The sequence below is a fragment of the Brevibacillus fluminis genome (genome assembly GCF_003710825.1).
Taxonomy (GTDB): Bacteria; Bacillota; Bacilli; order Brevibacillales; family Brevibacillaceae; genus Brevibacillus_D; species Brevibacillus_D fluminis.
Window position 1 is genome coordinate 173015 of record NZ_RHHQ01000007.1, and the last position, 57671, is coordinate 230685.

Genomic DNA, 57671 nt, shown 5'->3' on the forward strand with positions numbered 1-57671 from the left:
TGACGCTCTTTGTGGACAGGAGTACAATGGTTTTGGTCACAGAATGTCTATACTTTTTTCTTATTAACGACATATTTTGACAAGGCTGCAATGAGAGCTGCTGCCTTTCGTGTAACTGCTGCGGGTATAATTACAGGTAGCAGTATGTGAAAGCGGGCACAATCTTTGTCGGCTGCCTCAGTATGTCTAACCCACTGTATTGCGGGCAAGGATAAGGAGAAGTCACTACATATCATTAAGGAGGGAACTTTGCATGGCGAACAGCCATCACTTTTTGAGTCGAAAGCTGCATTCATTACTTGGTTTGGTTCCAGTCGGTCTCTTTTTGCTGGTTCACTTGACTGTCAACTACCAAGCAACAAAAGGCGCTGAAGCATTTAACAGCGGGGTAGGATTTATGGAAAGCCTACCGTTCCTGATTGTTCTCGAATTTGTCTTTATCTACATTCCTTTGCTGTTCCACGCAATTTACGGTTTGTACATCGCGTTCCAAGCAAAGAACAACGTCGGTACTTTCAGCTATTTCCGCAACCAAATGTTCCTGTGGCAACGTATCACCGGGGTGATCACCCTGATCTTCCTGGCGTGGCACGTATTCCAAACCCGCATTCAATTCGCGCTTGGCAATGTTGAACTGAACTATGACATGATGGCAAACGTTCTGTCCAACCCAGGCTTCATGATTTTTTACATTATCGGTACGCTTGCTGCCGTATTCCACTTCTCCAACGGTATCTGGGCTTTCCTGGTTCACTGGGGAATAACAGTAGGTCCGCGTTCGCAACGCATCGCAACCTACGTCACTATGATCATTTTCGTAGTGGTTGGCTTTATCGGAGTGCGTGCAATCACAGCATTCATCCAGTAGGAAAAGGGGGAAAAAACCATGGCAAAGAGCAAATTAATCGTAGTTGGTGGTGGCCTTGCTGGTCTGATGGCAACCATTCGTGCAGCTGAAAAAGGTGTTCCTGTCGAACTGTTCTCCCTCGTTCCGGTGAAACGTTCTCACTCCGTCTGTGCGCAGGGCGGCATCAATGGTGCCGTCAACACAAAAGGGGAAGGCGACTCTACATGGATTCACTTTGACGACACTATTTATGGTGGAGACTTCTTGGCAAACCAACCGCCGGTAAAAGCGATGTGTGACGCTGCACCGGGGATCATTTACATGCTGGACCGCATGGGTGTTATGTTCAACCGTACCCCGGAAGGTCTTTTGGACTTCCGCCGTTTCGGGGGCACGCAGCATCACCGTACAGCATTTGCAGGTGCGACTACCGGTCAACAGCTGTTGTATGCGCTGGATGAGCAAGTTCGTCGTTACGAAGCAGAAGGTTTGGTTACCAAATATGAATACTGGGATTTCCTCGGAGCAGTTTTGGACGAATCCGGCGTTTGCCGCGGGATTACAGCGCAAAACCTGCGTTCCAGCGAAATCAAATCGTTCGCTGCTGACGCTGTCATCATGGCAACCGGTGGCCCTGGTATCGTATTCGGTAAAACAACCAACTCGATCATCAATACTGGTACTGCCGCTTCCGCGCTGTATCAACAAGGCGTTATTTATGCGAACGGCGAGTTCATCCAAATTCACCCGACCGCAATCCCAGGCGACGACAAGCTGCGCCTAATGTCCGAATCCGCTCGTGGTGAAGGTGGACGCGTGTGGACGTACAAAGACGGTAAGCCTTGGTACTTCCTTGAAGAAAAATATCCAGCATACGGAAACCTTGTTCCGCGTGACATCGCGACTCGTGAGATTTTCTCCGTGTGCGTAGACATGAAGCTGGGTATCAACGGCGAAAACATGGTGTACCTCGACCTGTCCCACAAAGATCCGAAAGAGCTGGATGTAAAACTGGGCGGTATCATTGAAATCTATGAAAAATTCGTTGGGGAAGACCCACGCAAAGTGCCAATGCGCATTTTCCCTGCGGTCCACTATTCGATGGGCGGCATGTGGGTTGACTACAACCAAATGACCAATATCCCTGGCTTGTTCGCTGCTGGTGAGTGCGACTTCTCGCAGCACGGTGCTAACCGTCTGGGTGCAAACTCCTTGTTGTCCGCGATCTTTGGCGGTATGGTAGCAGGTCCAAAAGCGATCGAGTACATGAACAGCTTGGAGAAATCCTCGAGCGACGTATCCAGCTCCGTATTCGACAGCTACACCAAAAAAGAGCAGGACAAATACGACAACATCATGAAAATGGACGGCAACGAAAACGCTTATGTTATCCACAAAGAGCTGGGTGACTGGATGACCGCTAACATGACGGTTGTTCGCTACAACGATCGCCTGCAAAAAACAGATGATAAAATTCAAGAGCTGATGGAACGCTACCAGCGTATCAACCTAAACGATACGCAAAAATGGAGCAATGCCGGTGCATCCTTCACGCGTCACCTGTGGAACATGCTTGCACTGTCCCGCGCTATGACCATCGGTGCTCTGAAGCGTGACGAAAGCCGTGGTGCTCACTACAAGCCTGAATTCCCAGATCGTAACGATGAGCAGTTCATGAAAACAACCATGGCGAAGTACAATGCGGAAACAACTGCACCTGAGATTTACTATGAAGATGTAGACGTCTCGCTGATCGAGCCTCGGAAGCGTGATTACTCTACATCCAAGAAGGGTGGTCATTAATCATGGCTGAAAAATTAGTTCACCTGATTATCACTCGTCAGGATACGCCTGACAGCACGCCATATACCGAAGAGTTCAAAATTCCTTATCGTCAAAACATGAACGTTATCTCTTGCTTGATGGAGATCCAACGTAACCCGGTTAACGCATCCGGTCAAAAAACCAAGCCGGTTATTTGGGAATCCAACTGCTTGGAGGAAGTGTGCGGCGCTTGCTCGATGGTCATCAACGGCAAGCCTCGCCAAGCTTGCTCCGCGCTGATCGACAAGCTGCAGCAGCCAGTTCGCGTTGCTCCAATGACGACGTTCAAAGTGCAGCGTGACCTGTCCGTAGACCGTACCCGCATGTTCGATGCGCTGAAACGCGTAAAAGCATGGGTACCGATCGACGGTACGCATGACCTGGGCCCAGGCCCTCGCATGCCTGAAGTTGAGCGTCAATGGGCATATGAACTGTCCAAATGCATGACGTGTGGCGTATGCTTGGAAGCATGCCCGAACGTAAACCAGAAGTCCGACTTCATCGGTCCGTTCGCGATCTCCCAAGTTCGTTTGTTCAATGAGCATCCAACTGGTTCCATGCACAAAGGCGAGCGTTTGGAAGCATTGCTGGAAAAAGGCGGTATCGCGGATTGCGGTAACTCGCAAAACTGCGTGCAGGCTTGCCCGAAAGGCATTCCACTCACCACTTCCATCGCTCACATGAACAAAGAAACAATCAAATACGCAGTGAAATCGTTCTTCTTCTCGTAAGAAGCGGTGTAGCTGAGTTTGCCCCCGCGATCGTCTGTCGTGGGGGCATTTTATTTTTCTAAAGTCTACGCGAGCCCCTGAGTTGACAGTAGATTTTGAAATGTATTACGGTGTACAGAAAGCATTAACCGGTTTATCGGGAGTCTTTGCAGCGGGGGGCACCTATGAATAAGGACATCATTTATGAGCATCTCAAGGTTTGCACGATTGAATTGGATTTTACGAATGAGGATTATAATAACGAACGACAATGGTTGGCTTGTACGAGCGGCCATATCGCAGAAACGCTGGGGAAAAAGCGAAACGCGGTGAGCCAAGCGCTAACGGAGCTGGTTCGAGGCGAATCAGTGCTCAAAATAAATACGCGCCCTGTTTATTTCTTCTGCAAAGAGACCGTGGAGCAAAAGCTTAACATGGCAATCGGTCAGCATGAATTTCAAAGCAAGGCGGAGTTTTTTGACTACCTGAGACATTCAAATCGTAGGACAAGCGATCCATTTGCTCGGATGATTGGCTACAACAATACCATTCACTATGAAATTGAGCAGTGCAAGGTCGCCGTCAACTATCCACCTAGCGGATTGCCCGTTTTGATTCACGGAGCGACTGGGGTCGGAAAGAGCTTGCTGGCACAGCTCATGTACGAGTATGCGCTTGATCGTGACCTCATCGACCGTTCAGCTCCTTTTATCGTCGTCAACTGCTCGGAATTCGCCAACAACCCGGAGCTTCTGACAGCCAATCTGTTTGGATACATGAAAGGTGCTTTTACGGGAGCGGCGGAAAATAAGACCGGCTTTATCGAAGAAGCCCATAATGGGTTTCTGTTTCTGGACGAAATCCATCGTCTTTCGCCTGAAGGGCAGGAAAAGCTTTTTTTGTTTATGGATAAAGGGGTATTCCGCAGGCTTGGTGAAACGCAGGGCTGGCGAAAAGCAAAAGTCAGGCTTGCGTTTGCAACGACGGAGCAATTGCAAGAAGTGTTAATTCAAACATTTCTGCGCCGCATTCCTATCATCGTGAAAATACCGTCTCTCAAGGAACGAAGCTTTCAGGAAAAGGTGGAGATCATATCGACCTTTTTCGCGCAAGAAAGCGGCACGATTAAGCGAACGTTGCTAATTCAAAAGCAAGTGATGAATCTGCTGGCGGGCACCGAATACGTCGGAAATATCGGAGAACTCCGAAATATTGTCAAGTACACCTGCGCCAATGCCTTTTATCAAGCGATCGGGAATCACGCACAAACGGCTGGAAGCAAGACGCTGTCGATCATGGTCAGCCATATTCCGGATGATTTTATTGAAAAAAGCAGCATAAGGGATAAGATGACTTCCAAAGATATCCCCTTCGATGACTTGGTGATTCAGGAGCAGCACCGTGAAAATGATGTCAGCTATGTTATCCAAGCGGAATCGATTTTGACCGAGATGCTCGATCAATTGAACGGAATCTATGATAATTTTGCTAAAGATATCCTAGAGCATGAAGAGTGCATTGCGGATGCCAATAAGGTGATCGATACGGCATTGGATCAAATTGTTGGGGAGATCAACAAGTCATTTTTGGGGTATATGAAGCGGTTTGCCTATATCCGCAAAGTGATGGATAGCCTTCTTCAGCTCGTCACGGAAAAATCGGGATGGAGCCTGTATTCGAACACGGCAAATGTTTTTTCCCATTACGTCTTTTTTCGTACACGAAAAGGTTATGACAACCAAAAGGGGCGAGCGAAAAAGGCAATTGATCTAATTGAACGGGTGAAAAACCTGTACGCCAAAGAGTACGAGGTCGCGGTAACGTTAACGGAGCTGATCAAAACACATATTGGCGTAGATTTGACACAAGAAGACATCGCTTTGTTTACCATCTATATCAAGGGAACGAATAAAAATCTCGACGTAAACCGGATTCGCGCGATCATCATCTCACACGGGCATTCTACGGCAAGCAGCATCGCCCATGTAGCGAACCGTCTATTGGGACAATATGTCTTTGAATCATTGGACATGCCGTTCGATACTAGCATCGAGCAGATCACAACCCAGCTTGTCGATTACGTGAAACAGGTAAATACGGGGAACGGAATCATCATCCTTGTCGACATGGGATCGCTGGAAGAGATTCATATGAGCCTGGATGGGCTCGTAGACGGCACGGTAGGCATCATCAATAATATCACCACCTATTTAGCCTTAAAGACCGGGAGCAAGATCTTGGGTGGGCTTGACGTGGATGAAATTGTGAAACAGGTTACGGAGGATTGCCAACCGCGTTATGCGTTGATGAAAAATGAACGGGAAAAGAAAAAAGCGATTGTAACGACATGCATGACGGGAATCGGTACCGCAGACAAAATAACCGATTTGCTGAAAAAAGCATTGGAGGACTACCCCGTCGATGTCGATATTTTCTCGTACGATTATTTGCGACTCAAAAATAACGGGAAGAACGATCGGATTTTTCAGCAGTATCAGGTCATGGGGATTATCGGAACGGCTGATCCGAAAGTGGATATCGTGCCGTTCATTGCCCTTGAAGACATCATGCTGGAAAAAAGCACGGAACAACTGGGAGTAATTTTTAAAGAGGTCGTTGCCGAGGAAGAGATCGGACAGATCAACAAAAAAATGATCAAGCTGTTCTCTTTACAGAGCGTGATCAACCATGTCACCATTTTGAATCCGGATAAAGTGATGAACTACATTGAGTTGGTCACCGATCAGCTGCAAGCAGAGCTGGGCATCGAGTTTGGCAATAGCACCAAAATCAGGCTGTTTGTCCATCTCAGCTGTTTGGTGGAACGGTTGGTCAAAAACGACTCCATCAACACGTATGAAAATCTGGAAGAGTTTGCACAGTGTCAAAAATTATTCATTTCAAACGTGAAAAAGTGCTTTAGTGTCATTGAGGACGTTTACAATGTAACGATTCCTGTGACAGAAATCGGCTATATCTTCGATATCATCAGCTTGGGGACAGATAAAATCCGGGTTTAAAAGCTATGCCAGGTAGGGATACACTACTTGGCATAGCTTTTGCTATTTTAATGGGGCAAGAGAGGAGGTGGCATTTTTGAGACGTTACATCATTGCTTCACACGGAAGCCTTTCGAAAGGAATTGTGGATTCAGCATCGATGATTGTCGGCGCGTTGGGGAACGTCGAATATGTTTCCATCACTCCGAATGACAGCCAAGATTCCGTCAAACAACAAATCGAGGCACTCATTCGGCTAAACGGAGAAGACGTGGAGACGGTCGTTCTCACAGACTTGCTTGGTGGAAGCGTTACCAACACATTTTTGGAATATATCCCGTGTCAAAACCTTCATGTCATTACAGGTGTCAATCTACCGATGGCATTGGAGATTCTGGTCTCAGATGAAGGGGAGAATCTGCAGGCGGTCATACAGGATTCGATCGAAAAAGGAAAAGCGGGAATCGTTTATGTAAATCAGCTCGTTTAAAAAAGACACTATACCTCCAACTGAAGGGAGCACGTTCAATGATTAAACTCGTACGTATCGATGATCGGCTGATTCACGGCCAAGTGGCTTTTGCCTGGTCCAAACAGCTGGATGTCAATTGTATTTTGGTGGCGAACAATGCCGTGATCCAAGATGAACTGAAAAAAATGACGCTGAATTTGGCAAAGCCCCCGGGAGTGAAGCTTATCTTGCTTTCTGTAAACGATGCCATCGCTTTTCTTTCGAGTGAAGAATCAGCCAAATATTCGATTCTTGTGTTGGTTGATAATGCAGCCGATTCGTTACAGCTGGCAGAGGGGGTTGAGGAAATCAAGTCCATCAATGTGGGCGGAATGCGCATGGCGAAAGGCAAAAGAATGATTTCCTCCGCCGTTGCTGTGGATGAGGCAGATATCAACGTTTTTCAATCATTACTGCAAATTGGCGTGGAAGTGGAAGTCAGACAGGTTCCTACGGAAAAGAAGAAACCGATTTCTGAATTGCTAGCATAGAGGGGGCCAGGCTATGTTACTTCAAGCTCTACTGATTGGCATCATCGCCGGTTTTGGGATTTTGGATTCACGCATTTTGGGAGATAACATGCTCGGCAGACCGATTATTATCGGGCCTTTAGTAGGCTTAGTGCTTGGTGATTTGCAAACGGGCATCATTATCGGTGGTACACTTGAACTCATTTTTATCGGAGCCGTACAAGTGGGGGCAGCAGGAACCGGGGATGTGGTTACGGCTGCAGCGCTCGGAACTTCGTTTGCCATCATGTCGAATCAAGGGGCTGCAGTAGCTTTGACGTTGGCGGTTCCTGTGGCGCTTTTGGCTGACCGTGTCGGAGATCTCGTGCGGATCATCAATACGCCATTGATTCACCGAGCAGACAAGTACGCCGAGGAGGGGAATCTCAAGGGCGTGGAACGAATGCATCGTCTGGGGTTTGTCATGTTTTTTTTGAACGGGTTTTTGCCGACCTTCATTATGCTCCTGCTCGGCTCCGCTTTCATGGACAGCGTGATCAAGGCGATGCCGCAATGGCTTCTCGACGGGCTTCTTTCGGGAGCATTATTATTGCCGGCCATTGGCTTTTCCTTGCTGATGAGTATGATGATCAGCAAAAAGCTCGCTCCATTTTACGCCTTGGGCTTCATTTTAGCTGCATACCTCAAGCTGGATATTTTGGCTGTTGCCATAATCGGCGCCATCATTGCGTTAATACTTGCTCAATATGATCGGACGGATGAGGAAAGGGTGAGCTTCAATGAGTAAATCGGAAGACAACGTGATTGGTAAGAAAGAACTCCTGAAAGTTTTCTTCCGCTCCCTGATGCTGCAAGGCTCTTGGAATTTTGAACGGATGCAGGCGCTTGGCTTCGCTTATGCCATGATCCCGATCCTCAAGAAGCTATATAAAACGAAAGAGGAGCTTACCGCGGGGATCAAACGGCACCTGGAGTTCTTTAATACGGCACCATGGATGGGCGGCTTTATCATGGGTGTCTCCACCGCCATGGAGGAGCAAAATGCCCGAGACAAGTCCTTTAATCCCGATTCGATCAACGCGGTCAAAGCCGGTTTGATGGGTCCACTAGCAGGGATCGGCGATACGTTTTTTTGGGGAACCTTCAGGGTCATCGCCGCAGCGGTTGGCGCGTCGTTGACCTCAAAGGGAAATGCGATCGGCCTGTTGTTTTACATCTTGCTTTTTAATATCCCGCATTATCTCGTTCGGTACCAAGGCGTTATGCTTGGCTATCGAGCGGGCATTAAATATTTGAGCACAGCGGCCGCAAGCGGGATTACGCAAAAGATCACAAAAGGAGCTTCCATCGTCGGGCTTATGGCAGTCGGTGCGATGACGGCGACGATGGTCGAGTTCAAAACGCCGATGGTGATCGAAATTTCGGGGGCAAAAGTAGAAATGCAGAGTGTGCTTGATAAAATTTTGCCTTCTTTACTGCCTTTGATGCTTACGCTTATCGTGTTTTATTTGGTGAAACAAAAACAGGTCAAGGTTGTGTATCTATTGATCGGGTTAATCCTTTTTGGCGTCGTTGGAAAGGTTATTGGATTGCTGTAGATAGAAGGGGAAAGGGAGAGAGAGCAAATGACAGTTGAACTATATGACTATATTGAAGAGCAACCGGTGCTGCTTGCAAGCATGATACAAAATTCTAAGCAAATATCCGAAAGCTTCGTGAATCTCATCACAAGTCGCAAAATTTCAAAAGTGATCCTTACTGGGTCAGGTTCATCGTATAATGCGGCACAGTCGGCCAAATATTTTATGCAGAAGCTGTTGCACATTCAGGTTGATGTGCAGCTGGCACATTCCTTTTATCAATATGAAACCGTTTATGACAACGAAACGCTTGTGGTGGGAATCTCACAAAGCGGAGAAAGTACGGCGACCGTGAACAGTATAAAAAAGGCGAATGCATGGGGAATTGCAACGCTTGCCGTCACTTCAGAAGAAGGCTCGTACATTACGGAGCATGCTGCCCATACACTGATCGTTCCCTCAGGGGAAGAGAAGGTTGGGGCAACCACAAAGGGATATACGGCAACCGTGCTGGCGTTTTGCTTGGCGGCGGTAGAAGGTGCGTACGCGCAACAGCGCATCGATGAAAAGACGTATCGTGATTATTTGGAACGAATGACGGCAACTGTTGAACGGCTCCCTCTTGTAATCCGTAAAGCCGATCAATGGTTTAAGCAAAACAGGGAGACGTTGCTTGCGGCTGAAACACTGATTGTGTCGGGATATGGCAACAATTACGGAACCGCGCTTGAAGCCGGTCTGAAGTTCCTCGAAACATCCCGAATTCCCGTCAGCGTCTACGAGCTTGAAGAATTCATGCATGGACCATATAACGCCATTGATGAAAAGAGCTTTATCTTTTTCATAGTCCCCGCAGGCGTTGGGAAGGAACGTGCACTGCGACTGAATGAATATTTTTCCAGTAAGACACAAACCTCCTTCATCGTGACCAAAGAAGAGGAGGGGTATCAAGGAAAGCAGCTGGGCATCCCGTTTATCGACGATTTGGATTTTACGCCGCTCGAATATATCGTGCCGTTACAGGTTTTATTTTTTCGGCTGGCTAAAGAGCGCGGGGTTGACATGAGTCAGGTTCGTTACCCCGATTTTCACGGATTTATGAACAGCAAGCGTTTTTTTGAATAGTAGAGACAAAAGGTAGGAGTGGAAGAGATGGCAGAGGCAAACGTGGTCGTTACCAATAAAAGTGGTTTGCATGCAAGGCCTGCAGCGCAATTCGTTGAGACCGCTCGCAAATTCACCAGTTCCATTACGATTGTGAAAGGGATGGCAAAAGCAAACGGAAAAAGCATTACATGCATCATGGGGCTTGGAATCGGATCGGGCACGGAGATTGCGATCGTCGCACAAGGTGAGGACGAGCATAAAGCGGTGCAGGAACTGAAAGAGTTGGTTGGCACACTAAAGGATTAAGACTGGGGCTTGGCAAGAAGCTCAGTATGAGAGAGATGTTTGGTAAGGATGTGAAACAATCATGAAACGAGATCAGCTGAGAAGAGGGGTCATCGTCTCGTGCCAAGCTGTCGAAGGCGATCCGTTTTACGGTTCGGAACTGATGGCGACAATGGCGTTGGCTGCGGAGATCGGCGGAGCAGTTGGGCTTCGAATCAATTCAGCCCCTGACATCGTGTCGGTAAAGAAGAAAGTATCGCTGCCGGTGATCGGCATTCTAAAGAGACATTATGCAAATTCCCTTGCCTACATTACCCCCACGATCGTGGAGGTGGAGGAGGTCATCAATGCGGGAGCGGATATTGTCTGTATAGATGGCACTGGCTCTATCAAACCGGATGGAAAAACGACCGAACAATTCATTCAAACCATTAAGGCGCGATTTGACGTTCCAGTTATGGCGGATGTTGCGACTGCCGAGGAAGGAGTCGCCGCATGGCGGGCGGGTGCCGATCTGCTGGCAACCACGCTGGCAGGCTACGAGCACTATCTTCAGAATCCCCAGAACTACGATCCGGCTGATAATTTTCGCGACCCAGACTATGAAATTGTCAGGGAGCTAGCGCATCAAGTCTCCATTCCTGTCTTGGCTGAGGGGAGATTTTGGACGCCCGAGCAAATTATTCATGCGATGGAGCTAGGCGCTTACTCGGTTGTGGTCGGATCTGCGATCACGCGACCCCAATTGATTACTCAGCGGATGGCGAGGGCCGTCGATGATTTTTTGCAGGGGAGTGAACAGGTGTGCTGACAGGCATAGGGGTATCGGATGGAATCGCGATCGGAAAGGCGCTTGTCAAAAGGGAACAACGCGCGGAATTTTTACGGGCGACGATCGATGATGAGAGAGCAGAAAAAGCACGATTTAAGCATGCCATACAGGAAGCAAGCAACCAAATTATCCAGATTAGAGATGTCATGAATAAAAAGAGCGAAAACGAAAATGCACAAATATTCGATGCACATCTGATGATGCTAGACGATCCGGAATTCGTGGGGCAAGTGGAAGAGCTGATTGAGACGGAGAGTGTGAATGCGGAATATGCGCTGCAGACGGTTGCCAGCCGAGTCATTTCGATGTTCGAGAGCATGGAGAATGGCTATATGAAAGAGCGAGCAGCTGACATCCGAGATATCGAAAAAAGATTAAACGGGATTTTGCAAGGGGCACAGCCGGTCTCGCCAACGGAGTGCCAGGAGGAGATCATCCTTGTTTGCAATGATTTAACCCCATCCGAGACGGCTCAACTGGACAGGACACTGATTTTGGGAATTGTGACAGAAGCGGGAGGAAAAACGTCGCATACGGCGATACTCACGCGCTCTTATGAGATTCCTGCGGTAGTGGGGCTGCAAGAAGCGATGAAACAGATCGAGAGCGGCGATCTGCTTATTATCGATGGTGCGACAGGTGATGTTATCGTTCGTCCATCTGAGGAGATGCTGGCGGCTTATACGAGCAAAAAAGCTGCTTGGAAGAATAAGAGAGCCGAGCTGTTGCCCTATAAGGACGCATTGTCAGTGACAAAAGACGGAAAAAGGGTTGAAGTGGCAGCGAATATCGGATCGCTCCAGCAAGTCGAAGGTGTGCTTGCGAACGGGGCAGAGGGGATCGGGCTGTTTCGGACCGAATTTTTATTCATGGATCGAGAGACGATCCCTTCCGAGGAAGAACAATTTCATGCATATCAGGCGATTTTGGAGAAGATGGGAGACAGGCCTGTCGTATTCAGGACGCTTGACATCGGGGGAGATAAGCAACTTTCGTATTTGCCGATTGCACAGGAAATGAATCCTTTTCTCGGTTACAGGGCCATTCGCCTTTGTCTCGATCGCCAGGATATTTTCGCAACGCAAATTCGCGCGATTTTACGCGCATCTGCATATGGCAAGGCGAAGCTGATGTTTCCCATGATCTCCAGCTTGCAGGAGCTGCGCCAAGCGAAAGCAGTTCTCCATGATGTGAAAAGCGAATGCAGGGAAAAAGGAATTGCGTTTGATGAAGAGATGGAAATCGGCATCATGATTGAAGTGCCGTCAGCCGCCATCGTTTCCGATGTTCTCGCAAAAGAAGTGGATTTCTTCAGTATTGGAACGAATGATCTGCTGCAGTATACGCTGGCAGTCGACCGGATGAATGAGAAAATAACGCGCCTGTATGACCCGTTTCATCCAGCCATCCTCCGGCTGATCCGAGCGGTTATCGCAAATGGGCACAAAGAAGGCATATGGGTCGGCATGTGCGGCGAAATGGCTGGAGATCCAAGAATGCTCCCTGTATTTCTCGGCATGGGGCTCGACGAATTCAGCATGAGCGCATCGTTGATCCCGCAAGCAAGAAAAACGATTTGTGAGTTGGACATGGACGAGGCGAAACGGATCGCGGAAGCGGTGTTGCAGATGGATTCATCCGATCAGATTTTGGATTACTTGCAATTGCTTTCCCGGAGCCATTCGTAGCGAGGAACAAAAAAATAGAGGAGAAAGATGTGCATCGAACCGCTGGTCGTGGCTGGCGGTTTTTTTGCCGTGTCCAATCTTGTTCGTATAGGACCTCGCCGCAATAGGAAAACTGAAGGATACATCAATTCTATCCAAAGGTGGCAGAACATGAAAAGACAGCTTCTATGTTGCGGTGCGGCACTTACCTCTCTCTTATTGCCAACCTCTGTTCGGCCTGCGAACGTTGCGGATGCGATGACATTCCAGTCGGAACAGCAAATACATAACGATTCACCCAATAAAATAACCGCCAACGAATGGCAAACGCTACAGGAAGTGGTCAGTGAGGAGAAGCTAAAGGAATCCGCTGCTTCCACGCTGGAGATGATCGAAGCGACCAAAGTCTGGCATGAGTCGGGTGTAAAAGGCGAAGGCATGCTCATCTCTGTTATTGATACCGGCGTCAATCCGAAGCATGTCGATATGGCAGAACCACGCGACAAGCGTGCAGCAAAGGAGAAAGCCAATACGACAGCAAAAGTCATCAGCGGCTTTAACTGGGCCGATCGCAATGACGTGACGGCTGATGTGGCAAATTCCCAGCACGGAATGCACGTAGCTGGCATCGCTGCGGCGAATGGAAAAGTCAAAGGGGTAGCACCTGAGGCACAGATTTTGAGCGAAAAAGTGTTCAGCAACTATCAGGGAGAGCTGCCTTCCTTAAGCGAATCGATCTTGTTCGCCATTGACGATTCGATTGCGAAGAAAGCGGATGTAATCAACCTGAGTCTGGGATCATCGGCCGGCTATGTGGACGATTCTAGCTCTGAGCAATATGCCATCAAAAAAGCGGTAGATCATGGGGTGATCGTGGTCGCGGCAGCAGGCAACGACGGCTATTTCGGCAGCGACCGAATCATGGAGAAGAACCCTGATTACGCGATGGTCGGGTCGCCAGGCATTGCACCAGACGCATTGTCGGTCGCTTCGGCGAATTCGACGATGCTTGCTGGGATGAGTTTTCAAGTGGAAGGTGTCAACGATCTGGAGCGGGTCGTGTACATGGTTGGACACCCGTCCAGCGGCGAAGCTCTGAATCCTACGCAAGCCTTGTCCAAAAGCGTGGACGTCGTCTATTTGGGTAAAGGCAAAAAGGAAGATTACAACATCTCGGTAAAAGGGAAAGTAGTTTTGTTGCAACGCGGGGACACATCCTTTGATGACAAACTGACCTTGGCCAAAGAAGCGGGCGCCGTGGGGGCTATCATCTACAACAATCAGTCCGGTCCGTTGATCATCAGCGCCAATGAAGCGAAAAATTTGCCGGCGGTTTCCGTTCTCAAGCTCGCTGGCGAGAAAATGGTCGCGGCATTGAAGCAAGGCAAAAAAGTGAAGGTCAATTTTGACGGGCAATATGCGCAAAACAAGCTGCCATTCCCGAATGGCGGGACGGTCTCCTCTTTTTCGTCGTGGGGACCGACGCCAGATCTGCAATTCAAACCGGAGATCACGGCGCCAGGGGGCGGCATTCTTTCGACCGTGCAGGAGAGCGACTATGCGGTGAAAAGCGGAACCTCGATGGCAACTCCGCATGTGGCTGGCGGGATGGCGCTGATCAAGCAGGCATACATCAAGCAAGGGCGCAACTTGCAAGGAAGGCAGCTTGTCGATGTGTTGAAGGCGGCGGCAATGAATACAGCGAATCCGATCATGGACCCGAGGGAAATCGCGGCGACATCCGTCGGCGGGAAAACGGGCGTGCTGCCGTATTCGCCGCGTGTTCAGGGGGCGGGCATGATGCAGATCAGCCAAGCGATCAAAACGCCTGCCATCGTCACAGATAAAAAAGGAAAAGCCGGTGTTTCGCTGGGGCAAATCGGAAGAACTACGACATTTTCACTCTACATTGACAACAAATTCGGCAAAAAGCCGCTGGTTTATCAGCCAAAGGATATGTTCGGCGTCATGACCGACTTGCAAAAGGAAGGCATCAACTGGATGACAGAGGTTCCGATCGCTGGTGCGAAGCTGACCTTTTCACCGCAAGTGGTGACAGCGGCTCCTGGACAAAAGACAGAGGTGAAAGTGACACTCACGTTGCCTCCGGATATGAAGCCAAACACGTTTGCTGACGGTTTTATCCAATTCGCGCCGGAGCAGAGCGATCTGCCGGTGCTGAAAGTGCCGTTTTACGGCTTTTATGGCGACTGGGATGAACCGCGAGTTATGGATGCGCCGATGTGGGAAGAAGGGAGTCAAGAAAAGCGCACCGGTGTGAAAACGACTTGGTACCAGGACAAGGATAATGACAAATGGAAGTACCGCGATTATCTCGGTGTGAACGGGGTGGCGGAAAACGGAAGCGTATTGGTCGATCAGTCGAAAATCGCTTTTTCGCCAAATGGGGACGGCCACTATGATACGGCTGCACCCTCGATCACGTTCCTGCGTAATGCCAAACAAGTGTCCATCGATGTGGCGGACAGCCAAGGGAAGGTCGTCCGCTCGTTGGTCAAAGATGAAAAGGTGACGAAGTTCGACCAATCCCGACTGGGCATCCCGTACTACTACACGGAAAAGGAAGAGTGGGGGTGGGACGGAAAAATCTTTTCCCAGACCAAAGGGGAATACGTGCCTGCGCCGGATGGACAGTACCAATTCATCATCAGGGCGCGAATTGACGAGCGCAACGCCGGCTGGCAAACGTTGAAGCTACCGATCAAAGTCGATCGGGAAGCGCCGCGTGTGACGGCATCGATCTCCGGCAATCGGGTAAGCTGGAGCACACGGGATAAGGATGTGCAGGGCTACTTCCTGTACATCGACGGCAAAAAAGCAGGCGGACCTTACTCGGCTACGGAGACAGGGACCTTTATCGGTCAGGGGCATAACAGGATTACACTGGTCGCGTACGACTTCGCAGGCAATGTGACGAGTATAAATGTGAAGGGGCGCAGTGACATTTCTCCGCCGACAATCCTGTTTCCCAACGATTTGTTCCAGCAATTGCTGGTGACGTCGCAATCGAATGTGGCGATCCGCGGGAAGGTAAGCGGCGAGGACATGCTTGAGCGCGTGCGCCTGATGATCAATAAGACGCCGGTCTCAGTTGACGCGGACGGCTCTTTCCAAACTGTGCTTACTCTGCCGGAAGGCCTGCACTTTGTCAACTACAGCGTGAAAGATTACACCGGCAATACGCGAGAGTTCGTTCAGCGGATCATCGTGGATAAAACCCCGCCCGTGCTGACATTGGCAAACGATGGGACGGAGGAAGTCTTTTTCGATGGGACGACCAAACAGATGCTGCTGCCCATTCGCTTTTTGTACAATGACCTCACGTATAAAGGGCGGGTAAGCGTGAACGGTAATATCATCTCCAGCTGGGAGGAAGATCAGCTGGAGCCTCCGGTGCAGAAAAACTTGGCGACCACCGTGACGCTTACCGAAGGGGATAATCGCATCCTGGTCGAAGGAAGGGATGACGCGGGTAACACAAGCACGATGGTTTTGCATGCATATGCAGACACATACTCGGGAAATCTGGCGCTCTTTCGGGAGGAGCAGCGGGTCAAATATTTGGCGAAGCCAGTTGCGGCACCAGGACTCACGGTGGCAAAACAAGCGACAGGCGGGGACGAGGGAGAGCAGACGGTCGTATCGGGTCGCATGGTCGGTGCCGCTCCGTTTCTCTTGACGGCGCAGTATGGGGATAAGGTGCTGGACGCGGATGTGAACGAACGCGGCGAATTCCGCCTACTGCTTCCGCGCAATCGGAATGGCGGCAACTCGTGCGTGCTGCGCGGCACCGATGCGTTGGGACGAAAAGTGGAAAAAACGATTACAATCTCCAATCAAGGCGCCAAGTCCAAGCAAGGCTTCCAGGGCCAGTAATGTTTTATCACGGCATTAATCGGGAATATGCGGAAAAGCAATTCCCGATTCTTTCCCCGCGCCGTTCGATCTCTCATAAAACCGAAGAGCAGCTGTCCGACCGTCTTCATCTGATTCGGCAATTCGGCTTAGAGCCGCTGCACCTGCTCGAGGCGAGCGAGGATTATCCGGAAGAAACATGCGTCCAGGCATGCTTGCATTTTGGCGATACCGTATTTGCCTTCGCGGCTTTACAGTCGCCATACTGGCAGCTTTCGATGCATGAGCTGGCGGTCCCCATTCTGGATTTGCGAAACGCCTGTGCCATTTTTACCACAATAAACGACAACTTTCGACTCAAAACGCGCCTTCCTGGAATCCCGATTACGATTGTGGAGAAATTTGGCGAATAAGACTTGTCTCCTACCCCGAATGAAAATATAATGAAACGTATAGGAAATTCAGCGGGGAAAGGAACTGTTTGCACATGAAAGCCCAGTACATCAACCCATTTCTTGATTCAGCCTCGATGGTTATTCAGCAAATGTGTAACATCTCTCCCACTCGCGGTGAGCTCTCTGTAAAAGATGTGACGTTTCACGACGAACATATCTGGATTAAAATCGGCATTACAGGACAACTATCGGGTGACATCATTTACGGGCTGCATAAGGAAGTTGCATTGCGTATTGTTTCCGCTATGATGGGAGGCTTTCCAATTAGCGAAATGGATGAGATGGGCAGAAGCGCAATCTCCGAGCTTGGCAACATGATTTCCGGAAATGCCAGCGCACTCTTGTTTAATCAGGGAGTGACGATTGACATTACGCCCCCGCAGCTTGTAGATGATCATGGCAGCCTTCATGCAGGTGGACAGGCTTTGACTGTGCCTCTTGACCTGGGTGATTTGGGAAGCTTGGAGATTCAAGTCGTGGTACTAACGTAACAAAATAAAACAAGGCGCCATTCGGATGTAGATGGGCGCCTTATTTTTTTTGAACGAGGGGGAAACAGACGCAAATACGGCTTTATAAAAAATAATAAAATATGAATGATAAACTGGTCACTTCCGCAAAGATGTAGTATCTTTGGGATTAGCAGGGGGTGCAAAAAATGTTGACCGCACTAAAACAATTTATTGGTATGTTTTTTTTGGTGCTGCTGGTTGCCGGTACGCCACTGATGCTGTATACAGCCAACGAAGAAGTGCAATTTGAGCCAGATGGAATGATCAGCCATGCGGTCTACTTGCTCGAAAGCCTCGCGGAAGGCTCGCTTGGCACCTATTACCTAGGTACTACCGAGCGCAGTATCGCGGATGATATTTTGCCGTTTACCGTACAGTCCTTTCAATTGCTATTTACCAGCGTGCTCATCGCTGTGGTGGGCAGTCTAACTTTCGGCCTATTTTTTCAGCGCATTCGGCTCGTACGCATCGTCCAGCGTATGCTTGATGTGATTGCGACCATCCCGGACTTTATCCTCATTCTTTTTTCCATCGTTTTGGCTGTCGGATTTTATAAGATGACGAACGTACGCATCATCACGCTGTCTCCGACCAGCGACGCCTCGAACAATTGGTTTCCGACCATGGTGCTGGCATTGGGGCCGACAATCTATCTGCTCCGTGTCGTCAGTATGAAATATGTGCAGGTGTGTGGCGAAGATTACATTGCAACAGCGGTGGCCAAAGGGATGAACGTGCGCCATGTCCAGCTTCATCACGTCTACAAAAACATCAAGCCGTATTTTGTGGCTGACTTGAAGAAAGCCGTGGCCATTACCATCGCTAATCTTTTCATCGTAGAGTATTCACTGAATGTCGTCGGCTTGACCCGCTTCATTTTCTCACGTTCGGGCTACCAGTTTACAGCGGCGGTCATGGGACTGCTCGGAATTATCTGCCTGTCCATCATCGTCTATTTTTTGATGATTGCCATCTTGTACGTATTTGAACGCAGTGTCATTTACAAATAATTTTCGGAAAAGTGGAAATCGCTTGCGAATTAATTTTGTGGAGAGGGATCGTGAATGAATCGAAGTCGTTCCAACCCGAGTTTGTGGATCGGCGGCATCCTTGTCTGCCTGCTGCTCCTGATCGCCATCTTTGGACCATTCGTCGCACCGTATGACCTAGACTTTCAAGAGAAAACGAGCAGTACCATCGTCAACGGTAAAACCGTGATCAAAACGCCGCCGCTTGAACCGTCAGCACAGCATCTGCTAGGGACGGACAAGTGGGGGTATGATCTGTTGACACTGCTGCTGCATGGGGCTAGGTACACTGTATTTGTCACAATCGCCATCGCGCTCTTGCGCGTTCTTTTAGGAACGATCATCGGCCTTTATATGGGGATGAGCGAGGAGAAGCAAAACTGGTGGATCACCATCGAGAACGCGTGGAGCTACATCCCGATTTTCATCCCGGTCTATTTCATTTTGCTTGGCGTCAACGTCAATTCCGATTTGAGCACATCCGCGCTGATCGTGCTGTTTATTTTCCTAGTCACCTTGCTCGGCATGCCAAGTGTTGTCTCCTCGATCAGGCAAAAAACCGAACAAATCAAAAACATGCAGTATATCATCGCAGCCACGTCGCTTGGCGCCGGCAAAAATGCCCTGATCTTCCGCCATATTTTGCCGCAGATCAAGGAGCAGATCGTCATCGTCTTTGTGGTGGAGATGGTTGCCATCATGACGCTGATGGGGCAGCTCGGGATGTTCGACCTGTTCGTGGGCGGAACGAAAATGACGATGGACCCGCCGACCTTCTATTCGATCACGCATGAGTGGGCCGGCCTGATCGGATCATACCGCAGCTTTATTTATGGCTCGAGCACATGGATTTACATGTCGCCCTTGTTAGCGTTCATTTTTGCCATCGCGGCGTTCACCCTTCTATCCAAAGGGCTGCGTGACCGTTACCAGACCACTTATCACCGGACACCGTACATTTAACGGATTTTACCGGGGGAAGAGGAACCACAATGCCCAATTTCGCATATTGTGTAGGGCAATAGCCTAAATAGCTTACAACCCGGCACCAACACCCACCCCCCTACATAGGATAAGGTGACGTTATCCCTCAGCCTTGTTCCTGTAGAGCCCACAAGGAGGGGTGGCACGATTGAAAGGTAGCGACCAAACCAAACCTTTGTTGACAAATCGCGAAAGAGAAGTGTTTGAACTCTTGGTCCAAGACAAGACGACAAAAGAGATTGCTGGTCAACTCTTTATCAGTGAAAAAACCGTACGCAATCACATCTCGAACGTCATGCAAAAATTGGGCGTGAAAGGTCGATCGCAAGCGGTAGTTGAGCTGGTCCGACTTGGAGAACTGAAGATTTGAACCGTGAAAACCTACCCTCCCTCTCCGTTTTTTGCGAGAAGGGAGGGGGTTTTTTTCTTTATGTGGGGGGAGGGACAGGTTGCGGCGTTTGTGAGGAATATGGTTGATGCGACAGAGGCCAAACTGATTACATCCAATTGATACACATTGCGAGGTTTATCCTCACTTGGTCAAACAATGTAGACCGATTTCTTATTAAGTACGATCAGGCACAATTTTATTCAAGTTAAATCATTGTCTGTTAAACCAATAATATACTTGATCTCGCACACTAGGATTTTCAAAAAGGAAGTAGAAAAGGAGCCTGATTAAGTGATTGGTGGAACTTATGAAACAACGTAAACAAATTGCTCATGATGAAAAAATTAATTAGGCAAGGGAAGACCATGATTTTGAGGATTACGGAAATAGTCAGCGTAATTATATTGTCCTACAAAATTGAAGGTCTTACCTTTGGCATCAAATTCAAATACTAAAATTTGCCCTCGCATGCCTGAATTTATGTTTGTATCTATGATTGCAATTTTGTTTTCTGAGAGCTGAACAACAGATTCGCCTTCATGACTTAGTATTGGGATCGATGCTGGTTGATAGTTAAAAGATGGTGTTGGCTTCAATGCGATAACTAGTAAGCATATAAATATACCAATCATGACGAGATCTCTGATTTTTCGAGATATTCCAATCACCTCCTGTTTTTATGGAATTATATACGAATAGGCGATAGTTGGTAATGCAGGAAATTTAACACTTTGTGTCTGGAAACAAATTTATAGAAAAAAAGTGCAATGTAATTTACTGGTCTTTACGACAAGAGAAGAACAGATGATTCAAGTAAATGAAAGGCTCGATAATTTGATTGATGCCGAGAAGAGACAAGAAAAAAGGATTGGTTCCGCACGCGTATTGGCATCGTAGTATCTGTTTCTGTATCACTTGTTCTTGCGCCAGATCAGACGGAGGCACTCTTCCTTTTTTGGGAAGGGATGGCTTCAACGAATTTTTGCAACTAGCATGTCTATTTAACACAAATTTATACAGCAACAAACTTGCTCATAAGAAAAACACCGAGACCATCAGACTCGGTGTTCAGAGAAAAGATACTAGGATTAGAGATGAAAAATTGAACCGAGAGCATTAACGATATTGCCTAGTGCACGAAATACATTAAAAAATAGCAGCTCAAAAAAATTCATTGAACATCCTCCTCTGAAATGGTGTGCTCTTCGGTTTTTAATTATAGAAAGTCTACCAATCGCTGTGTACTAACCAAAGTTATGTTTTCAGAAGTGGCAAGCGTGATCGGTTGCTTGAATTTGTGCAATGGGAGTGAAATACCGCGCAGAGATTCCATATTTGCGGCGAAAAAAAGGAAGTAGACAACCGGGCTTATTGCCAAAGGGAGCGGGATATTCCAGAAAGGTTTGTAAAGTAATGAATAGTCCCTACCAGCTAGAAAGAACCTCAACCAGCAAGTGTAATACAACAGAAGAGCTACTGCCATGAAGAAAAGGGAGAATCTGTTCTCCAAGCTGTCCAGATGAATCTGAAGGAACAATGGAATGGTGAAAACGGAAATCTGACCGGACTTTTCCATGATGTTAAGGAAAAGCTCTGCTCTGCTGGGAGGGCCAAGTCGCTTCGGAATATTGGTAGGCGGAAATACCAGTAGCAACAGGTTGGGCAACAAAATCAGTTTTTTTCGCGCTACTCGCAACTAGTAAGACCACGGAAATTGCCCGCCAATACTCTACTACGATATACTTAGTTCGTTACACAAAAATCCCCCAAGGAACGTGATGAGGACATGGTTAAAGCGATTGATTCAGCCTCCTAAAACGATGCATGCAATCATTTTAGGAGGGAACCGCACATGAAATTTCATCCCATCGATATGAATAACTGGAGCAGAAAGCCTTATTTTGAGCATTATCTGCACAATGTCAGATGCACCTTCAGCATGACAGCAAACATCGACATTAGTCTACTTCTTGCCGAGCTGAAAAGCAGGAGTTTCAAGCTATATCCGGCGCTGATTCACATGCTCACGACGGTGGTCAACCGCCACTCCGAATTCCGTATGAGCTACGATTCCGATGGTATCCTTGGCTATTGGGAGAGCATGTCTCCTAGCTATACCATTTTTCATCAGGACGACAAGACATTCAGCAGCATCTGGACAGCGCACCACGACGATTTTCATGAGTTCTATCGTCGCTATCTTGCGGACCAGGACGAATTCGGGGGAATCAAGCAATTTATCCCTAAGTCCAATGAGCCTCCAAACACCTTTCCCATCTCAAGTATTCCGTGGGTAAGCTTCACGGCCTTTAACCTGAACATCTATAACGAGGGGACGTATCTCCTGCCGATCTTTACGATAGGGAAATTCTTCCGTCAGACTGACCGCATCTTGCTGCCAATCGCGGTACAAATGCATCACGCGGTCTGTGACGGTTATCATGCCAGCTTGCTTTTTCAAGAGCTTCAATCATTAGCAGACGATTACGCCAAATGGTTTCCTGAAAAGTGAAAACGTGATCGCAAAAAACACAGCGACAGCTCCGGCTTCAGACACCGGACTGTCGCTTTTCGCGTGCAAATATTCCCAGGCAGTTTGTACATACTATGTTCATCTAGGTGAAAGGAGTGGGGTTACATGGCAAATCGAAATCAACGATTAGTACCACATGCGAATCAAGCATTAGATCAGTTAAAGTATGAGATTGCTGCCGAATTCGGCGTTGTTCTTGGTCCAGAAACATCTTCACGCCAAAATGGCAGCGTGGGTGGGGAGATAACAAAGCGTTTAGTGTCATTTGCCGAATCGCAATTGATACAAAATAACTTTCGGCAACGGTAAATAACAAACTCTTTTTTACATAGCGAGATGCGGAGGAGCCACCGACGGATGAAAAATCCAATGCGGTGGTTCTTTTTTTCCGGCGTCTCCTATGCCATCATTCTAGATGGGGGCGATGAAGGATGTTCCAGGATTTCAAGCTCGTCGGTGACCGACCGGTCGCGATGCAAGTGAAAGAATACGTCAAACGTTTAATTATAAAAGGGGCGCTTCAGGCGGATCAGAAGCTACCCTCCACCCGTGAAATGAGCGGTCTGTTAAAATTGAGCCGCAATACAGTCATTGCAGCCTATGAAGGTCTGGAGGATGACGGATTCACGTATGCGATTCCAGGCAAAGGAAGCTTTGTTGCCGCTATGTTGGGCCATTTGGCCACAAATAACAGAGGAGCTGAAGGGTCCACCATCTGGCAGATCGATTGGAAGGCAAGAATGAACGAGTATGCGGTCTCGGCAGTCGAGCTGGATATGATGAAACAGGGTATACGCGCCAAAAAAGGAACCATCTCGTTCACGAGCATCGCTCCAGATGAGCAGCTGTTTGATTTGGGGGATGTAAAGCGAGCTTTTATGGATCGGATGGCAATCGAAGGACAGGTGCTGCTCAACTATGGCTATGCCAAGGGCTACAAGCCGCTGATCGATTACCTGATGCGTTATATGGAAAATAAAGGCGTCGATAGTAACGGAAAGGATTTGCTGATTACAAGCGGGTTTACAGAAGGCTTTGACATCGTGTTGTCGGCACTGCGTCCTTCTGTACGTCGCGGAGCGGCCATTTGTGAAAATCCGACCCATCATACAGCGATTAAAAATTTGAAGCTGCACGGATTTGAGATTACCGGTATTCCGATGGAGCGTGACGGTATAGATGTGGAGCACCTTGAGGCGGTATTGCAGAAACAGACAAACAGCTTTGATCTGGCCTATTTGACTCCTTCCTATCACAATCCTACAGGCATTGTCATGTCGCCGGAAAAGCGCAGCGCCGTTATGAAATTAATGATGCGCTATCAGGTTCCGGTGATCGAGGATGGATTCAATGAGGAGCTGCGTTACTCGGGAGCGCATGTTGCGCCATTAATCGCGACAGCTGGGCAAGGAAACGGAGTCATCTATATCGGCAGCTTCTCCAAGGTGCTGTTCCCTGGCTTGCGAGTGGGTTGGGTGCTTGGAGACCGAGCGCTGATTGACAATCTGGAAAGCATCAAACGTGCACGCACCATTCATACGTCAACAATCGATCAATCGATCCTATATCAATATTTGCTCAATGGAAATTTCGATAAATATGTAAAAAAAGCACGTATGGAATATAAGCGCAAATATGAGCTGACAAAGGCATGCTGTGAGGCAGATCTCCCTGAGGCGCAACTGTCCGGAGACGGGGGCTTGCATTTGTTTCTAACCTTTCCATCAGGCGTAAATACTCGCCAGCTGCTAGAAGCCTGCACCGAACAGGGTGTTATTTTTACACCGGGAGACAAATTTTTTGTTCAAGAAGGCGAAGGGACGAATACAATGCGGCTTGGTTTTTCACGAGTAACGGATGAAAATATTGTGCGCGGTATTCAGATCATCGGCGAACAGGCGCGTAGGTTTCTTACGTAACTGAATAACCATTTTCAAGAAAAATGAGGTGTTTTGATGAAGATAGGCGTTATTATGGGTGGTATTTCCTCTGAGCGTCAGGTTTCTCTGCAAACAGGTCAAGAGATGATCAATCATTTGGATCGCAGTCGCTATGAGATTGTTCCCATTGTGATCGAGCAGCGAGCGGATTTAATCGAACAGGTTCAGCAGGCAGGCATTGATCTCGCGCTATTGGCGCTTCATGGCCAATATGGCGAGGACGGCACGGTGCAGGGAGCGCTGGAGACACTGGGCATTCCATATACAGGAAGCGGTGTCTTGGCAAGCAGTCTATGCATGAATAAGCAGCTGTCCAAAATGCTGCTGAAGGCAGCGGGTGTGCATACGCCTGAAGGCTTTTACTGGCAGGGGGAGTATGAGCCGCAGGCTGTGGAGCAGCTCGGGTATCCGGTTATTGTGAAGCCGAATATGGGGGGATCCAGCATCGGCATCCAGCTTGTGCATAATGAAAAGGAGCTGCTGCCGGCTGTTCAGGAGGCTCGCCGTTTGGACCAGGCCATCTTAATCGAGCGCTATTTGAAAGGAACGGAGATTACCTGCTCGATTTTGGATGGCGAGGTATTGCCGATTATCGGCATTCGCTCCGCGCATTCGGAATGGTTCGACTACAAAGCGAAATATGAAAACGGCGGCGCTGAGGAGAAGGTGATCCAGCTTCCACCCGTTACTCTACAGCGTGTACGGGAGGCGGCGCTTGCCAGCTACCGGCTGCTACAGTGCAAGGTCTATGCACGGGTCGATATGATTTTGTGTCAGGATGTGCCTTATGTGTTGGAAGTAAACACCTTACCGGGAATGACGGCCAACAGCCTGCTTCCGAAGAGCGCAGCTGCAGCTGGTATAACCTTTACACAGCTGCTGGACCGAATTATTACGAGCTCGCTCCGTGAGCGGAAACAGGAATGGGGGATGGTCCAAAATGTTTAGAGAAGAGGGCACAGGGCAGTTTTTATCCTCGCGTGTACGGAATATTCGCCCATCGGGAATTCGCGCTTTTTTTGATCTGAACGCAGCAGGCGGAGATACAATCGGCCTTGGAGTCGGAGAGCCAGATTTCGTTACGCCGGAAAAGGTAAGGGAAGCTTGCATCCAGGCATTGCGTGAAGGAAAGACAAAATATACGTCAAATGCTGGCTTGATGGAGCTTCGTGAGGAACTTTCGGCTTATTTTGCTAGCAGCTTCGCACTTTCCTATGACCCCGAGCAAGAAATCATCGTGACAGTGGGGAGCAGTGAAGCCGTTGACCTGGCGTTGCGGACAGTGATCAATCAGGGTGATGAGGTGTTGATTCCGGCGCCAAGCTATATTGCTTATGAACCGATTACCCATCTGCATGGTGGTAAAATCGTGGAGGTGGCGACTACAGCAGAGGAGCAGTTCAAGCTGACCCCGCAATCGCTGCGAACGGCGATTACGCCTCATTCAAAAGTTTTGATGATCAATTATCCGTGCAATCCGACCGGAACCGTCATGACAGAGCAGGATTGGCTGCCGATTGTAGAGCTCATTATCAAACATAATTTGGTTGTTATTTCGGATGAAGTTTATGCCGAGCTGACTTATGGGAGAAAGCATGTCAGTATCGCTTCCTTGCCAGGCATGAAGGAGCGTACGATTGTGATTAGCGGGTTTTCCAAAGCGTTCGCGATGACAGGCTGGCGGGTTGGTTATGCGTGCGGCCCGCGCGAGTTGATAGCCGGCATGCTGAAAATCCACCAGTACACTGCCATGTGCGCCCCTACCATAGCACAGATCGCTGCGCTTGAATCACTGCGTCATGGCTTGGCTGCCAAGGATGAGATGGTGGCGAGTTACAATGAACGCCGCAAGCGGTTTATAGCAGGCTTGAATGCAATCGGGTTGGCCTGTCACGAGCCTGAGGGAGCTTTCTATGCTTTCCCATCCATTGCTTCCACGGGCATGTCATCTGAGCAGTTCGCTCTTAGGCTGCTGGAGGAGGCGAAGGTGGCGGTCGTGCCGGGACATGTTTTCGGATCGGGCGGTGAGGGGTTTATTCGCTGCTCCTATGCAACCTCGCTCGTTGATTTGGAGAAGGCGCTGGAGCGGATGGGAAGGTTTATGCAAGCGATGCAGCCGGTTTGATGAAACGTCGATTACAGGTAAATCCCTCAGCTACATGATCTGTATAAACGGTTACACCATCCCCTCTACATTTAGAAGGGATGGCGTTTTTTCGTTACTAAAAAAGCCAAGCCATAAAGGCTTAGCTGGCGATGGATGCAGGGGATTGCGGGCTTAGCTAGAACAAATCGGGACCGTGATGATTCCTTGCTTCGTGGAAATAAATACTTTTGTCGGTCTGAATGCTGTGTTCACGCGGACTTTTTTGTTTCCGGTAAAGACAATCGATTTGTTATTCTTGAAAAACATGAACGAAGTGATGGTCGGTTGTGGAGTCGGTTGGGTATCCGTTCCGGCTCCGCCATTTCCGTTTAAAACGGCTGGTTTCCCTGCGATTTGCCCACGCAGCAACAGGTTATGGATATGGCTGACTAAAACGAGTTTTGCGTTTTTGGCTTTTGACAGCGAGGTGATGAATGCTTTATCGGCTGGAGTGCTGATCGGGAATGCTTCGCTGCTGGGGAATTTGCTGAAGGAGCCGACTTTGGGCGGCACATGCATGACGACCACCACATCTTTTCGCGTTTTGATTCCACTTTCAAAACTTGCTAGCGCACTAGGCGTAATGCCATAACGGGATTCTCCCGAGACCGGGCCCACATCATTTAGCATGATCAATCTCAAATCTGGCGTGTTGATGTGATAGTTCAACCCAATTTCATGGACGGTTTTGTCTCCTTTTCTGGGGCCGATGATGTTCTGGTAATTTTGTAACGTTCCCCCAACTCCATTTCGCTCGTGATTACCGGGAACCATAAAAAATGCGATGTTGGTATTTTTGACGAAACGCGCGACGGTGGTTTTAAAGTAGGTGAGCTGCTCGACCGAGCCTGAAAATACAGCGTCACCTCCGTAAAGAATAAAAAGAGGCTTAGGATTTAATTGGCTTGAGGTTTCCAAGCAGGACAGAAAAATCTGGAAACGCCTGATCGCATCCCGTTTGCCTTTATTCAAAGTCTGTTTTGTCGCGTCTCCCCAGTCAAACCACGTGTCGCCGAAGAAAACGAACGGAATGTTTGGGCTTTTTCGGTTCGCCATTCTTTTATTCAAAACCTTCAATGATATGTCCGTTAATGTTTCATTTTGCTTCACTGCCATGGGTCATCCCTCACAGTATCATAATCTTGCTTGGGAATTTCTAGTAAAGGGGATATCCGTCGAAAGAATAGATTAATAGAACCGATTTTCTTGGATCATTCATTTATAGGTCAATTTGCGGGTGATCGAAGTGCGATTCAAAAACGTTAGTGTGATGGGTGTCCCTTCCGCAGGATTGTATCCGGTGATCGGGAATAGGGAAATTGCTGTTTCTTTGCCGAGAGATTTCGGGCCTCGATTCGAGGCGACGGATAAAAAATGGGGAGCTGCTTTGCGAACGATCCAGTGGGCGTACCATACTTTGTCCGGGTTATTTTGCTTTTTCGTATTCCATGGGCAGAAGCTATTTCCACCCCGTTGATAAAACAAGTACTTATCGTTTTTGATGTCCCAGTCATTGTTTGGGTATCGAAAACGAATGCCGATGCAGTCTCCTGGATAGATGGTGTTTGGCTTCCGGACACTCCCTTTTGTCGGCTGAGAGCAAGGGTTCCCTGGGGGAGGGACAGGTCGATCCAGAAGTCTGAAAGGTGTAATGGCCACATTCTCCAATCTGGAAATGGGGAGAAACAAGAATTCGAGAAAGATTGAGTTCTTGTTTTTGGGATTGCGGATGTTCCAATGTCTGAGAATGATGCCCTGATAGGATTTGAGTTTCGTGGTGTCCAGCGTTTTTGAAACATGGACGAATGTATTTCCTATTTTCGTTACTGCGCCAACGAATCGTCCGTTATGGACGCAATGACATCGGCCAGAATAGGGTTGGCATTGTGGGGATTTGCAACCAGCCGTAGGGGAAGTATAGAGCACACCGATACATGAGCCTTGCCGTACAAACGCCAATACAAATCACACCCCTTTCCATCATATTCATTATCTTATCGTTTTGGATAAGCGTGTGATTGTACATCTGTCCTCAGAAGAAAAGCGGAAAGTCTTATACCAAGAAGGTGCCAAGAAAAAAAGCTCTGCACAATAAGCAGAGCTTTACTGAAGGAACGTTATCCAAATTCGATGCAGGACCAACCTGCTGATTCCAATAGTACTACTTTTTCAATATCCCCAAATATTCCTTCCAAGGTCCAACATCCGTCCGATAGCGCTCGGCCATAACCCGGACGATTTGTGCGATGTGTGTCAAGTCATGTACAACCCATGTCGAGAGAAGCTCTCTCGCCTTCACGGGACCGAATGCAGGATGGATGCCCGTCAATTCGAAGTGTGTTTCAGGGTCAACCAGCTCCTGAAGCTTGGCGATATTTTGCTGCCGGAGCGTTTTGAACTCTTGCAGCTTTTGTTCAATAGTGCGTTCGGCATTTTCTTGCAAGTGGGCAAAACGATCAAATGGCGGGAAGGGCTTGCTTTCTCCGTCGCGTAAAATCATTTCCATCCGGGGAATCCAGTTCGTTTTTTCGCCCTCGATGAGGTGCTCAATCACTTCCGTGGGATTCCACGTCCCATCGCCTTCATTGCATTCCAGCCATGGGTTGGATAATCCGGACAAAAAAGACTCCAGCGTTTGGGGTGTGCGCTCTAAAATTTCGATAGCTTCTTTCAGCGTAACATTCATTTGACTGCTCCTTTCGGGAGATGCTACCAACTTCCTATATGTGCAACATACCATCATTCCGCCAAATTGCAAGTACAAATCCATAGTGGGTGTGTCACTGCTGCCGGGGCGGCGGTTGCCCCGACCGAACGGATTTATAGGGTGGCACAGCGCGGGGACGGTTGGAAATGGGCAAGAGACGGTGAATTCAGCAATCAAAAAGAAATCTTTTTCCAATCCCTATGATATGGTTAGCTTATCAAATTTTGCGGAGGTGCCTGATATGAATGAAACTGCTAGATTGCTTGCAGAGCTAAGGCGGGAAGCCGCAGCGACGAAAAGCGTTCTTGAAAAGGTTCCTGCTGATAAGCTAGCCTGGAAGCCGCATGAAAAGTCGATGTCAGTCGGGCAATTGGCTTTGCATCTTGCGGGTGTTCCCGGAGGAGTAGCTGAACTTTTGCATGAACGGATATGTGAAGTACCGGTGGTTCCTTTGCCCGAAGCAGCATCGTTAGATGAAATTCTACAGGCGTTAGAAGAACAGGTGGCGGTCGCTGAAAGGAAGCTGCTTGCATGGGGAGATGACGGACTCAAGGAGACATGGCAGCTCACCCGTGACGGCATCCCGATCGTGGAAGCACCTCGGCATGAAATGGTCCGAACGTTAATGCTGAATCACTGGTACCATCATCGGGGGCAACTTACGGTCTATCTCAGATTGCTTGGAATTCCGGTACCAGCCATCTACGGTCCAAGCGCAGATGAGCGCTAGAGGGGCATTCTTGACCTCAGCGAAATAACGACAAACGCACAAAAAAGCACGGCAACCATTCGGCTGCACGTGCTTTTTTGTACGGTAATAAGATGCCTCTTCCCAAGAGCAGCACCGATTCTTATACCTGGTGGCTGACGTGTGCTTGCACATTGGAAATATTCATGAAACGGTAAGAGGCAGTCTCCCCGAACAGTGGTACTTCGAGGAGGACAGCCCTTATCCCACTTTGCAGACGGCCCAGTCCATCGACGAGTTGATTATTGTTGCACAAGATCTTCAATATAATACCCGGCAGGAACTTGAACCGGGCTGGTTCAGTGAATTGCAGAACGATATGTTTGAAGCAGATAAGGAAAAAGTAGATGCACTTATGAATTTTTACGACATGCAATGCGTTAACTCGACCAATATGCAGACATTGGAAGAAATTGAAAACATACTTAAAGTACCTTTCAGATATACACCTACTGATTTTATCCAAGGGAATGAGTGTGTTATGACTGGGATATGGTTGCATGTTCCTGATGACTGGAAGCAGTGTTAATGTAGGTTTATTGATTAAGCTATCGGACGGTCGTTCGGAGGGTTAACCTCCAAAATTCATGTAGTGGTGGATACTATAGGGTATCCGCTTCGCTTTGAACTTACAGCAGATCAACAGTATGACTCCGTGTCCGATTACGCACTGATCCAAAACCTTGAACTCACAGGACATACGGTCATTGCGGACAGAAGAGTGTAGTGGAACGGCTGTTTATTATCGTTCTCTATTTTGCCAGAGTAACACATTCGCTTCGCCTGCAATATGATGAGTTTAGAAATCAAAAGAGGTGAGCCAATGGCAGTGGTAAAAGCCAGAAAGCAGGATATTGATATGTTGGCAAGGTTGCTTCGGGCTGAAGCTGAGACCGAAGGCGAAATGGGCATGCTCCTTGTTGGAAATGTTGGCATTAACCGAGTAAGAGCGAATTGCTCCGATTTTAAAGGAATCCGGACAATTCCCCAAATGATCAACCAGCCGCATGCGTTCGAAGCGTTGCAACATGGTTTGTACTATCAAAGGTCAAGAGAGAGGGAACGCCGTCTGGCGCAACGGTCTGTGAATGGGGAGCGGAATTGGCCAGCCAAATTCTCTCTATGGTATTTCCGGCCAGGATCGTTCGAAAATCCCGGACCATGTCCGCCAACTTGGTATAATCAGCCGCTCGTAGGTCGATGGAAGAAGCACTGTTTTTATGAACCGACCGGGAAAGAATGTGAAAATGTATATAATACGTTTTAACGAAAAGAGCTGAGGATCTCTAAACCTGACTGTCACAGCAATGTGTCAGTAAGTTGTTGTCGGGTTAGAGATTGAACTACGGGAACGATAGTGAAAGAAAACGGATGCTTTTGCATCCGTTTTTTCTGTTTAGATAACGGTGAGGATAGATGAAGAAATGAACGAATTTAACACAATCTCAATTTTGATAAATGAACGGCTCATTATGTTAAATGGGGAGGCAAGAAATGAGCAAAAAACCTAAATTACTGGACCTTTTTTGCAAGACAGGCGGTTGCTCTGCGGGTTACGCAAAGGCTGGTTTTGAAGTGGTCGGCGTGGACATTAACCCGCAGCCAAACTATCCATACCAATTTATCCAGGCTGATGCGATGAAAGTGGAGTCGATCGCTCCGGCAAACGGCAAAGAGCGGCAGCGGGTTACGTTCGACATGATGAAGGTTGTGCCAGAGAAATTACGAATGCTCGAGGAGTACGGGATCAGGAAACGGAAGCTGACTTTCTACATGCTGATTGGGTATGACACAACGATGGAAGATGACCTGGAGCGTTTCGCGCTGCTGCAGAAATATGACAGCAACGTGTATGCAATGATGTTTCGGGACCTTACCGGAAAGATCGGTGTGGACGGCCGAGGGCGGCAACAAGCTTCACACGTAAAGCCATTCCGTGACTGGGTTAATGGCAAAGCATTCCGGAACGTTCCTTTCGAGGAGTTTGACCGGTACGACAAAGCAAAACAGGCTGCCGATCAGATGAACATCTTTGAAATCGAACAGGCCATTTAACATTTTGTGTAATAAAAAAAGACTTAATAAAAGTCTCTTGGATTTGAATCACATTTGATTTTTAAAGGCTTAAACCAACTTTTCAGGAATGTACGTGTATCTAAGATTGTCTTAGCAATATCGCCTTTTTGGATATCCATGTATAGGCTATAGCCACGATCAGATTCAGACACGATTGGAATCAATTCAATGAATTCATTAAAATCTTTTACTACTTCGATGACTCGATCCATTTGTGGTTTTGTTATGTCACTTATAATCATCAAAAACTGTCTCTTCAATAATACACCCCATTAAATTTATATTTATTATCATTATATCACAGAAAGAAGAAACGGGTGGGAAAAGGAAGGGAGGCAACTTATCGATCTTAGCTGAGATGAAAGAGATTGCGTCGATGGGTTAACAAAATAGTTAGTCAGAACAGCCGAACGGATCGGCATGGCTCACTGGCTGTTCAATGTGGTAAAGGGTGGTACCGCTAACAAACTGTGTTTATCTTAGCCCCAATGTGACCATCACTGTTAAATCAATGGTCACATTGTTTACTTGAAGTGATTTTTAATTTGTTTCATTAACTCGACGTATTAGAATCCTTTATTTTTGATCAATTGAGTATTTCCCACAACTTCAAACCCTAATCTTGTGTAATAGTCTAACACCCTTTTATTGGAAGTATTTGCTTCTAGTTGAAGGGCTACGATATTATCCATTTTCTCTATACAATTAAGAAAATAAGCACCTATCCCTCTACTTCTAGAATCTTCTTTAACGTATAACTCATCTATAAATAGAATGTTTCCACCATACTCGTTACTCCAAAAGTAAACCAGTATTGAATATCCGATAATTTCATTGTTGTTTATTAAAATAACAATCCGAACCTTTTGTGGATTTTTTTTACACTCGTTAATAGTAGAGGTTACTTTCGTACTGTTCATTGGTTGACCTTCAAGATCTTCGCTGTAGAGAGAACTTACCATTTCAAGAAATTCATGATAGTCAGCATCCATATAATCCCTTAGCTTTATATCCATCACTCTACCTCCTGTCTAATTTTTGAAAATTATACCATATGAGAAAGAGAGTAGGTTGAAGATATTGTTTGCATCATATATGAATTCCTTGGTTGGTCAAGAAGTGACAAACAAAACATGTTTTTCCAGGGGAGGAATTTAACAAAACGGTAATTATGTTAAATCTGGACGATCAGACATGTAATGACTGCATAAAAAAACGCGCTGTAGGCGCGTCGGAATTTAAAAATGGTGATGGTGGTTGTCATGCAATTGGTTAAGGGTTTGTTGTGCATAGGCATCATCGTGGTAATGCTTTATTGCATGCTCATCTCTTTTTCTTAAACTAATGGAACCACTGAGGAAAAAGGCTGCGCCAAATAGAGCGATTATCGCGGTCACAATGAAGATATAGGTCATTGGGATTCCCCCTTTCAAGTAGTTCATGTTAAGAATAACATTTTTTACCTGATAAATCATGAATCGGCCTTATTTTGTACGGTGGTCAAAGAGATGAATCCTTTTGCTCAGGTAGCTTATACCAAACAACAATGATTAACGTTGCAACGGGACCGAAAAAAAGGAAAGAAAAAACCGGTTTTTACCCTGAGCTCCTTCCTTATCTTATACGCGATTGCCGCTCGTCAAAACGGCTTATGTGCACCGATTCCAAATCGCCAACAAAAAATGACTTGCCATCGGCCGCCCACCCCAAAAATTGGATATTATCGATATCTTTTAGATAGAAATTTCCATCGAATGGGTAGACAAACGATTTGTTCGTCGTTTTAATCACAAGCTGTTCATATGCATCTTGGGCATTTGAGTTGAATAGGAATTTTTCTGCAACATAATTATGGCCGGTCGGAGACCAGAAGACTTTAGTCAAGTCGTGCTCCCCATACCATGTTGGCACGCTGTTTCCTGTTTGCAGATCAGTCATATAACCGTGCCATTGCTTGAAATCAAACAGTAGCTTCATATCACTGGAATACGAGGGAAACTGTTTGAACGGATGCGTATATTTCAGCCCTGTCGGCAAGTCGAGTTCCTTGATGGTTCCGTTTGCACGGTACAATACCTTTTTGGATGTCGGTACCCAGCGAAGCAACTCAATCGACTGGGTTAGGCTAATCTGGGCATCATCGAGAGAAAATTGGTCATTCACTTTCATCTTCAATGTGCTCATGTCCTGCAAATAGAGCTTGTTGCGTTTTTGGTCATTCAGATCTTTTGTGTCGGACTGGATAAATACGAGATAATGACCGTCCGGTGCAATCGCATAATCGAGAATCGGTGTGTCAGTGGTCCCTTTCACAAGCAATGCCTTTTGCTTGGTGATTGGGTTGTATCGGTACAAGCTGGTTTGATCCATCATTAATAATTCTTCCTTGCCCGAGACCCATTTGGCGAAACCACTTAACTGGCTGAGTTGCTTGGTTCTGATGTCATACAAATATGGAATTGTAGGTTCATCTTTTTTGAACCCCTGCTTTTCCGCATATACAAACCGTCCACTTGGCGACATACTCACACGGTGCACGGCAGGCAACTGAGCGACGAGCGTTTGCTTTTTTCCATCAAGACCTATCTGGTATATTTTGCTTGGTGGAGCCGTTGTAGCAGCGGGAATTGTAGCTGACGCTGCGCTTGCTGACATTCGCCCGAATGAAGAGGACACCAATATTGTGATGAGCGCGGTGGCCAAGATTACAAAACTAGTTATTTTCATTGATACCATCCTTTCTGAGATTATTAGACGTTCGAAAATCCCTAAAATTACAAACAATGTTAAAAAGTGGCATAACAGGAAGTGGGTAACTCATTGTATGATATTAAACTTGGGGTCAATTGTAATTGTGGACAGAAAAAGAGAACCTAATGTTTAAAGCCGAAAGCGAGATGATTTTCCTGCTTAACATAAGAGAAATTGTGATGAGGTGAAATAATGTGGCGAAGATAACCATCACACTTTCCCAAAAGCCACTTAACCAGAACGATTCGCAGAGCATGAGGGAACTGGCAAAAAAGATTGTTGAACGTGCTAAGTATAAGCCTGAAAATGCCCCGTCATTAAAACGTCTGAGCGATAAATTGGGATGAGGAGTGATCGATATGGAACTTTCTGAACTGTTCAAGCGTGTGGGCGAGCTAACCGGTAAGTACCCGACGCTCACGAAAGAAGAAGTGGCAGAACTGATAAGACTGAGCAGGACGCTCAGCGCAGAGTGCAGCGACGTGCTCTATGACATGCAAATGGAAGAGAAGTACGCCAGAGAAGAGATTTAACATAATATTTCATGTGTTAAGCTGTGGGTGCTTCATAAAATTTATTGAACTAAAACCAGCTAATATCTTGTCAATAATTATCTCTAAATTTCTTAAAAACTCGATGATATACTAAAGATGCGCATGCCAAATATCCTTCCAGAAACATAGTGGAAGGCTTTTCTTTTATTGATCTTTTTTGAGATTTAAGCTAAATCAAGGAAAGATTGTTTACTTCTTAAAATGGCATAGATCCAATGAAGGAGCTTGTTTACACATGCTATTACTGCCACTCTGTACGGCTTTCCTTCTTCACGCTTCTTGTCGTAGAATTCCTTTAATTTTTTATTGCAGGAGCGTCTTATCCCACATAGAACCGCAAGGTACAAGGCGTGTCTAAGTCGCTTGGACCCTCGTTTGGTAATGAGATTGGCTGTTGCTGTGAATTTCCCAGAAGAGTATACACTTGGATCTACTCCTGCATACGCTACTAATTTCTTAGCGTGAGTAAATCGATCGATTTCTCCGATTTCAGATAGAATCGTTGCCGCGATTTTTTTGCCGATACCGGGAATCGATTGGATAATCTCATATTCTTCAACTTTTTCAGCAAGAGCATCAATCTGGTCCTGTAAGCTGGAAAGATGCTCTTGATACTGAAGAAGAAGGCGTATATAAAGTTCAAGGCTGATTAAATGACTTTGATAGGCTGTCTTCTGAAAAGGATTACGCGTTGCTGCAGCCATGATAAGCTCGGCTTTCTCCTTGGCCCAACGCTCTGATCGGCTTGTACAAATACAAGCTGCTCTCTCCAAGATTGTGTTTTCTCCTGCAGCCAGGATCGACTCAGCTGTAGGGAATTCCCGTAATAAGAGTAAGGAGATTCTCGAAAATAGGTCACCAAAAATTCCATTGTATTCAGGGAAAACCTGATCGAGCACCGCATGAAATTGCAACTTTGCTTGAACATACATATCTGTCAGAGATTCAAACTGCCTCGTGAGGTGGCGAAGATTCAAGAAGTGTACGCATCTCTGCTTATAAGCTTCAAACTCCTCCTTGTAATACAGCTCGCAGAGCTGATAGGCATCTACCGCATCAGTCTTAACCTTACGTAGAGAAGAAGCCTTTTTCGCTTGGTTTGAGATTAGCGGATTCACCACAATGAAGATAATAGAGTGTTCCTCCAGAAATTGAACAATAGCAGCCTGGTAATGCCCAGTAGACTCTAAGATGATAGTGGGTGAATGGCCTGCTAGTTTAGTGACATCGTTGATCAAGTTCAAAAGGTAATGAAGTCCTTCTTGGGTATGAAGGAATGAGAAACTCTTACCGTAAGGTTGACCTTTATCTAAAAACACTTGCCCTTGACTTTGCCCTTTTGAAACATCCAGACCAATGACTGGATTCATATATCTCTCCCTCTCCAAAGATTTATTGCCGGCAACCCCTAATGACTGCTTGCAGTTCCACAGCATCGCTAGTGATGCGAGATCTTCTGTCTCAACCAGCCTAAACATGGTTTCTACAAGTAGGGGGTGAACAGTTTTAGCGACGGGATGAGGACTCCCACGGGTACGACCGTTCTACCCCGGCTACCGTAATGGTACGACTTCTTAAATGAAAGAGGTCAACCAGTAAAAACTGGCTGACCTCATAATACGACGGGTACGATAGTTCAATGAGGCAGTTTAAAACTTTATTATTCAGTTTAGATCCATGGATTGCTTCATTCTGACGTATAGTCTAAAATTAATTTTCAAATACCTTGTGATTTAGAAGACCTGGACTCCTTGTATCTTAAGGGGTCCAGGTCTAAAACTTTATTATCACTGAACACTAAACTTGCAAGTGAAGTCATGACAGGAAAGAGTGAACAGAATGCTTGAATGGACGGGTGGGTGAACGAATCATACCAAAGCAGTTGAAAGCCACAAACGGAATGCTGCTTGAGCATCTCGCCCGCTATTATTTCGCGACACCCTACGTAAAGGGGAGAGTGCTCGATATTGCCTGCGGCACCGGTTACGGTAGCCATATGACGGTGAAGTAGCGGAAGCGGGAAGTGACGCAGATCGTGGCCGTAGACTTGGATCAGGAAACCTTAGATTATGCCAATGTGGAATACAACCATCAAAAAATCGAGTATGTGCAAGGGGATGTGACGGACTGCACGCTGCCTGATCGGTTGGGGGAGTTCGATACGATTCTCTGCTTTGAAATGATAGAGCACGTGGAAGATGACCGCGCCGTAATGGAAAATCTTTACCGGATGCTGAGGCCGGGCGGCATTCTCGTCTTATCCAGCCCCTTTGGACGCGGGCGGGGGATGCTGACCAGCGAGCCGTTTCATGTGCACCAGCTGACGCCAGAGGAATTCGAGGAGCTGTTCGTCGATTTTGCCGAGACAGAGATTTATTATCAGAGAGGCGTCACTTTTGAAAAGCCGCGAGATGGCTTCCGGTATTTCATCGGAATCGCAGTGTGCGTGAAAGAGGGAGGAAGCGAGCAGTAATCGCTCCCTTTTGCTATCGTATCTGAATTGCAGTCGCAAGAGGTTTTCTTATTCGTGCTGGGCAAACAGCTTAAAAGTAGAGTCGATTTGGAGGTTACCATGCAAAAGTTAAGCAATTCCTTCAGTGGGGCTCTTAGAACTTTTTCCTTCTGGATAGCAAATGGTACTGTGGGATTGCCATTACTTGAAGGTATTGATTATTCTTGTATATTTAATGAACCGAGTGCATTAGAACAAGCTTATGCTATCTTTGCAAATGTGATCGAGATGGATGATCAAGGAATAGTTTGTAATGCCAAATATGCAGAAATGAGAGCGGCACAGTTCATTCGAAGTTATGTTGATAATAGTTATAAGGTAGAGCCAGCTTTTGAAGGTTGGGAAGTTGCACTTTATTAGAGAGCAGAAAGTATTAATCTATCGGGAAACGTTAGCGTAATAAAACAGCGGCGAGTTTAGGACTTTATTTTCAGGTCTTAGGTCGCCGCTGTTTCAATTATTCGGTTTCAGTCTAAAACTAATTTTAAAACAGTTGGAGCAGAAATGAAGTGACCAACGATTGGGAAAATGGCAATATATAACCTTTAAAATTATTGTTTACAGGTTATAATTATTTCCTGTATAATCCAGTCATTACCACAACAATAGAGAACGAGACAAACACCACTTTGGAAAGGTTGATGCAGCGTGAACATTCAAAAGCTTCCTTGGGCAGGCATTCGATTGGAGTCCGCAACCACGGCAGTTGTCATCGATCCACTGTACCATTTCCCTGGTCATTTCGGGCAGCCTCATGAGCCGCTTTCTCCGCTGGATGCTTTCGGCTCGGTCGATGCGATCCTCATCACCCATCATCATTCCGATCACTTTGACCCGAAAGCAATTGCGCTTTTTTATGGCGACGACATTCCGGTCTACATGCCGGCTGAATCGCTCGAGCTGATACAGCCGGGAAAACTGAAAAACATCCGGGGTGTGAACCGGGGGGAATCGATTCAACTGGGCGATATGACAGTGACTGCCACCTATTCCGTCGATGGGGTTGGCGATCCCCAAGTCGCCTGGATCGTGCAAAGCGGACAGAAAAAAGCGATCCATTGCGGAGACACGCTTTGGCATGGCTATTGGTGGAGCATCGCCCGCAGCTTTGGCCCATTCGATGTGGCATGCTTGCCGGTGAATGGCGCTGTCGTCGAATTGTCTGGCCTCACGCCGAGCGGCCAACCGATTAGTATGAATCCCGAACAAGCGATTGCCGCTGCAAACATTTTGGGTGTGACACAACTGATTCCTATTCATTACGGCTTGATCCATCATCCGCCGGTTTATCGGCAAACACCGGAATTGCTTGAACGTCTGCAGGCTGCTGCCGGAGAAGAGGTAAACGTGCGCTTTTTACATACCGGTGAAAGAATCAACATCTAAAAGATTATCGTTTCTGCTGAGAAGGGGGAAGGCTATTGGGCCTTCCCCTGTTTTATATTTGCGTACGTTTGTTTACGCGAGCGATGCGGTGTACCGGTTGACCGGCACGGACAGACCCAGATTGCCGCGCAGCGTATCATGCTCGTATGCGGTTCGATAAATGCCACGCTCCTGCAAAATCGGCACGACCAATTCAACGAAATCTTTCAGACCCGTCGGGACCACGTTGCGGATGTTGAAGCCATCGGCGGCGCCCGCCTCGAACCATTGCTGGATCAGATCGGCCACGTATTCAGGCGTGCCGATGAAGGAGCCCCGCGGTGTCGAAGCGCGGATAGCGACTTCGCGAAGCGTCAGATTTTGCTCACGGGCTTCTTGTTTGATTTTTTCCGTGGTACTGCGGAAGCTGTTGGTGCCCAAGTCGCCGATATCCGGGAATGGCGCATCCAGCTCATACCGCGAGAAATCATGATGCTCGAAATAGCGGCCCAAGTAATCGAGCGCGCTCTCGATCGTCACAAGCTCTGCGATTTCCTTGTATTTACGCTCTGCTTCCTCAAAAGTTCGCCCAACGATGGGCTGAATGCCCGGGAAGATCAACACGTCGTCTGGCAAACGTCCATAAGCGACTGCCCGCGCTTTTACTTCTTGATAAAATCGCTGTGCTTCCACAAGCGTTTCATGGGCGGTGTAAACCGCGTCGGCGGACTTGGCAGCCAGGTCTTTTCCAGAGTCGGATGAGCCTGCTTGAAAAATGACAGGATGCCCTTGCTTGGAACGTGCGATATTCAGCGGACCTTGAACAGAGAAATAGGTGCCTCTATGGTGAAGGGCATGAAGTTTGGCAGGGGTAAAGAAGATGCCGCTCGCTTTGTCGCGCACAAAGGCATCGTCCTCCCACGAGTCCCACAGTCCTTTGACGACCTCGAGGAATTCCTCGGCGATCTGGTAGCGTTCCGCATGAGCGGGATGCTCCGCTTTGCTAAAGTTTTTCGCTGATCCTTCCAGCGGCGAGGTGACAACGTTCCAGCCGGCTCGCCCCCCGCTAAGCTGATCGAGGGAGCCGAACTGCCGCGCCACGGTGAACGGATCGCTGTAAGTAGTGGAAAGCGTCGCGACGAGGCCGATTTTTTCCGTGACGGCAGCCAATGCGGACAGGATCGTCAGCGGCTCAAAGCGATTCAAGAAGTGGGGGTTCGATTTCTCGTTAATATACAAGCCGTCCGCAATGAAGAGCAGATCGAACTTTCCCTGCTCTGCGATTCTCGCCTGCTCCTGGTAAAACGATAAGCTCACGCTCGCATCTGTCGGCATATCCGGGTGCCGCCAGTGGAACATGCTGTTGCCAACCCCGCTTAGATTGGCGCCAAGCTTCAATGTGCGGTTGGACATATGCTCACTTCCTTTCCGTATGATTGCATACTGCACTCTTTTATTGGGGGATCGTCTCGCTCTGTTTGGTATAACGATTTACTGGAAGAGGCAAACCGAGGTTGCCGCGCAGCGTATCGGCCTCGTATTCGGTACGGAACAGACCGCGCGCTTGCAAAATCGGGACAACGTGATCGACGAATTCGTTCAATCCTCTTGGAATGCTGGAGGCGACGATGAAACCGTCCGCGCCCTGCTCTTCAAACCACTCTTGGATCTTGTCAGCGACTTTTTCGGGTGTGCCCAAAAAATGAGGCCGGGGAGTCGCTTCCTGCAGGGCCACCTGACGCAGCGTCAGATTTTTTTCTTTCGCCACCCGTTTGATCCGGTCGGTCGTGCTGCGGAAGCTGTTCTTACCGATATCGCCGAGCTCGGGGAAAGGAGCATCGAGTACATATTGAGAAAAGTCGTGATGGTCGAAAAATCTGCCGAGGAACGCGAGCGCCTGCTCGACGGAAACCAACTCAGCCAGCTCCTGGTATTTTCGTTCCGCTTCTTCCTGTGTGCTTCCGATGATTGGATCGATCCCGGGGAGGATGACCAGCTCCTCCGGATTTCGGCCGAGCGCGACAGCTCTCTTTTTCACGTCCTGATAAAATTGCTTGGCGTCCCCAAGCGTCGGGTGGCCGGTAAAGATGGCATCTGCCGTATAGGCGGCCAAATTTTTGCCGGCGTCAGATGAGCCTGCCTGGAAGACTACAGGGTGACCTTGCTTCGAGCGGCCGATGTTCAAAGGCCCTTGCACGGAGAAGAACTCGCCAATGTGGTTTAGGGTGTGGAGCTTTTTCGGATCGAAGAACACGCCCGATTCCTTATCCCGCACGAAAGCATCGTCCTCCCACGAATCCCACAGCCCTTTCGCCACCTCCAAATATTCGGTTGCGATGCGGTAACGCTTGGCATGGTCCGGGTGCTGCTCGAGCGTTTTGCTGAAGTTGAGGGCGGAGCCTTCGAGCGGGGATGTTACGACGTTCCAGCCGGCGCGCCCGCCCGAGATATGGTCCAAGGAAGCGAATTGCCGAGCGATCGTAAACGGTTCGCTGTATGAAGTGGAGACGGTCCCGACGAGGCCGATCTTCGAGGTGACGGCAGCCAATGCAGACAAGATGGTCAGCGGTTCGAACCGATTCAGGAAATGGGGAATTGACTTTTCATTGATATACAAACCGTCCGCGATGAACACCAGATCAAATTTGCCTGTCTCCGCCTTTTGTGCCTGCTCCTGATAAAAGGACAAACTGACACTGGCGTCCGTTTGCGCCAAAGGATGCCGCCAGCCTGCGATATTGCCGCCGACTCCGTGTATGATCGCGCCGAATTTGATTTGCCGTGGTTTTGCCATCAAGAATTCCTCCCCAGTATGGTTTTTTCCCCGAGGCGATAGCCTCATTGTCTTTTTAAACAATAATTAAACACACCTGTTTACTTGGTTTTATCGACTTGCCAAAAGCTTATCACCCGCCCATTTGGATCGTCAACGGGCTGGGTAATAGAGTTCTTTTATCTGTCGATTCAAGAATTCTATCGAATGACGTGCAGTCGTATGCGATCCCATAAATTGGAGATGATAAAACTACACTTGTAAGGAGGATATCCCGTGCACAATCAAACGTTCCTGGCTGGTGCCCATACCGACAACATTCACATGATCATGGAGCGCATCGGTCAAAATTTTGATGTCGTGTTGCGGGAGTTTCGGATTGGCGGGTCGGGTGCCCGCGCTGCCATCATTTATATCAGCGATCTGGCCGATGTCGAGAAAGTCCATGAAGATGTGTTGAAGCCACTGATGCTCGTGGGAAGTGGCTTGAGTGGCGGAACGGGGAGCGGTGTAGAGGTGGGAGCAGTTGTCACGGTGGGGGAAATCACTGAGGCGAATTCCCTAGAGGTTTGCCTCGACAATATCCTCAGAGGGGAGACTGTGCTGATCATCGATGGCAGAAGCGGGGCCTTTATTCTTGGGACGCGATATTGGGAATCAAGAAATATCGAGCAGCCGATTTCAGAAACGGTGGTGCGCGGGCCGCGTGATGGATTCATTGAAACGCTGTCAACGAATATTTCGCTCTTGCGCAGGCGAATCAACAATCCCGCATTCACGATGGTCAAGCTGCGGCTGGGCGAACGTACCCAAAAAGAAGTGGTCGTCGCGTACATGGATGGCATCGCCAACCAGAAGCTCGTGCAGACCGTATTGGCAAGGGTGGGAAAAATCAATCTCGATGATGTGCCGGAGTCTGGTTTTATCGAGCAATTCATCGAGGACAACCATTTCTCGCCATTTCCCCAGGTGATGAATACGGAGCGGCCCGACAAAGTTGTCGCCGCCTTGATGGAGGGGCGCGTGGCGATCTTATTGGACGGCACGCCGTTTGTGCTTTTGGCACCCGTGACGTTTTGGATGCTGCTACAGTCGCCCGAAGATTATTATGAGCGGTGGATGATCGGGACGCTCCTGCGCATGCTGCGCTTTATCAGCACGGTCATGGCGCTGTTTCTCCCCTCTATCTATGTCGCGCTCACATCGTACCATCAGGGATTGATTCCGACACGGCTGGCTATTTCGATCGCAAGTAGCCGCGAAGGGGTGCCGTTCCCGACATTGATTGAGGCGCTCATCATGGAGGCGACGATCGAGCTCTTGCGTGAAGCGGGGATCCGCCTGCCGAAAGTGGTCGGACAAGCGGTCGGCATCGTGGGCGGACTCGTAATCGGGCAATCTGCAGTGCAGGCCGGCATTGTGAGTCCGATTATGCTGATCGTTGTGGCGGTGACCGCGATTTGCTCCTTCACGCTGCCACATTACGGGGTGGCAATCTCAATCCGCATGCTGCGATTCGGAATGATGTTTGCCGCTTCTGTAATGGGGCTTTACGGAATCATGCTTGCGTTTCTCCTGCTTTGTGCGCACCTGTGCAAGCTGAAAAGCTTCGGAGTCAATTATACAGCCCCTTATGTTCACACCAACTGGCGAGATATGAAAGACAACATCATCAGGGCACCGCTGCAGCTGTTCAAACTACGACCCAGGTTTCTTCGTCCCAAAGACGACCTGCGTAGCAAGTCGTGATCTTGGAGGGCAGGCACCATGAATGCTGTGACAAAGGAAAAAATAACGTCCTCCCAGGTAACGATCGCGGTTGCTTCGTTCATTATCTCGGACGGCTTTATCGTGACGGCGAAATCAGCTGCGGAGACGGTCGGGACGCCGGATGTCTGGCTGAGCCTTTTAGCAGGAGGCATACTCTGTCTTTTGCTCGCTTATTTACAGGCGAAATTGAGCCAGGCCTATCCGGAAAAAACGTACTTTGAATACAGCCAGCACATCGCCGGAAAAGCCATCGGCTATGTATGCAGCTTTTTGTTCATCATCTATTTGATCATGATCACCGGACACGAGCTGCGTTCGCAGGCGGAATTCATCCGACATAATCTGCTGGATGAAACACCCATAGAGGTCACGATGGCCGCATTTTTGCTGATCGGTGTTTATTTAATACTTGGCGGCATCAACCCGTTGGTTCGCATGCAGGAGCTACTCTTTCCGTTTACCATCATCGTGATCCTGTTGGTGTTTGTTTTCGGCATGAAAGATTTCCATCTATATTATTTGCGGCCCGTATTAAGCGAAGGCATCGGCCCCGTCCTGCGAGGGATCAAAACGACACCATTTGCCTACCTTGGATTTGAGACGATTTTGATTTTAACAGCCTTTATGGCTGAACCGCAAAAAGCAGTGCGGACCGTCGTGTCAGGCTTGACGATCTCGATCGTGCTCTACGTCCTCAATGGGGCGATTCTGGTAGGGGTACTGACGGAACGAGAAGTGATGACGCTGACCTGGCCGCTAATGGAATTCACCCGATCGATTGAATTTCCAGGAGGGTTCTTTGAAAATTTTGAGATTCTCTTTTTCATCATCTGGCTGATCCGCTTTTTCTCAACGTTTGCACTGGCCTATTATTTCGGTTGCCTAGGCATAAGCCAATTATTCAACCTGAGGATCGAGTATATTGTTCTCGCGATGATCCCGCTCATTTTCTGGATCGGCATTTCCGGCAAAGACATCGATGCGGTTTTTGCATTCGCCGAAAACCTTGGCTATTACGGCATCATTGTCAGCGGGATTGTGCCCGTCCTTCTGTATGTCATTCATTTGCTGAAGGACCGTGTTGCCGATGAGACGTAAACGATGGGGTTTGGCATTGTCTCTCACAGTAGGTCTTGCTTTCTTTTTGACCGGTTGCTGGGGCCAACGAGAAATCGAGAACATTGGTCTGGTCATTGGGCTTGCCCTGGATAAAGGCAACGGCCCTGGCAAAATCCAGCTCACGCAGCAGATCGTCAACACGATCACCGGGCATAAGCAGCTAGAAACCACGGACTTTTACAACCTGACGACACAGGGGAAAACGCTGTTCGAGGCGATCCGGCATACGTCGAACTCGACGGATCGGGTGCCGTATTACATGCATTTGAAAATTGTCATCATCAGTGACCAGCTTGCCACCCATTACGATTTCATGGAATTGACCAGCCTGCTCCAGCGGGACCATGAAATACGCCGTACGGTAAAGGTGCTTTTCGCCCAAGGCAGCGCAAAAGCGATATTGGAAAAGGTGTCCGAAAAAAAGGAAATCCCCGCGCTGAACATTTGGGGGGTCGCCAAAAACGATTTCAAGTCATCCCAAATGCCGCGCGTCGTCACCTTAAACGACCTCGAGGTGAACTTCACGAACAGCACCAGCCTGCTAGCCCAAACGATCACAACGGTTCCGTCGGATGTGCTGATTCGTGGTTCCGCGGTCGTGTCCGGAAAAAAGCGGAAAGTGGTTGGGTGGCTGAATGCCAATGAAACGACTGGGATCAACCTGATTCTCGGGACCGACATCGGGAGCAGGGGTGGTTACATTACCGTACCGGGCCAAGGGAAGATAAAGGAACTGGTGTACGAAATTCGTTCGGTCAAGACCAAAATCAAGCCGATTGTTGACGGAAGCAATATCATGTTCGCCATTGGGATTGAAACAGAGGGGAAGATCGTGGAATTTCGCGGAGACACCGATTTGTTTGACCAAAACGCAATCCATAACGCAGACAGTAAGCTGGAAGGGGAGATCAAGCGTCTCGTCATGGAGGCGCTTGTAAAAACGAAGGATGTTTACAAAACCGACGTGGCTATGTTTGGGCAGCAGCTCAAAATCACCCATTACGAGAGATGGAAAAAATACCGTGACAATTGGGACGAGCAATTCAGCAAATGCAATACCCAAGTCACCGTGAAGGCGTACATCCGCGAGTTTGGGGCAAGGGGGAGCAAGCTGCCCAAAAAGAAATGAGCCTGAAAAAAGGGAGAGGCGGTTCGCTTCTCCCTTCACTGCTTCCTTCTATTCCAGACGACGCGTCGACTCCCGTTCGACCAATTCGATCGACAGAGTGACATGAACCGGATCGCTGATTTTTTGCTCGATGGCATCGATAATCGTCTGTGCGGACACAACGCCTTTGTTGAAAACATCCTGCCGGATCGTCGTCAAGCCAGGACGAGAAATCATGTTGATCGCCAAATCATCGAAGCCGACGATCGAGTAATCGTGTGGAATTTCTTTACCGCGCTCCTGCAGCGCTTTGATGATCCCCATGGCCAAAATGTCCGAGGAGGCGAAGATGGCAGTCGACTTGTCGCCAAGCTCAAGAAGTTTCGTTCCCATCTCATAGCCGATCTCAAAAGAGCTTCCTTTCCCTTCAAAAAAGGTGATTGCGTCTGTGGAGAGTTTGGCTTCGGTGACAGCTTTTTTCAAACCGTTGGAGCGGTTCCAATCAACCGGAAAATTGGCGAGATCATGACCGATGAAGCTGATCGCTCTGTGACCGCGCTCGATGAGATGCTTGCCAGCCAAATAACCGCCGAGTTCGTCATCGATCCGGATGTTGTGGTACGATTTGCCGAATTCTTCGTAATTATCAATCAATACGATGGGAATATCTAATGATTTCAGCTCTTCATAGAGCGCTTCCGGAAAGAGGCCAAGAAAGATGAGCCCGTCTAGATTCCGTTTGGTGACCCAGCTCTTGCAGTCTTGTGGGTCGCGCACGCCGGAAATCAAGAGGTCGTATTTGTTTTTCCGTGCGATAGACTCCATGCCGCCGATCATTTCGGTATAGTAGTAGTTCTCGCGAAACATCGGTGCCAATGAGTTGTCGACAAAAGGCATCATCACGCCGAGCATATTTGATTTGCGCTTGGATAGGCTAATCGCAGTGAAATCCGGCTGGTAATCGAGCTGCTTGATCGCCTCAAACACTTTTTCCTTGGTTTCTTCCGAGACTTTGTTGATGCCGTTCACGACGTAGGAGACAGTTGCCGATGAAACGCCGGCAAGTTTGGCCACGTCGCGGATGGTGATTTTTTGTTTCATGGGCCCTCCGAATTAAACGGTTAACTAAGTTTAGGAACAATTATAGCGTAAAAGTTTGCAGCAGTACAACAGGGCTTTGTTGAGGCGAGCAGGGACGAGCTTGAACAGGTGGCATCAGGTTTGTGCTTTGTTCAGACTGAAAGCAGAAGCGTTCGGCGAATGAAAGGTGAATAAACTGACTAATTGGATTTTTTAAAACCGTAAAAATAAATAGTATTTACAAGCGAATAGACAGGTGATATAGTTTGGATTAGTTAACCGGTTAACTTTCATAAAACATACGATATTAACCGGTTAACAAAAATCGCGTTAAGCAATCAAAATGCGGCTGTCAGTACCGTGCAGAGGCTTGTGAGTGACAAAGGAGCAAGCCCGCATGTTTTTGCGAAAAGTCCACACGTTGCTTGTCGCCTAGTGAAGAGGAGGTGCAGCAATGTACCAGAGTTACGACATCATCATCATCGGGACGGGAGCGGGCGGCGGAACATTGGCTTATGCCCTGAAGGACAGCGGTGCAAAGGTGCTTTTGGTCGAACGTGGTGACTATTTGCCGCGGGAGCCTGAAAACTGGGATACGCGGGCTGTTTTCGCTGAAAAACGCTATAAGCCGGAAGAGAAATGGTATGACGACAGTGGCCAACCGTTCGCGCCTGGCGTTCATTACGTAGTCGGCGGAAACACCAAAGTGTACGGGGCCGTCCTGCTCCGGCTGCGCGAGCAAGATTTTGAAGAAATCGTGCATGAAGGCGGCATTTCGCCAGCATGGCCTGTGTCCTATCAGGCTTTCGAACCTTACTACACAAAGGCGGAGGAGCTGTTTTTTGTGCATGGCAAGGTGGGGGAGGATCCGACTGAACCCCCACGTTCAAAGGCGTTTCCTTTTCCCGAGGTGCCCCACGAGCCGACGATCGAGCAACTGGCTGCCAAGCTGCGCGATCAGGGGCTGCGACCGTTTTCCTTGCCAGTGGGCATCGATCTACGGGAAGGTGGCCGCTGCGTTCGCTGCAAGACGTGCGACGGTTTTCCGTGCAAGCTTGGGGCGAAAGCGGATGCGGAAGTGTGCGGCGTGGAAGCAGCGCTGCAATCTCCGCATGTGGAGCTAATGACCCGTACATTTGCACAGCGTATTTTGACGGATCCGAGCGGTCGCCGTGCCGTCGCCGTGGAACTTGTGCGGGATGGCGAACGCTTTACAGTGCATGGGGGCACGATTGTGGTCGCTAGCGGCGCGGTCAACTCGGCTGCCTTGCTGTTGCGCTCGGACAGCACAGCGCATCCGGACGGGCTCGCCAATCAATCCGGCCTGGTCGGACGGAACTATATGGTGCACAATAGCACGTTTCTCATGGCCGTCCATCCTATTTGGCAAAATGCCACTTCCTTTCAAAAGACGCTGTCCGTCAACGATTACTATTTTGGCAAAAACGATTTCCCGTATCCGATGGGCAATCTGCAAATGCTCGGGAAGCTGCAGGCAGACATGCTGAAGGCACAAAAACCTTTCGTGCCGAAGCCGATCCTTGGGCGTATTGCCGACCGTAGCGTAGATTTTTACCTCACGTCGGAAGACTTGCCTGATCCGGAAAACCGAGTGACGCTTGGGGCAAATGGACGCATTCAGATTCGGTGGAAGCCGAATAACCTTGTAGCACACCGGCAGCTTGTGCAAGAGACCAAACGAATGCTGCGGCGCGCCGGCTATCCGCTCATCCTGACGCAAAAGATGGGGATCGAAACAAACTCCCATATGTGCGGCACAGCGCGATTTGGCACAGACCCGGCGACATCGGTGCTCGATCCGTATTGCCAGGCGCACACGGTGCAAAATCTATACGTCGTTGACTCGTCGTTTTTCCCGTCCTCTGCGGCGGTCAATCCGGCGCTCACCATTGCGGCACAGGCGCTGCGGGTAGCGGATCATCTGATGCAAAAGAGTGAATTCACAAATGAAAAGATCGAATATTGCGAAACATAGTGGGCCCCTTCGGCTGTTTTTGGCTAAAGTGGCTCACAACAAAGGAGAGGAGCTGCACATATGAAACTGACAGGCGGACAAATCATTGCCAAAGCGCTCAAAAACTACGGGATTCCATACGTAGCGGGAATTCCTGGACACGGCTGCTGGACACTGCTCGACGCATTTTTGGAGGAAGGCTGCGAAATCCCGTTTATTCAAGTCATGCATGAGCAAAGCGCGGTTCATCTAGCGGACGGCTATTACCGCGCATCCGGAAAGCCGATGGCGGCGGTGACCTCGGTAGGGCCGGGGGCGGCCAACACGATCATCGGCTTGGGTACGGCCTACGCCGATTCCACCTCCGTGATCTTGTTTACCGGCGCACCGGCGACGCACATGCGCGGTCACGGCGTCATGCAGGAGTTGGACCGTTTTCATTCCAACGATTTTCCCCGCGTTACCGAAGGCGTGACCAAGCGGCATTGGGAAGCCAATCGCGTCGAGGAACTGCCCTTTATCATGCATCGCGCGTTCAATGCGATGCTGACGGGACGGCGCGGCCCGGTACATGTAGAAGTGCCGATGGATGTGCAGGCGGAAGCGATTGAGGTGCAGATTCATGATCTGGAGCGGCGTATGCCAATCGGGACGATGCGGGCGGACGTTGCCGCGATTTCGGCAGCGGCGCAATTGCTACGCAAAGCAGCACGACCGGTCATCGTAGCGGGTGGCGGCGCGATTACGGCGGAGGCATGGAATGAGCTGCGCCAGCTGGCTGAGGCTGTCGGCGCGGCTGTCGTGACGACCTGGAATGGAAAAGGCGCATTTCCGGAAGATCATCGTCTGTTCGCCGGTTCGGTTGGACAAACGGGCACAACCAGCGGTAATGCCCTGGCTGCGAATGCTGATGTCGTCCTGTCTGTCGGCTGCCGCTTTACCGACTGGTCGGCCTCGAGCTACCGCAAAGGCACGAGCTTCTCGTTCCCGCCGGCCAAGCTGATTCACATCGATATCGACCCGCAGGAAATCGGCAAAAACTATCCGACCGAAGTCGGGATCGTGGCGGATGCCAAGCTTGCCCTGCAAGATTTACTGCAAGCGTTCACCACGGCTGATATCGAGGCAATGGCAGCCACTCGCGCGGACTATTACCAAGAGATTGAGCGGCAGAAGCAGGAATGGGAGCGAATCATTTCGGCGCGCCGCGAAAGCAACGAATCCCCAATGACCTCCCAGCGTCCGCTCGCCGAGCTGCGCAAAGTGCTGCCGCGCGACGGCATCGTGGTCGTTGGTTCGGGTAACACGCAAGGAGCTGTCAAACAGTCTTTTCCAGTCTATGAACCGCGTACTTATCTCACTTCCGGCAGCTTCTCATCCATGGGCTGGGCTGTGCCGGCCTCGCTCGGCGCCAAACTGGCCCAACCAGAGCGGAAGGTAGTCTGCATCGTCGGTGACGGCGATTTCATGCAATCGCTTCCGGAGATTGCGGTAGCCGTCATGCACAACATTCCGGTTGTCTTCCTCGTGCAAAACAACATGGGATATATGTCCATAAGGGGAGGACAACGCAAAATCATGGGCCGCCACATCGGGTCGGAATTCAACCTGAAAAACGGTGAGCCGTATACGCCTCATTTTGCGGAAGTCGCACGCCATTTCGGGTTGAAAGCGTGGCGGGCTGAAACGCCGGAGCAGGTGGCCGACGCGCTTAAGGAAGCGCTGGAGACCGAAGGACCGACACTTGTCGAGGCGATGACGTCCCGCGATGCGGCGGGCCCATTCGTCCCAGGCTGGTGGGATTTCCCGGTGCCCGCTTACATTCAGGACGAGCGGCAGGACGAGTATCAAGAAGGCCGAGAGCTGGAGCAGCATCTGTAGGCAAGCATTCGAACAACTCGGATAAGACGGAGGGAATACCATGAACAACGAAACAGTGCTGCAGCGAGCCACCTATCTGAAACGCGCTGAGCAAGGTCCCGAATCGGCCAGCCCTGAATTACGGCAAACGGTAGCGGAAATTCTCGCTGCTATTAGAAACAACGGCCAGGAAGCCGTGCGTGTGTATTCACAAAAATTCGATAGCTGGAATCCGGATACGTTCCGGGTCGATCAGGAGACAATCGAACGGGCGACGCGTGAGATCGACCCTGGGTTGCGGGCGAGCATCGATTTTTCGCGGGCGCAGGTGCACGGATTCGCCATGCATCAACGCGGTACTTTGCGCGAATTGGAAGTGGAAACGCTCCCGGGCGTCATATTGGGGCACAAGCTGGTGCCAGTGAATGCAGTCGGATGTTATGTGCCCGGCGGTCGGTACCCGCTGATCGCTTCTGCCATCATGACGATTGCGACAGCGAAGGCAGCAGGAGTACCACGCGTCATCGCATGCGCACCACCAATGAAAGGCGGCGGAATCCATCCGGCTCAGCTGTACGCGATGGCTGCAGCTGGTGCGGATGAAATCTACTGCCTCGGCGGCGTCCAGGCGCTCGCGGCGATGGCGTATGGCGTGGAAACGATCAAGCCGGTCGACATGGTCGTCGGCGCAGGCAATGCGTTCGTTGCCGAGGCAAAGCGCCAATTGTTTGGCCATGTAGGCATCGATCTCTTGGCCGGCCCGTCCGAGGTGCTGGTGATCGCTGACGATAGCGCCGAACCCAAGCTGGTGGCGGCTGATCTGCTGGCACAGGCGGAGCACGGCCCCACTTCACAGGTTATTCTCGTGACAGATTCCACCGCGTTTGCCGAACGCGTTATCGCTGAGGTGGAGCAATGGCTGCAATCGGATTGGCCGACGGCACAGGTCGCCGCACAGGCTTGGCGAAATCGAGCGGAAGTAATCGTCGGGGCTGATCGGGAAAGCGTGCTGCGCATCGCGGATGAAATCGCCTCCGAGCATGTTGAGGTGCAGACGCATGACGATAACTGGTTTTTTGAGCGGTTGACCAATTACGGCTCGCTGTTTCTTGGAAAACGCTCGACTGTCGCATATGGCGATAAGGCGATCGGGACCAATCACGTGCTGCCGACCGATCGTGCGGCCCGCTACACTGGCGGACTATTTGTCGGCAAATTCCTCAAAACGCTGACATACCAGCGGGTTTTGGCAAAAGGGACTGAAACGGTCGCCCCCCACGTCGCCGCGATTTGCGATGCGGAAATGATGGAAGGTCATGCCATTACGGCGCGGATGAGGCTTGAACGCGAAACAGGCGAGTAGAAGCCTACCAATTATACATTGATCTGATCAACGTGCGGACGATGCGGACAGCGGCAAACGTACTGTTCCGCATCCCACGCATGTTACACAGGAGGAATTACCATGAAAAAAGCACTGATCCTGCACGGAGGATGGGCATGGCACTATCCGAAAGAAACCGCAGAATTCGCCAGCACCCATCTGTTGGATGATTACGAGGTGGAAGTTTTTACTGATTTGGGCGTGCTCGAATCCAATCGACTGCATGAATTCGATGTGATCGTACCGATTTGGACGCAAGGGGACTTGAGCGTCTTCCAGGAGCAATCGTTGCTGAAGGCGGTCGAGCGGGGCGTAGGGCTTGCCTGCTGGCACGGGATCGCGGACGCGTTCAACGCAAGCCATCCGTTCAAGCTGCTCCTCGGCGGACAATTCATCGCACACCCTGGCGATTTCATCGAATATGAAGTAAGCTTTCCGAAACAGGACCCGCTCACAGCTGGGCTCGCTCCGTTCAAAGTGTTTTCAGAGCAGTACTACATGCACACTGATCCGGGCAATGATGTGATCGCGACGACTGCGGTGGACGGCGACAGCTTCACTTGGCTCAAAGGCGTGACGATGCCGGTCGCTTGGAAGCGCCACTGGGGAGAGGGCCGTGTCTTTTACCATTCGTTGGGACATACACCGCAGGAGCTGGAAAAGCCGGAGGTTCTGGAGCTGACGCGTCGGGGGATTCGCTGGGCAACACGGTAAGGCACGTTCAAAAAGATTGGCGTAGCCCGCTTTCTTTTCAAATTTACTGTACCAAAGTTGCAGGGGAGGCTTTCTCATGAAAACAGAACAGCATAAGACGTTGGCGAGCGGGGTTCTCGGAGTCCCTCAACTCATTTTCCTAGTCATTTCCGCAGTGGGCCCGATCACAACATTATTCGGCAATCTCATCTTGATTTTGCAATTTGGCAATGGGGTCGGCGAACCCGGCATTTACTTGCTGGCGATGGTCGTCTGGCTGCTCTTTTCCGTGGGTTTCACCGCGATGGCACGTCACATCCGCAATACCGGCGCTTTTTACGCCTATATATCGCAAGGGATCGGCAGACCGCTAGGCGTAAGCGCTTCCTACTTGTCGCTTTTGTCGTATATCACCATTCAAGTCGCCCTGTACGGGCTGTTCGGCTATGCTGCGCATGTCTTTTTCGCCGCTAGCACTGATGTTCAACTTGCTTGGTGGCTGTACGCACTAATTGCTTGGGCCTTCGTTTCGTTTTTCGGATACCGCAGCATCGAGATCGGTTCGAAAATTTTGGGTATTTTGATGCTGGGGGAAGTGGCGATCATGGTGCTGCTCAGCATCGCGTCGTTGCTGGATCCGTCGCCTGAAGGCTACACGGCGGCTTCCTTTCAGCCGAATGTCGTGTTCAGCGGTACGGTTGGCATCGCGCTCTTGTTTGCGTTCGGATCCTTCGTCGGGTTCGAGGCGACCGCCGTATTCAGCGAGGAAGCCAAAAATCCGCGGCGCACGGTGCCCATTGCGACCTATTGGTCTGTCATTATCATTGGGATTTTGAATGCCGTAGCGGCATACGCCATAATCGTCGGTTGGGGCGAAACAGGCATCATCGCCAAATTGAATCACGTGTTCAGCCAAAATGGCGACCCCGGTACGGTCGTAAACGAGCTTGCCACCCGAGTTCTCGGCGGATGGGCCGTTTTGGCGATGCAACTGCTTTTGGTCACAAGCGCTTTCGCTGCATTGCTTGCTATCCAAAACATGATCACGCGTTACTATTTTGCCTGCGGGCGCACGGGCATTTTGCCTGCAAAGCTCGGACTTGTTCATCACCGCTTCCGTTCTCCTCACGTGGCAAGCATCGTCCAGTCGGCTACGGCGCTGTTTTTTCTGATGATTGCAGCCAGCATGGGGGCTGACCCGTTTGTACACTTATACGGGTGGTTTGGCGCAATCGGTACGTTGGCGCTGCTGATTTTGTACAGCTTGACTGCGATTGCGGTGATCAGCTATTTCGCCCGCACAGGTGCCGATACGCGACTTTGGCATACCAAAATCGCTCCGGGCCTGGCCGCGATCTGTTTGAGCGGAACGACCATTTACGCCATTCTGAATTTCAGCCTGTTTGTAGGAGAAGGACAGACGGCGCTGTCGTTCGCTATCTTTAGCATCATCGGTGCGATCACAATCGCGGGCATCGCAGTGGGTTTACGGCTCAAAAAGCATAGACCCCGTGCTTACCAAGCGATCGGCGTGACGATTGCGGTTGCCAATCAGGAGCAAGCAGCAGCGGCAGAAGGGGCGCCAGCAAGAAAACGGGAAGGGGCGTAAGCGGCCCTTTTTCCGTATGGCAATCGTGTTGTTTCGGACGAAATAAAAATTCAAACTACTTTAAATTATCTTTTTATTGTCGTTTACGAAACGGTAGATTCGTGATACATTATAGGCAAGTTAACCGGTTAACAAAACCAAGGAGGCAGCAGCTTACACGAATTATCTTCGAAAGCAGGTGAAACCGATGTCAATCCTTCAGATTCGCGGCGTTTCCATCTCGTTCCCCGGTGTAAAGGCGCTGCGCGATGTGACCTTTGACATTGCACGAGGGCAGGTCGTCGCCCTTTGCGGCGAAAACGGCGCGGGCAAGTCCACGCTGGGGAAGATCATCGCTGGCGTCAACCCGTACGGCTCGTTTTCGGGCAGCATCTTGTATGGAGGCGAAGAGCTAACACTCTCATCCACACTCGATGCGGAAAAAATCGGGATCGCGATCGTACATCAGGAACTGAATCTGTTCAACGAAATGACCGTGGCTGAAAACATTTTCCTCAGCCGTATGCCGAGCAAAAGCGGAATCATCGACTTTGAGGCACTGTACGAACAAACTGGCAATCTGCTCGATGAGCTGGGTATTCCGATCAATCCGAGGGACAGGATCAAAGACTTGCCGGTCTCGAAACGGCAAATGGTCGAGATCGCCAAGGCGGTCGCGAAAAAACCGAAGGTGCTGATCTTTGACGAAGCGACCAGCTCGCTGTCCAACCATGAGGTCGCTCTCCTTTATCAAATCATCGAGCGATTGAAGCAGCAAGGCACGACGATGATATACGTGTCGCACAAATTGAACGAAATTTTTGACATTTGTGATGCGGTGGTTGTACTGAAGGATGGCTGCTACGTACGATCAGCGCTTGTTCGGGATACGACCCGAGACGACATCATTCGTTGGACGGTAGGGCGCGAGTTGAGCGATTTGTATCCTCCCCGGCGGAAGAGCGGCCAGTCGGGTGAAGAATGGCTGCGGCTCGAAGAATGGTCGGTCCACGATCCGGTAAGCCCTGCGAAAAGGCTGGTAGACCGCGTCTCGCTGCACGTGAAGACGGGAGAAATCCTCGGAATTTATGGGCTTGTCGGGGCAGGAAGGTCGGAGCTGGTCGATTCGATCTTTGAAGGGCAGGAAGGGAAGGCGACGGGAAGGATGTATGTGCGGAACCAACCATTCGTGGTCAAAAATCCGGCGCATGCTATTTCCAGCGGGATCGCACTCGTGACGGAAGATCGCAAAAAAACGGGGCTCGTGCTCGGGTTGTCTGTGGAAGAAAATTTGACTCTCGCATCGCTGCGTTCGGTCGCAAACACGCTTGGCGTCATCGATCAGGAAAAAGCCGCTTTTGATGTGCAGCGGATGGTGCAGAAGCTAAGCGTGAAGGTGCCACATGTCAAACAGCTCGTCAAGCATTTGTCTGGAGGAAATCAGCAGAAGGTTGTCGTCGGCAAATGGCTGCTTACACAGCCGCAGCTGTTGATTTTGGACGAACCGACAAGAGGCATCGATGTCGGGGCAAAAGCGGAAATTTACAAGATGATACGGAACTTGGCGGATGAGGGGATGGCGATCATCATGGTTTCTTCCGAACTACCAGAAGTGCTCGGGGTGAGCGACCGCATCCTCGTCATGAAGGACGGGAGAATTGCGGCAGAAATGCTTCAGGAGCAAGCAGATGAGGAAGTGTTAGTACGATACGCGCTTGGAGGTGCACAGCATGTTTCCTAAAGAGGCAGTGACAGAAGCACCGGCCGGGCTCGGCGAGAAAGGTGCGCTTGCAATCAATTGGAAAAATTATACGTCATTGGCGGGGCTGGCCGTATTGATCGCGATTTCGGCGATCATGAGTCCAACATTTTTATCCCCGTTCAACATTGTCAACGTCGCGACACAGATCGCCGCACCGGGTATTTTGGCCGTCGGGATGACCTTTGTGATTTTGACTGGAGGCATCGATCTGTCTGTTGGCAGTCTCCTGGCACTTACCGGCGTGATCGTCGCCATCGCTGCTCCCGTCATTGGGTGGCCGTGGGCGGTCTTGCTCGCTATATTGCTTGGGACAGTGGTCGGCATGTTCCACGGGCTATGCATTACGAGATTCAAGGTGCCGCCCTTCATCGTCACGTTGGCCGGACTGTCTGCTTACAAAGGCTTGGCACTCATTTTCACCTCATCCGCATCGGTGCCCCTGCGTGCTGATTTCTTTGACTACCTTGGAGCTGGCCGACTGGGGGGCACGGCAGCGCTTCTACTTTCCGCGGTGATTGCCGTGCTGATGCTGTTCAACTACTTGTCTGCCAGAAAAAAATACGGGACAAAGGAACGGACGAAAAAGAGTATCGTCACAATTTCGGCGATGGTGGGGACGCTTGCATTTGGTCTTCTTGCCCAAGAGGCAGGGGGCGTGCCGATTCAGGTGCTCATTTTTGTGGTATTGTTTGCAATCGCGTGGTTTGCCTTGAACAAAACGGTGTTCGGGCGCGAGCTGTACGCTATCGGTGGAAATCCGGAGGCAGCTCGGCTCGCAGGGGTGAAAGTGAAGCGAGGCCTCATCATCGTGTATGCCACAGCTGGATTCCTCGCGTCCATCGCCGGATTGCTGGTGGCGACACGGCTCGGTTCCGGCACACCGCAGGTAGGGACTTTAGGCGAGCTTGATGCGATCGCTGCGGTTGTCATTGGCGGCACAAGCTTGATGGGCGGCGTAGGGACATTGGGTGGAACGATCATCGGGGTCATCTTGATCGGGATTTTGAACAATTTGCTGTCTTTGCTCAATATTACAGCTGACATGCAGATGGTTTTCAAAGGAGCGATCATTTTGGGCGCAGTCATGCTGGATGCCAAACTTAGCAAAAAATAAACGTTGTTTCGAAAACACGTAAAAAAAATTTGATT

The 57671-nt window shown here is 49.3% G+C and carries 51 protein-coding genes and 1 pseudogene; 41 read left to right on the plus strand and 11 right to left on the minus strand.

Going from position 1 to position 57671, the window contains the following annotated elements; all coding sequences use genetic code 11:
- Positions 1-253: 253 nt before the first annotated feature.
- The 18 genes from EDM56_RS07670 to EDM56_RS07755 all read left to right on the plus strand — a co-directional run bounded on the left by EDM56_RS07670 (position 254) and on the right by EDM56_RS07755 (position 20057).
- Positions 254-868, plus strand: a complete 615-nt coding sequence (locus tag EDM56_RS07670) for a succinate dehydrogenase cytochrome b558 subunit (protein ID WP_122917311.1) — start codon at positions 254-256, stop codon at positions 866-868.
- A gap of 18 nt (positions 869-886) precedes the next feature.
- Complete coding sequence (sdhA, locus tag EDM56_RS07675) at positions 887-2650, plus strand: succinate dehydrogenase flavoprotein subunit (RefSeq protein ID WP_122917312.1); 1764 nt, start codon at positions 887-889, stop codon at positions 2648-2650.
- A 2-nt stretch (positions 2651-2652) separates the two neighbouring features.
- Positions 2653-3402, plus strand: coding sequence for a succinate dehydrogenase iron-sulfur subunit (sdhB, locus tag EDM56_RS07680; protein WP_122917313.1), 750 nt, complete (start codon positions 2653-2655; stop codon positions 3400-3402).
- Between the two features lie 164 nt (positions 3403-3566).
- Entirely contained in the window at positions 3567-6401 is a 2835-nt protein-coding gene (locus tag EDM56_RS07685) for a sigma 54-interacting transcriptional regulator (protein WP_122917314.1), read from the plus strand.
- A gap of 76 nt (positions 6402-6477) precedes the next feature.
- Complete coding sequence (locus EDM56_RS07690) at positions 6478-6870, plus strand: PTS sugar transporter subunit IIA (RefSeq protein WP_183192340.1); 393 nt, start codon at positions 6478-6480, stop codon at positions 6868-6870.
- 38 nt (positions 6871-6908) lie between these two features.
- Positions 6909-7382: a PTS sugar transporter subunit IIB gene (locus tag EDM56_RS07695; protein WP_122917316.1), complete on the plus strand. Its 474-nt coding sequence runs from the start codon at positions 6909-6911 to the stop codon at positions 7380-7382.
- 13 nt (positions 7383-7395) lie between these two features.
- Positions 7396-8148, plus strand: coding sequence for a PTS mannose/fructose/sorbose/N-acetylgalactosamine transporter subunit IIC (locus tag EDM56_RS07700; protein ID WP_122917317.1), 753 nt, complete (start codon positions 7396-7398; stop codon positions 8146-8148).
- Positions 8141-8959, plus strand: coding sequence for a PTS system mannose/fructose/sorbose family transporter subunit IID (locus EDM56_RS07705; RefSeq protein WP_122917318.1), 819 nt, complete (start codon positions 8141-8143; stop codon positions 8957-8959). The genes EDM56_RS07700 and EDM56_RS07705 overlap by 8 nt, the downstream gene beginning before the upstream one ends.
- Before the next feature lie 27 nt (positions 8960-8986).
- Complete coding sequence (locus tag EDM56_RS07710) at positions 8987-10066, plus strand: SIS domain-containing protein (protein WP_122917319.1); 1080 nt, start codon at positions 8987-8989, stop codon at positions 10064-10066.
- A gap of 27 nt (positions 10067-10093) precedes the next feature.
- On the plus strand, positions 10094-10354 hold the full coding sequence (locus EDM56_RS07715; RefSeq protein WP_122917320.1) for an HPr family phosphocarrier protein: 261 nt from the start codon (positions 10094-10096) through the stop codon (positions 10352-10354).
- A gap of 61 nt (positions 10355-10415) precedes the next feature.
- Positions 10416-11144: an N-acetylmannosamine-6-phosphate 2-epimerase gene (locus EDM56_RS07720; RefSeq protein ID WP_122917321.1), complete on the plus strand. Its 729-nt coding sequence runs from the start codon at positions 10416-10418 to the stop codon at positions 11142-11144.
- Positions 11138-12853, plus strand: a complete 1716-nt coding sequence (gene ptsP / locus EDM56_RS07725) for a phosphoenolpyruvate--protein phosphotransferase (protein WP_122917322.1) — start codon at positions 11138-11140, stop codon at positions 12851-12853. Before EDM56_RS07720 ends, ptsP begins: the two co-directional genes overlap by 7 nt.
- Positions 12854-13003: 150 nt before the next feature.
- Positions 13004-16729: a S8 family serine peptidase gene (locus EDM56_RS32045; RefSeq protein ID WP_122917647.1), complete on the plus strand. Its 3726-nt coding sequence runs from the start codon at positions 13004-13006 to the stop codon at positions 16727-16729.
- On the plus strand, positions 16729-17121 hold the full coding sequence (locus tag EDM56_RS07735) for a hypothetical protein (RefSeq protein ID WP_122917323.1): 393 nt from the start codon (positions 16729-16731) through the stop codon (positions 17119-17121). Before EDM56_RS32045 ends, EDM56_RS07735 begins: the two co-directional genes overlap by 1 nt.
- A gap of 74 nt (positions 17122-17195) precedes the next feature.
- Entirely contained in the window at positions 17196-17654 is a 459-nt protein-coding gene (locus EDM56_RS07740) for a chemotaxis protein CheX (RefSeq protein WP_122917324.1), read from the plus strand.
- A gap of 167 nt (positions 17655-17821) precedes the next feature.
- Positions 17822-18685 (plus strand): ABC transporter permease subunit, encoded by an 864-nt coding sequence (locus EDM56_RS07745; protein WP_246009302.1) that lies wholly within the window; start codon positions 17822-17824, stop codon positions 18683-18685.
- Between the two features lie 54 nt (positions 18686-18739).
- Positions 18740-19666, plus strand: a complete 927-nt coding sequence (locus tag EDM56_RS07750) for an ABC transporter permease (protein WP_122917325.1) — start codon at positions 18740-18742, stop codon at positions 19664-19666.
- A 169-nt stretch (positions 19667-19835) separates the two neighbouring features.
- On the plus strand, positions 19836-20057 hold the full coding sequence (locus EDM56_RS07755) for a helix-turn-helix domain-containing protein (protein WP_019120228.1): 222 nt from the start codon (positions 19836-19838) through the stop codon (positions 20055-20057).
- Positions 20058-20422: 365 nt separating this feature from the next.
- Here the strand turns inward: EDM56_RS07755 and EDM56_RS31160 are convergent, their stop codons facing one another.
- Positions 20423-20710 (minus strand): hypothetical protein, encoded by a 288-nt coding sequence (locus EDM56_RS31160; protein ID WP_148040368.1) that lies wholly within the window; start codon positions 20708-20710, stop codon positions 20423-20425.
- Between the two features lie 1220 nt (positions 20711-21930).
- Here EDM56_RS31160 and catA point away from each other — a divergent pair.
- The 5 genes from catA to EDM56_RS07785 all read left to right on the plus strand — a co-directional run bounded on the left by catA (position 21931) and on the right by EDM56_RS07785 (position 26676).
- A complete protein-coding gene (gene catA / locus EDM56_RS07765; RefSeq protein WP_122917327.1) occupies positions 21931-22590 on the plus strand; it encodes a type A chloramphenicol O-acetyltransferase in 660 nt (219 codons plus the stop codon).
- Positions 22591-22716: 126 nt separating this feature from the next.
- Complete coding sequence (locus tag EDM56_RS07770; protein WP_122917328.1) at positions 22717-22920, plus strand: alpha/beta-type small acid-soluble spore protein; 204 nt, start codon at positions 22717-22719, stop codon at positions 22918-22920.
- 122 nt (positions 22921-23042) lie between these two features.
- Positions 23043-24530, plus strand: a complete 1488-nt coding sequence (locus tag EDM56_RS07775; RefSeq protein ID WP_122917329.1) for an aminotransferase-like domain-containing protein — start codon at positions 23043-23045, stop codon at positions 24528-24530.
- A gap of 36 nt (positions 24531-24566) precedes the next feature.
- Positions 24567-25499, plus strand: a complete 933-nt coding sequence (locus EDM56_RS07780; protein WP_122917330.1) for a D-alanine--D-alanine ligase — start codon at positions 24567-24569, stop codon at positions 25497-25499.
- Complete coding sequence (locus EDM56_RS07785) at positions 25492-26676, plus strand: aminotransferase class I/II-fold pyridoxal phosphate-dependent enzyme (protein WP_122917331.1); 1185 nt, start codon at positions 25492-25494, stop codon at positions 26674-26676. The genes EDM56_RS07780 and EDM56_RS07785 overlap by 8 nt, the downstream gene beginning before the upstream one ends.
- Before the next feature lie 153 nt (positions 26677-26829).
- Here EDM56_RS07785 and EDM56_RS07790 read toward each other — a convergent pair whose 3' ends face one another.
- A complete protein-coding gene (locus EDM56_RS07790) occupies positions 26830-27813 on the minus strand; it encodes a metallophosphoesterase family protein (RefSeq protein WP_122917332.1) in 984 nt (327 codons plus the stop codon).
- Between the two features lie 1045 nt (positions 27814-28858).
- Complete coding sequence (locus tag EDM56_RS07800) at positions 28859-29383, minus strand: DinB family protein (RefSeq protein ID WP_122917334.1); 525 nt, start codon at positions 29381-29383, stop codon at positions 28859-28861.
- A 262-nt stretch (positions 29384-29645) separates the two neighbouring features.
- Between EDM56_RS07800 and EDM56_RS07805 the strand changes: the two genes are divergently transcribed.
- The 4 genes from EDM56_RS07805 (at position 29646) to EDM56_RS07820 (ending at position 32207) form a co-directional block, all read left to right on the plus strand.
- Entirely contained in the window at positions 29646-30134 is a 489-nt protein-coding gene (locus tag EDM56_RS07805) for a DinB family protein (protein ID WP_122917335.1), read from the plus strand.
- A 145-nt stretch (positions 30135-30279) separates the two neighbouring features.
- Positions 30280-30681: a hypothetical protein gene (locus EDM56_RS07810; protein WP_122917336.1), complete on the plus strand. Its 402-nt coding sequence runs from the start codon at positions 30280-30282 to the stop codon at positions 30679-30681.
- Between the two features lie 294 nt (positions 30682-30975).
- Entirely contained in the window at positions 30976-31419 is a 444-nt protein-coding gene (locus EDM56_RS07815) for a cell wall hydrolase (protein ID WP_122917337.1), read from the plus strand.
- Positions 31420-31646: 227 nt separating this feature from the next.
- Complete coding sequence (locus EDM56_RS07820) at positions 31647-32207, plus strand: DNA cytosine methyltransferase (protein ID WP_122917338.1); 561 nt, start codon at positions 31647-31649, stop codon at positions 32205-32207.
- A 23-nt stretch (positions 32208-32230) separates the two neighbouring features.
- On the opposite strand, the gene EDM56_RS07825 is transcribed toward EDM56_RS07820, so the two are convergent.
- The 4 genes from EDM56_RS07825 to EDM56_RS07835 all read right to left on the minus strand — a co-directional run bounded on the left by EDM56_RS07825 (position 32231) and on the right by EDM56_RS07835 (position 34955).
- On the minus strand, positions 32231-32470 hold the full coding sequence (locus EDM56_RS07825; RefSeq protein WP_122917339.1) for a hypothetical protein: 240 nt from the start codon (positions 32468-32470) through the stop codon (positions 32231-32233).
- Between the two features lie 324 nt (positions 32471-32794).
- Positions 32795-33244: a GNAT family N-acetyltransferase gene (locus EDM56_RS07830; RefSeq protein WP_122917340.1), complete on the minus strand. Its 450-nt coding sequence runs from the start codon at positions 33242-33244 to the stop codon at positions 32795-32797.
- 222 nt (positions 33245-33466) lie between these two features.
- The gene (locus EDM56_RS31415) at positions 33467-33643 is read right to left on the minus strand and encodes a hypothetical protein (RefSeq protein ID WP_183192341.1); all 177 of its coding nucleotides are present in this window, start codon (positions 33641-33643) and stop codon (positions 33467-33469) included.
- A 199-nt stretch (positions 33644-33842) separates the two neighbouring features.
- Positions 33843-34955: a TolB-like translocation protein gene (locus EDM56_RS07835; RefSeq protein WP_122917341.1), complete on the minus strand. Its 1113-nt coding sequence runs from the start codon at positions 34953-34955 to the stop codon at positions 33843-33845.
- 383 nt (positions 34956-35338) lie between these two features.
- On the opposite strand from EDM56_RS07835, the gene EDM56_RS31420 reads away from it, so the two are divergent.
- The gene (locus tag EDM56_RS31420; protein ID WP_183192343.1) at positions 35339-35512 is read left to right on the plus strand and encodes a hypothetical protein; all 174 of its coding nucleotides are present in this window, start codon (positions 35339-35341) and stop codon (positions 35510-35512) included.
- Positions 35513-35697: 185 nt separating this feature from the next.
- Here EDM56_RS31420 and EDM56_RS07840 read toward each other — a convergent pair whose 3' ends face one another.
- On the minus strand, positions 35698-36903 hold the full coding sequence (locus EDM56_RS07840; RefSeq protein WP_122917342.1) for an IS110 family RNA-guided transposase: 1206 nt from the start codon (positions 36901-36903) through the stop codon (positions 35698-35700).
- A gap of 530 nt (positions 36904-37433) precedes the next feature.
- Here EDM56_RS07840 and EDM56_RS07845 point away from each other — a divergent pair.
- The 3 genes and pseudogenes from EDM56_RS07845 (at position 37434) to EDM56_RS07855 (ending at position 39431) form a co-directional block, all read left to right on the plus strand.
- A pseudogene (locus tag EDM56_RS07845) lies at positions 37434-38006 on the plus strand (methyltransferase domain-containing protein).
- 99 nt (positions 38007-38105) lie between these two features.
- The gene (locus tag EDM56_RS07850; RefSeq protein WP_122917649.1) at positions 38106-38405 is read left to right on the plus strand and encodes a DUF7677 family protein; all 300 of its coding nucleotides are present in this window, start codon (positions 38106-38108) and stop codon (positions 38403-38405) included.
- Between the two features lie 288 nt (positions 38406-38693).
- A complete protein-coding gene (locus EDM56_RS07855; protein WP_122917343.1) occupies positions 38694-39431 on the plus strand; it encodes an MBL fold metallo-hydrolase in 738 nt (245 codons plus the stop codon).
- A 72-nt stretch (positions 39432-39503) separates the two neighbouring features.
- On the opposite strand, the gene EDM56_RS07860 is transcribed toward EDM56_RS07855, so the two are convergent.
- Positions 39504-40823, minus strand: coding sequence for an LLM class flavin-dependent oxidoreductase (locus EDM56_RS07860; protein WP_122917344.1), 1320 nt, complete (start codon positions 40821-40823; stop codon positions 39504-39506).
- Between the two features lie 40 nt (positions 40824-40863).
- Entirely contained in the window at positions 40864-42204 is a 1341-nt protein-coding gene (locus tag EDM56_RS07865) for an LLM class flavin-dependent oxidoreductase (RefSeq protein ID WP_122917345.1), read from the minus strand.
- 255 nt (positions 42205-42459) lie between these two features.
- Between EDM56_RS07865 and EDM56_RS07870 the strand changes: the two genes are divergently transcribed.
- Genes EDM56_RS07870 through EDM56_RS07880 form a run of 3 tightly spaced genes read left to right on the plus strand, consistent with a single transcriptional unit; the run spans position 42460 to position 46201 of the window.
- On the plus strand, positions 42460-43932 hold the full coding sequence (locus EDM56_RS07870; RefSeq protein WP_246009303.1) for a spore germination protein: 1473 nt from the start codon (positions 42460-42462) through the stop codon (positions 43930-43932).
- An 18-nt stretch (positions 43933-43950) separates the two neighbouring features.
- The gene (locus EDM56_RS07875) at positions 43951-45051 is read left to right on the plus strand and encodes a GerAB/ArcD/ProY family transporter (RefSeq protein WP_122917346.1); all 1101 of its coding nucleotides are present in this window, start codon (positions 43951-43953) and stop codon (positions 45049-45051) included.
- Positions 45041-46201, plus strand: coding sequence for a Ger(x)C family spore germination protein (locus EDM56_RS07880; protein WP_122917347.1), 1161 nt, complete (start codon positions 45041-45043; stop codon positions 46199-46201). Before EDM56_RS07875 ends, EDM56_RS07880 begins: the two co-directional genes overlap by 11 nt.
- Positions 46202-46249: 48 nt before the next feature.
- On the opposite strand, the gene EDM56_RS07885 is transcribed toward EDM56_RS07880, so the two are convergent.
- Entirely contained in the window at positions 46250-47281 is a 1032-nt protein-coding gene (locus EDM56_RS07885; RefSeq protein ID WP_122917348.1) for a LacI family DNA-binding transcriptional regulator, read from the minus strand.
- Between the two features lie 433 nt (positions 47282-47714).
- Between EDM56_RS07885 and EDM56_RS07890 the strand changes: the two genes are divergently transcribed.
- From EDM56_RS07890 to EDM56_RS07920, 7 genes are all read left to right on the plus strand, one after another.
- Positions 47715-49256 carry a GMC oxidoreductase gene (locus tag EDM56_RS07890; RefSeq protein WP_122917349.1) on the plus strand — a complete coding sequence of 514 codons (1542 nt, stop codon included), beginning with the start codon at positions 47715-47717 and terminating at the stop codon, positions 49254-49256.
- A 60-nt stretch (positions 49257-49316) separates the two neighbouring features.
- Positions 49317-51116 (plus strand): thiamine pyrophosphate-binding protein, encoded by a 1800-nt coding sequence (locus EDM56_RS07895; protein ID WP_122917350.1) that lies wholly within the window; start codon positions 49317-49319, stop codon positions 51114-51116.
- 40 nt (positions 51117-51156) lie between these two features.
- Entirely contained in the window at positions 51157-52458 is a 1302-nt protein-coding gene (gene hisD / locus EDM56_RS07900; RefSeq protein ID WP_122917351.1) for a histidinol dehydrogenase, read from the plus strand.
- A 102-nt stretch (positions 52459-52560) separates the two neighbouring features.
- Positions 52561-53193: a ThuA domain-containing protein gene (locus EDM56_RS07905; RefSeq protein WP_122917352.1), complete on the plus strand. Its 633-nt coding sequence runs from the start codon at positions 52561-52563 to the stop codon at positions 53191-53193.
- 76 nt (positions 53194-53269) lie between these two features.
- Complete coding sequence (locus tag EDM56_RS07910; RefSeq protein ID WP_122917353.1) at positions 53270-54781, plus strand: APC family permease; 1512 nt, start codon at positions 53270-53272, stop codon at positions 54779-54781.
- A 187-nt stretch (positions 54782-54968) separates the two neighbouring features.
- On the plus strand, positions 54969-56501 hold the full coding sequence (locus EDM56_RS07915) for a sugar ABC transporter ATP-binding protein (RefSeq protein ID WP_122917651.1): 1533 nt from the start codon (positions 54969-54971) through the stop codon (positions 56499-56501).
- Positions 56491-57636, plus strand: coding sequence for a sugar ABC transporter permease (locus tag EDM56_RS07920; protein WP_122917354.1), 1146 nt, complete (start codon positions 56491-56493; stop codon positions 57634-57636). Before EDM56_RS07915 ends, EDM56_RS07920 begins: the two co-directional genes overlap by 11 nt.
- Positions 57637-57671 lie beyond the last annotated feature (35 nt).

Excerpts from the sequence above, each read along its gene's own strand:
- EDM56_RS07670 (WP_122917311.1), top strand. The coding sequence starts at position 254 with ATGGCGAACAGCCATCACTTTTTGAGTCGAAAGCTGCATTCATTACTT.
- sdhA (WP_122917312.1), top strand. The coding sequence starts at position 887 with ATGGCAAAGAGCAAATTAATCGTAGTTGGTGGTGGCCTTGCTGGTCTG.
- sdhB (WP_122917313.1), top strand. The coding sequence starts at position 2,653 with ATGGCTGAAAAATTAGTTCACCTGATTATCACTCGTCAGGATACGCCT.
- EDM56_RS07685 (WP_122917314.1), top strand. The coding sequence starts at position 3,567 with ATGAATAAGGACATCATTTATGAGCATCTCAAGGTTTGCACGATTGAA.
- EDM56_RS07695 (WP_122917316.1), top strand. The coding sequence starts at position 6,909 with ATGATTAAACTCGTACGTATCGATGATCGGCTGATTCACGGCCAAGTG.
- EDM56_RS07700 (WP_122917317.1), top strand. The coding sequence starts at position 7,396 with ATGTTACTTCAAGCTCTACTGATTGGCATCATCGCCGGTTTTGGGATT.
- EDM56_RS07705 (WP_122917318.1), top strand. The coding sequence starts at position 8,141 with ATGAGTAAATCGGAAGACAACGTGATTGGTAAGAAAGAACTCCTGAAA.
- EDM56_RS07710 (WP_122917319.1), top strand. The coding sequence starts at position 8,987 with ATGACAGTTGAACTATATGACTATATTGAAGAGCAACCGGTGCTGCTT.
- EDM56_RS07715 (WP_122917320.1), top strand. The coding sequence starts at position 10,094 with ATGGCAGAGGCAAACGTGGTCGTTACCAATAAAAGTGGTTTGCATGCA.
- EDM56_RS07720 (WP_122917321.1), top strand. The coding sequence starts at position 10,416 with ATGAAACGAGATCAGCTGAGAAGAGGGGTCATCGTCTCGTGCCAAGCT.
- EDM56_RS32045 (WP_122917647.1), top strand. The coding sequence starts at position 13,004 with ATGAAAAGACAGCTTCTATGTTGCGGTGCGGCACTTACCTCTCTCTTA.
- EDM56_RS07735 (WP_122917323.1), top strand. The coding sequence starts at position 16,729 with ATGTTTTATCACGGCATTAATCGGGAATATGCGGAAAAGCAATTCCCG.
- EDM56_RS07740 (WP_122917324.1), top strand. The coding sequence starts at position 17,196 with ATGAAAGCCCAGTACATCAACCCATTTCTTGATTCAGCCTCGATGGTT.
- EDM56_RS07745 (WP_246009302.1), top strand. The coding sequence starts at position 17,822 with ATGTTGACCGCACTAAAACAATTTATTGGTATGTTTTTTTTGGTGCTG.
- EDM56_RS07750 (WP_122917325.1), top strand. The coding sequence starts at position 18,740 with ATGAATCGAAGTCGTTCCAACCCGAGTTTGTGGATCGGCGGCATCCTT.
- EDM56_RS31160 (WP_148040368.1), bottom strand. The coding sequence starts at position 20,710 with ATGATTGGTATATTTATATGCTTACTAGTTATCGCATTGAAGCCAACA.
- catA (WP_122917327.1), top strand. The coding sequence starts at position 21,931 with ATGAAATTTCATCCCATCGATATGAATAACTGGAGCAGAAAGCCTTAT.
- EDM56_RS07770 (WP_122917328.1), top strand. The coding sequence starts at position 22,717 with ATGGCAAATCGAAATCAACGATTAGTACCACATGCGAATCAAGCATTA.
- EDM56_RS07775 (WP_122917329.1), top strand. The coding sequence starts at position 23,043 with ATGTTCCAGGATTTCAAGCTCGTCGGTGACCGACCGGTCGCGATGCAA.
- EDM56_RS07780 (WP_122917330.1), top strand. The coding sequence starts at position 24,567 with ATGAAGATAGGCGTTATTATGGGTGGTATTTCCTCTGAGCGTCAGGTT.
- EDM56_RS07785 (WP_122917331.1), top strand. The coding sequence starts at position 25,492 with ATGTTTAGAGAAGAGGGCACAGGGCAGTTTTTATCCTCGCGTGTACGG.
- EDM56_RS07790 (WP_122917332.1), bottom strand. The coding sequence starts at position 27,813 with ATGGCAGTGAAGCAAAATGAAACATTAACGGACATATCATTGAAGGTT.
- EDM56_RS07800 (WP_122917334.1), bottom strand. The coding sequence starts at position 29,383 with ATGAATGTTACGCTGAAAGAAGCTATCGAAATTTTAGAGCGCACACCC.
- EDM56_RS07805 (WP_122917335.1), top strand. The coding sequence starts at position 29,646 with ATGAATGAAACTGCTAGATTGCTTGCAGAGCTAAGGCGGGAAGCCGCA.
- EDM56_RS07815 (WP_122917337.1), top strand. The coding sequence starts at position 30,976 with ATGGCAGTGGTAAAAGCCAGAAAGCAGGATATTGATATGTTGGCAAGG.
- EDM56_RS07820 (WP_122917338.1), top strand. The coding sequence starts at position 31,647 with ATGAGCAAAAAACCTAAATTACTGGACCTTTTTTGCAAGACAGGCGGT.
- EDM56_RS07825 (WP_122917339.1), bottom strand. The coding sequence starts at position 32,470 with ATGATTATAAGTGACATAACAAAACCACAAATGGATCGAGTCATCGAA.
- EDM56_RS07830 (WP_122917340.1), bottom strand. The coding sequence starts at position 33,244 with ATGGATATAAAGCTAAGGGATTATATGGATGCTGACTATCATGAATTT.
- EDM56_RS31415 (WP_183192341.1), bottom strand. The coding sequence starts at position 33,643 with ATGACCTATATCTTCATTGTGACCGCGATAATCGCTCTATTTGGCGCA.
- EDM56_RS07835 (WP_122917341.1), bottom strand. The coding sequence starts at position 34,955 with ATGAAAATAACTAGTTTTGTAATCTTGGCCACCGCGCTCATCACAATA.
- EDM56_RS31420 (WP_183192343.1), top strand. The coding sequence starts at position 35,339 with ATGGAACTTTCTGAACTGTTCAAGCGTGTGGGCGAGCTAACCGGTAAG.
- EDM56_RS07840 (WP_122917342.1), bottom strand. The coding sequence starts at position 36,903 with ATGAATCCAGTCATTGGTCTGGATGTTTCAAAAGGGCAAAGTCAAGGG.
- EDM56_RS07850 (WP_122917649.1), top strand. The coding sequence starts at position 38,106 with ATGCAAAAGTTAAGCAATTCCTTCAGTGGGGCTCTTAGAACTTTTTCC.
- EDM56_RS07860 (WP_122917344.1), bottom strand. The coding sequence starts at position 40,823 with ATGTCCAACCGCACATTGAAGCTTGGCGCCAATCTAAGCGGGGTTGGC.
- EDM56_RS07865 (WP_122917345.1), bottom strand. The coding sequence starts at position 42,204 with ATGGCAAAACCACGGCAAATCAAATTCGGCGCGATCATACACGGAGTC.
- EDM56_RS07875 (WP_122917346.1), top strand. The coding sequence starts at position 43,951 with ATGAATGCTGTGACAAAGGAAAAAATAACGTCCTCCCAGGTAACGATC.
- EDM56_RS07880 (WP_122917347.1), top strand. The coding sequence starts at position 45,041 with ATGAGACGTAAACGATGGGGTTTGGCATTGTCTCTCACAGTAGGTCTT.
- EDM56_RS07885 (WP_122917348.1), bottom strand. The coding sequence starts at position 47,281 with ATGAAACAAAAAATCACCATCCGCGACGTGGCCAAACTTGCCGGCGTT.
- EDM56_RS07890 (WP_122917349.1), top strand. The coding sequence starts at position 47,715 with ATGTACCAGAGTTACGACATCATCATCATCGGGACGGGAGCGGGCGGC.
- EDM56_RS07895 (WP_122917350.1), top strand. The coding sequence starts at position 49,317 with ATGAAACTGACAGGCGGACAAATCATTGCCAAAGCGCTCAAAAACTAC.
- hisD (WP_122917351.1), top strand. The coding sequence starts at position 51,157 with ATGAACAACGAAACAGTGCTGCAGCGAGCCACCTATCTGAAACGCGCT.
- EDM56_RS07905 (WP_122917352.1), top strand. The coding sequence starts at position 52,561 with ATGAAAAAAGCACTGATCCTGCACGGAGGATGGGCATGGCACTATCCG.
- EDM56_RS07910 (WP_122917353.1), top strand. The coding sequence starts at position 53,270 with ATGAAAACAGAACAGCATAAGACGTTGGCGAGCGGGGTTCTCGGAGTC.
- EDM56_RS07915 (WP_122917651.1), top strand. The coding sequence starts at position 54,969 with ATGTCAATCCTTCAGATTCGCGGCGTTTCCATCTCGTTCCCCGGTGTA.
- EDM56_RS07920 (WP_122917354.1), top strand. The coding sequence starts at position 56,491 with ATGTTTCCTAAAGAGGCAGTGACAGAAGCACCGGCCGGGCTCGGCGAG.